At 74.9% G+C, this 57,505-nt stretch carries 53 protein-coding genes and 1 tRNA gene (1 of these 54 cut by a window edge); 30 read left to right on the top strand and 24 right to left on the bottom strand.

Going from position 1 to position 57,505, the window contains the following annotated elements; genetic code table 11:
• Together CHC04_RS04470 and CHC04_RS04465 are read left to right on the top strand one after the other, a co-directional pair.
• Positions 1 to 213, top strand: partial view of a type III polyketide synthase gene (locus tag CHC04_RS04470; RefSeq protein ID WP_089402727.1) — the 3' portion only. The gene continues 816 nt to the left of window position 1, outside the view; the window shows 213 of its 1,029 coding nt (coding positions 817-1,029); the start codon falls outside the window, past its left edge; the stop codon is at positions 211 to 213.
• Between the two features lie 68 nt (positions 214 to 281).
• Positions 282 to 923: a response regulator gene (locus tag CHC04_RS04465; RefSeq protein WP_089402726.1), complete on the top strand. Its 642-nt coding sequence runs from the start codon at positions 282 to 284 to the stop codon at positions 921 to 923.
• A 19-nt stretch (positions 924 to 942) separates the two neighbouring features.
• On the opposite strand, the gene CHC04_RS04460 is transcribed toward CHC04_RS04465, so the two are convergent.
• From CHC04_RS04460 to CHC04_RS04405, 11 genes are all read right to left on the bottom strand, one after another.
• Positions 943 to 2,643, bottom strand: a complete 1,701-nt coding sequence (locus CHC04_RS04460; protein WP_089402725.1) for a sensor histidine kinase — start codon at positions 2,641 to 2,643, stop codon at positions 943 to 945.
• On the bottom strand, positions 2,640 to 3,092 hold the full coding sequence (locus tag CHC04_RS04455) for a universal stress protein (RefSeq protein WP_089402724.1): 453 nt from the start codon (positions 3,090 to 3,092) through the stop codon (positions 2,640 to 2,642). The genes CHC04_RS04460 and CHC04_RS04455 overlap by 4 nt, the downstream gene beginning before the upstream one ends.
• A gap of 61 nt (positions 3,093 to 3,153) precedes the next feature.
• Positions 3,154 to 3,969: a putative protein N(5)-glutamine methyltransferase gene (locus CHC04_RS04450; RefSeq protein WP_089402723.1), complete on the bottom strand. Its 816-nt coding sequence runs from the start codon at positions 3,967 to 3,969 to the stop codon at positions 3,154 to 3,156.
• Between the two features lie 112 nt (positions 3,970 to 4,081).
• Entirely contained in the window at positions 4,082 to 4,822 is a 741-nt protein-coding gene (locus CHC04_RS04445; RefSeq protein ID WP_089402722.1) for an alpha/beta fold hydrolase, read from the bottom strand.
• 195 nt (positions 4,823 to 5,017) lie between these two features.
• Positions 5,018 to 5,212: a hypothetical protein gene (locus CHC04_RS04440; protein WP_089402721.1), complete on the bottom strand. Its 195-nt coding sequence runs from the start codon at positions 5,210 to 5,212 to the stop codon at positions 5,018 to 5,020.
• Between the two features lie 654 nt (positions 5,213 to 5,866).
• Positions 5,867 to 7,636 carry a CocE/NonD family hydrolase gene (locus CHC04_RS04430; RefSeq protein ID WP_089402719.1) on the bottom strand — a complete coding sequence of 590 codons (1,770 nt, stop codon included), beginning with the start codon at positions 7,634 to 7,636 and terminating at the stop codon, positions 5,867 to 5,869.
• Positions 7,633 to 8,232 (bottom strand): TetR/AcrR family transcriptional regulator, encoded by a 600-nt coding sequence (locus CHC04_RS04425; protein ID WP_176449828.1) that lies wholly within the window; start codon positions 8,230 to 8,232, stop codon positions 7,633 to 7,635. Before CHC04_RS04425 ends, CHC04_RS04430 begins: the two co-directional genes overlap by 4 nt.
• 384 nt (positions 8,233 to 8,616) lie before the next feature.
• Positions 8,617 to 8,687 (bottom strand) — tRNA-Gly (locus CHC04_RS04420).
• 58 nt (positions 8,688 to 8,745) lie between these two features.
• The gene (locus CHC04_RS04415; RefSeq protein ID WP_245816987.1) at positions 8,746 to 11,448 is read right to left on the bottom strand and encodes an ATP-binding protein; all 2,703 of its coding nucleotides are present in this window, start codon (positions 11,446 to 11,448) and stop codon (positions 8,746 to 8,748) included.
• Between the two features lie 147 nt (positions 11,449 to 11,595).
• Positions 11,596 to 12,540 (bottom strand): methyl-accepting chemotaxis protein, encoded by a 945-nt coding sequence (locus tag CHC04_RS04410; protein ID WP_089402716.1) that lies wholly within the window; start codon positions 12,538 to 12,540, stop codon positions 11,596 to 11,598.
• A gap of 1 nt (position 12,541) precedes the next feature.
• Entirely contained in the window at positions 12,542 to 13,120 is a 579-nt protein-coding gene (locus tag CHC04_RS04405) for a PAS domain-containing protein (RefSeq protein WP_217897174.1), read from the bottom strand.
• Between the two features lie 144 nt (positions 13,121 to 13,264).
• Here CHC04_RS04405 and dcd point away from each other — a divergent pair, with 144 nt between their 5' ends.
• Positions 13,265 to 13,855: a dCTP deaminase gene (gene dcd / locus CHC04_RS04400; protein WP_089402715.1), complete on the top strand. Its 591-nt coding sequence runs from the start codon at positions 13,265 to 13,267 to the stop codon at positions 13,853 to 13,855.
• Here the strand turns inward: dcd and CHC04_RS04395 are convergent.
• The 4 genes from CHC04_RS04395 to CHC04_RS04380 form a co-directional block, all read right to left on the bottom strand.
• Positions 13,821 to 15,098 (bottom strand): MFS transporter, encoded by a 1,278-nt coding sequence (locus CHC04_RS04395; protein WP_089402714.1) that lies wholly within the window; start codon positions 15,096 to 15,098, stop codon positions 13,821 to 13,823. The two genes, dcd and CHC04_RS04395, sit on opposite strands and share 35 nt — an antisense overlap.
• A 67-nt stretch (positions 15,099 to 15,165) precedes the next feature.
• Entirely contained in the window at positions 15,166 to 16,137 is a 972-nt protein-coding gene (locus CHC04_RS04390) for a DUF389 domain-containing protein (RefSeq protein ID WP_089402713.1), read from the bottom strand.
• Between the two features lie 101 nt (positions 16,138 to 16,238).
• A complete protein-coding gene (locus CHC04_RS04385) occupies positions 16,239 to 18,530 on the bottom strand; it encodes a (Fe-S)-binding protein (RefSeq protein ID WP_089402712.1) in 2,292 nt (763 codons plus the stop codon).
• A 408-nt stretch (positions 18,531 to 18,938) separates the two neighbouring features.
• Positions 18,939 to 19,811 (bottom strand): hypothetical protein, encoded by an 873-nt coding sequence (locus CHC04_RS04380; protein WP_245816986.1) that lies wholly within the window; start codon positions 19,809 to 19,811, stop codon positions 18,939 to 18,941.
• Between the two features lie 459 nt (positions 19,812 to 20,270).
• On the opposite strand from CHC04_RS04380, the gene dnaK reads away from it, so the two are divergent.
• From dnaK to CHC04_RS04345, 7 genes are all read left to right on the top strand, one after another.
• Positions 20,271 to 22,148 (top strand): molecular chaperone DnaK, encoded by a 1,878-nt coding sequence (gene dnaK, locus CHC04_RS04375; protein ID WP_089402710.1) that lies wholly within the window; start codon positions 20,271 to 20,273, stop codon positions 22,146 to 22,148.
• Positions 22,149 to 22,306: 158 nt separating this feature from the next.
• Entirely contained in the window at positions 22,307 to 22,894 is a 588-nt protein-coding gene (gene grpE, locus CHC04_RS04370; protein ID WP_245816985.1) for a nucleotide exchange factor GrpE, read from the top strand.
• 46 nt (positions 22,895 to 22,940) lie between these two features.
• Positions 22,941 to 24,206, top strand: coding sequence for a molecular chaperone DnaJ (gene dnaJ / locus CHC04_RS04365; protein ID WP_089402708.1), 1,266 nt, complete (start codon positions 22,941 to 22,943; stop codon positions 24,204 to 24,206).
• A complete protein-coding gene (locus CHC04_RS04360) occupies positions 24,203 to 24,676 on the top strand; it encodes a heat shock protein transcriptional repressor HspR (RefSeq protein ID WP_176449827.1) in 474 nt (157 codons plus the stop codon). Before dnaJ ends, CHC04_RS04360 begins: the two co-directional genes overlap by 4 nt.
• On the top strand, positions 24,673 to 25,194 hold the full coding sequence (locus CHC04_RS04355) for a MarR family winged helix-turn-helix transcriptional regulator (protein ID WP_245816984.1): 522 nt from the start codon (positions 24,673 to 24,675) through the stop codon (positions 25,192 to 25,194). The genes CHC04_RS04360 and CHC04_RS04355 overlap by 4 nt, the downstream gene beginning before the upstream one ends.
• Before the next feature lie 155 nt (positions 25,195 to 25,349).
• Positions 25,350 to 25,823 (top strand): MarR family winged helix-turn-helix transcriptional regulator, encoded by a 474-nt coding sequence (locus CHC04_RS04350; RefSeq protein ID WP_089402707.1) that lies wholly within the window; start codon positions 25,350 to 25,352, stop codon positions 25,821 to 25,823.
• A 47-nt stretch (positions 25,824 to 25,870) separates the two neighbouring features.
• Positions 25,871 to 27,478: an MFS transporter gene (locus tag CHC04_RS04345; protein ID WP_245816983.1), complete on the top strand. Its 1,608-nt coding sequence runs from the start codon at positions 25,871 to 25,873 to the stop codon at positions 27,476 to 27,478.
• A gap of 70 nt (positions 27,479 to 27,548) precedes the next feature.
• Here CHC04_RS04345 and CHC04_RS04340 read toward each other — a convergent pair whose 3' ends face one another.
• The gene (locus CHC04_RS04340) at positions 27,549 to 27,989 is read right to left on the bottom strand and encodes an OsmC family peroxiredoxin (protein ID WP_089402706.1); all 441 of its coding nucleotides are present in this window, start codon (positions 27,987 to 27,989) and stop codon (positions 27,549 to 27,551) included.
• Between the two features lie 95 nt (positions 27,990 to 28,084).
• On the bottom strand, positions 28,085 to 28,558 hold the full coding sequence (locus CHC04_RS04335; protein ID WP_089402705.1) for a MarR family winged helix-turn-helix transcriptional regulator: 474 nt from the start codon (positions 28,556 to 28,558) through the stop codon (positions 28,085 to 28,087).
• A 187-nt stretch (positions 28,559 to 28,745) separates the two neighbouring features.
• On the opposite strand from CHC04_RS04335, the gene clpB reads away from it, so the two are divergent.
• From clpB to CHC04_RS23900, 9 genes are all read left to right on the top strand, one after another.
• Positions 28,746 to 31,343 carry an ATP-dependent chaperone ClpB gene (gene clpB / locus CHC04_RS04330; RefSeq protein WP_089402704.1) on the top strand — a complete coding sequence of 866 codons (2,598 nt, stop codon included), beginning with the start codon at positions 28,746 to 28,748 and terminating at the stop codon, positions 31,341 to 31,343.
• Between the two features lie 197 nt (positions 31,344 to 31,540).
• Complete coding sequence (locus tag CHC04_RS04325; protein WP_089402703.1) at positions 31,541 to 32,158, top strand: hypothetical protein; 618 nt, start codon at positions 31,541 to 31,543, stop codon at positions 32,156 to 32,158.
• Positions 32,159 to 32,329: 171 nt separating this feature from the next.
• Complete coding sequence (locus tag CHC04_RS04320) at positions 32,330 to 33,994, top strand: molybdopterin-dependent oxidoreductase (protein ID WP_176449826.1); 1,665 nt, start codon at positions 32,330 to 32,332, stop codon at positions 33,992 to 33,994.
• A gap of 170 nt (positions 33,995 to 34,164) precedes the next feature.
• The gene (locus CHC04_RS04315) at positions 34,165 to 34,863 is read left to right on the top strand and encodes a fasciclin domain-containing protein (protein ID WP_089402702.1); all 699 of its coding nucleotides are present in this window, start codon (positions 34,165 to 34,167) and stop codon (positions 34,861 to 34,863) included.
• A 100-nt stretch (positions 34,864 to 34,963) separates the two neighbouring features.
• Entirely contained in the window at positions 34,964 to 35,509 is a 546-nt protein-coding gene (gene pyrE, locus CHC04_RS04310; protein WP_089402701.1) for an orotate phosphoribosyltransferase, read from the top strand.
• Between the two features lie 47 nt (positions 35,510 to 35,556).
• Positions 35,557 to 36,951: an FAD-binding oxidoreductase gene (locus CHC04_RS04305; RefSeq protein ID WP_089403304.1), complete on the top strand. Its 1,395-nt coding sequence runs from the start codon at positions 35,557 to 35,559 to the stop codon at positions 36,949 to 36,951.
• A gap of 80 nt (positions 36,952 to 37,031) precedes the next feature.
• On the top strand, positions 37,032 to 38,066 hold the full coding sequence (gene fbaA / locus CHC04_RS04300; protein WP_089402700.1) for a class II fructose-bisphosphate aldolase: 1,035 nt from the start codon (positions 37,032 to 37,034) through the stop codon (positions 38,064 to 38,066).
• A 3-nt stretch (positions 38,067 to 38,069) separates the two neighbouring features.
• Positions 38,070 to 38,492, top strand: coding sequence for a DUF3151 domain-containing protein (locus CHC04_RS04295; protein WP_089402699.1), 423 nt, complete (start codon positions 38,070 to 38,072; stop codon positions 38,490 to 38,492).
• Positions 38,493 to 38,682: 190 nt separating this feature from the next.
• The gene (locus CHC04_RS23900) at positions 38,683 to 38,826 is read left to right on the top strand and encodes a GPGG-motif small membrane protein (RefSeq protein WP_176449825.1); all 144 of its coding nucleotides are present in this window, start codon (positions 38,683 to 38,685) and stop codon (positions 38,824 to 38,826) included.
• A gap of 49 nt (positions 38,827 to 38,875) precedes the next feature.
• Here CHC04_RS23900 and CHC04_RS04290 read toward each other — a convergent pair whose 3' ends face one another.
• The 3 genes from CHC04_RS04290 to CHC04_RS04280 all read right to left on the bottom strand — a co-directional run bounded on the left by CHC04_RS04290 (position 38,876) and on the right by CHC04_RS04280 (position 41,512).
• Positions 38,876 to 39,676, bottom strand: coding sequence for an ATP-binding cassette domain-containing protein (locus CHC04_RS04290; RefSeq protein ID WP_245816982.1), 801 nt, complete (start codon positions 39,674 to 39,676; stop codon positions 38,876 to 38,878).
• Positions 39,677 to 39,684: 8 nt separating this feature from the next.
• Positions 39,685 to 40,731, bottom strand: a complete 1,047-nt coding sequence (locus CHC04_RS04285) for an ABC transporter permease (protein WP_245816981.1) — start codon at positions 40,729 to 40,731, stop codon at positions 39,685 to 39,687.
• Between the two features lie 166 nt (positions 40,732 to 40,897).
• Complete coding sequence (locus CHC04_RS04280; protein ID WP_089402697.1) at positions 40,898 to 41,512, bottom strand: hypothetical protein; 615 nt, start codon at positions 41,510 to 41,512, stop codon at positions 40,898 to 40,900.
• A 67-nt stretch (positions 41,513 to 41,579) separates the two neighbouring features.
• On the opposite strand from CHC04_RS04280, the gene CHC04_RS04275 reads away from it, so the two are divergent.
• A complete protein-coding gene (locus tag CHC04_RS04275; RefSeq protein WP_089402696.1) occupies positions 41,580 to 42,869 on the top strand; it encodes an adenylosuccinate synthase in 1,290 nt (429 codons plus the stop codon).
• 40 nt (positions 42,870 to 42,909) lie between these two features.
• Here the strand turns inward: CHC04_RS04275 and CHC04_RS04270 are convergent, their stop codons facing one another.
• Positions 42,910 to 43,905, bottom strand: a complete 996-nt coding sequence (locus CHC04_RS04270) for a glycerophosphodiester phosphodiesterase family protein (RefSeq protein ID WP_245816980.1) — start codon at positions 43,903 to 43,905, stop codon at positions 42,910 to 42,912.
• Positions 43,906 to 44,139: 234 nt separating this feature from the next.
• Here CHC04_RS04270 and rsgA point away from each other — a divergent pair, with 234 nt between their 5' ends.
• Both rsgA and purD read left to right on the top strand, forming a co-directional pair.
• Positions 44,140 to 45,096 (top strand): ribosome small subunit-dependent GTPase A, encoded by a 957-nt coding sequence (gene rsgA, locus CHC04_RS04265; RefSeq protein ID WP_245816979.1) that lies wholly within the window; start codon positions 44,140 to 44,142, stop codon positions 45,094 to 45,096.
• A 20-nt stretch (positions 45,097 to 45,116) separates the two neighbouring features.
• Positions 45,117 to 46,373 (top strand): phosphoribosylamine--glycine ligase, encoded by a 1,257-nt coding sequence (gene purD, locus CHC04_RS04260; RefSeq protein WP_089402693.1) that lies wholly within the window; start codon positions 45,117 to 45,119, stop codon positions 46,371 to 46,373.
• A gap of 44 nt (positions 46,374 to 46,417) precedes the next feature.
• Here the strand turns inward: purD and CHC04_RS04255 are convergent, their stop codons facing one another.
• Positions 46,418 to 47,830: an AI-2E family transporter gene (locus tag CHC04_RS04255; protein WP_089402692.1), complete on the bottom strand. Its 1,413-nt coding sequence runs from the start codon at positions 47,828 to 47,830 to the stop codon at positions 46,418 to 46,420.
• A 119-nt stretch (positions 47,831 to 47,949) separates the two neighbouring features.
• Here CHC04_RS04255 and purB point away from each other — a divergent pair, with 119 nt between their 5' ends.
• The 8 genes from purB (at position 47,950) to CHC04_RS04215 (ending at position 55,659) form a co-directional block, all read left to right on the top strand.
• A complete protein-coding gene (gene purB / locus CHC04_RS04250) occupies positions 47,950 to 49,257 on the top strand; it encodes an adenylosuccinate lyase (protein ID WP_089402691.1) in 1,308 nt (435 codons plus the stop codon).
• Positions 49,254 to 50,117, top strand: coding sequence for a phosphoribosylaminoimidazolesuccinocarboxamide synthase (locus CHC04_RS04245; RefSeq protein ID WP_089402690.1), 864 nt, complete (start codon positions 49,254 to 49,256; stop codon positions 50,115 to 50,117). Before purB ends, CHC04_RS04245 begins: the two co-directional genes overlap by 4 nt.
• Position 50,118: 1 nt before the next feature.
• Positions 50,119 to 50,889, top strand: a complete 771-nt coding sequence (locus CHC04_RS04240) for an alpha/beta fold hydrolase (RefSeq protein ID WP_217897173.1) — start codon at positions 50,119 to 50,121, stop codon at positions 50,887 to 50,889.
• Between the two features lie 134 nt (positions 50,890 to 51,023).
• Positions 51,024 to 51,896: a DUF559 domain-containing protein gene (locus tag CHC04_RS04235; protein WP_141233684.1), complete on the top strand. Its 873-nt coding sequence runs from the start codon at positions 51,024 to 51,026 to the stop codon at positions 51,894 to 51,896.
• A gap of 162 nt (positions 51,897 to 52,058) precedes the next feature.
• Positions 52,059 to 52,298 (top strand): phosphoribosylformylglycinamidine synthase subunit PurS, encoded by a 240-nt coding sequence (gene purS / locus CHC04_RS04230; protein ID WP_089402688.1) that lies wholly within the window; start codon positions 52,059 to 52,061, stop codon positions 52,296 to 52,298.
• A 3-nt stretch (positions 52,299 to 52,301) separates the two neighbouring features.
• Positions 52,302 to 52,973, top strand: coding sequence for a phosphoribosylformylglycinamidine synthase subunit PurQ (purQ, locus tag CHC04_RS04225; RefSeq protein WP_089402687.1), 672 nt, complete (start codon positions 52,302 to 52,304; stop codon positions 52,971 to 52,973).
• Entirely contained in the window at positions 52,970 to 55,270 is a 2,301-nt protein-coding gene (gene purL, locus CHC04_RS04220; RefSeq protein ID WP_089402686.1) for a phosphoribosylformylglycinamidine synthase subunit PurL, read from the top strand. The genes purQ and purL overlap by 4 nt, the downstream gene beginning before the upstream one ends.
• The gene (locus CHC04_RS04215) at positions 55,270 to 55,659 is read left to right on the top strand and encodes a sterol carrier family protein (RefSeq protein ID WP_089402685.1); all 390 of its coding nucleotides are present in this window, start codon (positions 55,270 to 55,272) and stop codon (positions 55,657 to 55,659) included. Before purL ends, CHC04_RS04215 begins: the two co-directional genes overlap by 1 nt.
• 34 nt (positions 55,660 to 55,693) lie before the next feature.
• Here CHC04_RS04215 and CHC04_RS23895 read toward each other — a convergent pair whose 3' ends face one another.
• On the bottom strand, positions 55,694 to 55,852 hold the full coding sequence (locus CHC04_RS23895; RefSeq protein WP_176449822.1) for an MFS transporter small subunit: 159 nt from the start codon (positions 55,850 to 55,852) through the stop codon (positions 55,694 to 55,696).
• Complete coding sequence (locus tag CHC04_RS04210; RefSeq protein ID WP_089402684.1) at positions 55,849 to 57,267, bottom strand: OFA family MFS transporter; 1,419 nt, start codon at positions 57,265 to 57,267, stop codon at positions 55,849 to 55,851. The genes CHC04_RS23895 and CHC04_RS04210 overlap by 4 nt, the downstream gene beginning before the upstream one ends.
• Positions 57,268 to 57,505: the final 238 nt, after the last annotated feature.

Raw genomic sequence — 57,505 nt, 5'->3', positions numbered from 1 at the left:
GGCCCGCGGATCCTCGACGTCGCCCGGGACGAGCTGGGCCTCACCGAGGAGCAGATGGGCGCATCCCGCCGGGTGCTCGCCGAGCACGGCAACTGCTCGTCGGCCACCGTGCTGCTGGTGCTGCAGGAGCTGGCCGACGTCGACGGCCCGGTGGTGGCCATGGCCTTCGGTCCGGGACTGACCCTGTACGCAGCGTTGCTCCTGCCCGCCTGACGCCCCGCGGGGGCCGCGTCGGCGCTACCCTCTGTGACCGCCGAGACGGTCAGGGAGGGGAGGCGCCCGTGGCCGCTGTCCCGCGCTCGATCCGGGTGTTCCTCGTCGACGACCACGAGGTGGTCCGCCGCGGCGTCGCCGAGCTGCTGGAGGACGACCCCGCGCTGGTCGTCGTCGGCGAGGCCGGCACCGCCGCGGAGGCGCTGGCCCGCGGCCCGGCGGTCCGGCCCGACGTCGCCATCGTCGACATGCGGCTGCCCGACGGCGACGGCGCCGACGTCGTCCGCGCGCTGCGGGAGCGGGTGCCGGGCTGCTGCTGCCTGGTGCTGTCCAGCTACGCCGACGACGACGCGGTGGCCGCGGCGCTGGCCGCCGGCGCGGCCGGGTACCTGGTCAAGCAGGTCCGCGGGGCCGACCTCGTGTCGGCCGTGCACACGGTCGCGGCCGGCGGCACGCTCGTCGCCGCCCCCGGCCGCCCGTCCCGGGACGGCGCCGACCGGCGGCTGGCCGGGCTCACCGAGCAGGAGCGCACCGTGCTCGGGCTGATCGGCGAGGGGCTGACCAACCGGCAGATCGGCGACCGGATGGGCCTGGCCGAGAAGACGGTGAAGAACTACACCAGCCACCTGCTGGCCAAGCTCGGGCTCGAACGGCGCACGCAGGCGGCGATCCTCGCCACGGAGCTGCGCGGCCGGCGCCCCGGCGGCTGACCGGCCGGGCCTGCCGCGGTCAGTTCCCGCCGGTGCGCGGCGCCCGCCAGGTCACCACGGTGCCACCGCGGTCGCCGGCGACGGTCAGCGTGCCCCCGCGGCGCCGGGCCCGCTCCTCGAGGTTGGCCAGGCCGCTGCGGACGGGGACCGCGGGCAGCCCCCGCCCGTCGTCGGCGACCACGGCGGTGACGTCGTCCCCGGGCACGGAGCCGGCGTCCACGGTGACCCGGACCCGGGTGGCCGCCGCGTGCCGCACGACGTTGCTCACCAGCTCGCGCACCACCGCCAGCAGGTCGTGTGACAGCGCGCGGGACAGCCCGTCGACGTCGCCGCGCAGCTCCACGCGCCGCTGCACGCCGGAGCCCTCGGTCACCCGGGCGACGACCTCGGTCAGCCGCTGCCCCAGCGCCGCCGGTGGGTCCTCGCGGTCGTGCAGCTCGAAGATCGCCGAGCGGATCTGGGTGATCGTCTCGTCGAGCTCGTCGACGCTGCGCTCCACGCGGCGGGCCGCGTAGGGGTCGACCTCCCCGAGCGACCGGGCGACCCGGTCGAGGCTCAGCGCCGTCGCGTAGATGCGCTGGACGACGTGGTCGTGCAGGTCGCGGGCGATGCGCTCGCGGTCGGCCTGGACCTGCAGCTGGCGCTCGCGGCGCTGGCTGCGGGCCAGCTCCAGGGCCACCGCGGCCTGCGCGGCGAACGCGGCGAGCGCGTCGAGGACCTCGGCGTCGAAGGGCTCCCGGTCCGCGGCGCGCAGGCACACGAGCGTCCCGACCGCCGGGCCGAGCGGCACGACGGCGGCCGAGCGCGCGCCCGAGGTCAGCTCCCTGGCCACCTCGGCGCGCCGTCCCGGCCCCGGGCCGGAGCGGACGTCGTCGAGGAGCTCGGCGCGGCCCGAGCGGTGGACGCGGCCGACGTGGGTGCCCTCCAGGGGCACCCGCACGCCCTCCAGGTCGGCCGACGCCGGACCCGTCGCCGCGACGATGGTCAGCGAGCTCCGGTCGTCCTCGGCCGGGACGAGCAGCCCCGCACCGTCGGCGTCGCTGAGGTCGGCGGCCCGGTGCACGAGCGTCTGCAGGACCTCCTCGAGCGCGCTGCCCGACAGCAGGGCGGTGGACACCTCCGTCGCCGCCTGCACCCACGCCCGCTGCCGCTCGGCGACCTCGGCCCGCCGTGCGTTCTCGATGGCGAGCCCGGCGACCGCCGCCAGCGCCAGGACGGCCTCCTCGTCGGCCGGCGTGAACGACCCGCCGGAGCGCTTCTCGGTCAGGTAGAGGTTGCCGAAGACCTCGTCGCGGACGCGCACCGGGACGCCCAGGAACGAGGCCATCGGCGGGTGCCCCTCGGGGAAGCCGACCGAGGCCGGGTGCGCGCCGAGGTCGTCGAGCCGCAGCGGGATCGGCCGGTCCACCAGCAGGCCGAGGATCCCGGCGCCCGCGGGCGGCCGGCCGATGCGCGACTGGGTGGCGTCGTCCATGCCGACGATGACGAAGCGGTCGACCCGCCGGCCGTCGGGGGAGAGCACCCCGAGGGCGCCGTAGCCGGCGTCCGCCCGGGCCACCGCGGCCTCGACGATGGCGTGCAGTGTGGCCTCCAGGCGGCCACCGGCGGCGACGGCGCGGACGGCGGCGGCCAGGGCGGGCTCGCCGGCGGGGACGTCCCCGGGATCGGGCGGGGTCAGGGCCCGTCCGGAGGAGGCCGGGCGTGGTGGGCGAGCGCTCACGCGCCGGAGGCGAGGCGACGACCGGGGAAGCGCGGTGCCAGCGGGCGCAGGAGGGTCCGGCCGCCGGAGCCGACGAGCACCAGGTCGCCCCCGCGGGCGGCGGTGCTCAGAGCGTCGAGCAGCGACCGGTCCACCGCGACGGTGCGGACGCGACCGCTCACGCCGGTCTCGGCGATGGCCCGCACCACCGCGGCGTCGGCCCGGGCGAGGGCGGCCTCGCGGGCGTCGACGTCGGAGGGGCGCTGACCGGGCAGCGGGTCATCGGCGGGCGGGTCGACGGCGGCCACGGCGAGGACGGTGCCCTCGCGGCGGGCGGCCTCGCGCAGCGCCCAGACGAGCGCGCGGTGCCCGGTCGGGGACCCGTCGACGTCGACCACGAACGACGGCCCGGGACGGCGCGGCAGGAGGGGCAACAGCCGGATCGGCTCGACGGGCGGATCGGCGGCCATACCCGGATACTGACCGGCTCCTGCCCGATCGGACAGGGCCCAAGGGCCCGGTCAACGGAACTCATCCGGACGGATGGCCGGTCAGCACGCCGGTCACCACCGTCGTCCCGTCCTCCTCGGGCGGGGTCGTGCCGGCCTGCAGACCCGCGCGGGCGAGCACCCCGGCGAGCACCGGGGCCTGGTCCTCGCCGACCTCCACCAGCAGCACCCCACCGGGCGCCAGCCAGTCCGGTGCGCCGGCCGCGATGCGCCGGTGCACGTCCAGCCCGTCGCCGCCGCCGTCCAGGGCCTTGTGCGGCTCGTGCAGCCGGGCCTCGGGCGGGAGCAGGCCGACCGCGGCGGTGGGCACGTAGGGGGCGTTGGCGACCAGGACGTCGACGCGGCCGCGCAGCCGGCGGGGCAGTGCGTCGTAGAGGTCCCCGCCGTGCACGGTCCCGCCGACCGGGCCGAGGTTGTGACGAGCCCAGTGCAGCGCCGCGGGGTCGACGTCGGCGGCGTGCAGCTCGGCGAGGTCGGCGGCGGAGGCCAGCGCGAGCCCGACCGCGCCGCAGCCGCAGCACAGGTCCACGGCGACCGGCCGGTGGCCGCGGACGGCGCGGGCTGCCGCCACCGCCCGGGCGACCAGCGCCGCGGTGCGCTGGCGGGGCACGAAGACGCCCGGGCCGACCGCGACCCGCAGCCCGCAGAACACGACCGCGCCGACGAGGTGCTCCAGCGGCTCGCCGGCGACCCGGCGGGCGGTCCAGGCGGCGAGCTCGGCGGGACCGGCGGCTGCCCCGGCGAGCAGGCGGGCCTCGTCCTCGGCGAACACGCAGCCCGCGGAGCGGAGCCGGGCGACGAGGTCGGCGAGGGCGCCGGGCGGGAGTTCGACGGGCAGCGCAGCCTCCGGGGGTGGGGGGACCCGCCCACTCTGGACCCCGGCCCGGGTGCCCGTGCCGCCGGGTGGGCCGTCGCGACGGGGGCGGGTCGCGACGGCCCGGTCCCGCGGGCTACGTCGCGAGCGCGGCCAGCGCCTGCCGGACGACGTCGGTGACCACCTCGGGCCGGCTGACCATGATCACGTGCGAGCCCTCGGCCTCGGTGATCGTGGCCCCGGCCCGCTCGGCCATGCGGCGCACGACGTCGCTGCCGGCGGCGCGGTCCCCGGTCGCCACGACCGCCCAGGAGGGCAGGCTGCGCCACGCCGGGGTGCCGGTGCGCTCGCTGAACCCACGGGCGGAGATCGGGCGCTGGGTCGCGGCCATGACGCGCGCCTGCTGCTCGGAGACGTCGGCGGCGAACGCGTCGTGGAACTGCTCGGGGTCGATGGCGAACTCGACCTCGGTCTGCCCGCCCTCGCCCGGGTACTGCCACTGCTGCAGCGCCGAGTCCAGCACGCTGTCCTTGGAGTCGGCCTCGATCTCCTGCAGGGCCTCGCCCTCGTCCGGGGCGAAGGCGGCCACGTACACGAGGCCGACGACGTTGCCCGCCCTCAGCGCGGCGTTGGTGATGATGGCGCCCCCGTAGGAGTGGCCGACGGCCAGGACGGGGCCGGGGATCTGGCCGAGCGCGCTGCCGACGTAGGCGGAGTCGAACTCGATGCCCCGCAGCGGGTTCGAGACGGCCCGGACCCGTACACCCGCGGCGAGCAGCTGCGCCACGACGTCGTTCCAGCCGGCGCTGTCGGCGAACGCGCCGTGGACGAGCGCGACGGTGGGAGCCGAGCCGGTGGCGGACGATGCCTGGGTCATGGGTGTCTCCTCCTGGATCGACGGACGGGGACGAGCCTGGGGACCGCTCGGGAGCCGGGCATCGGTCGTTCGACTCTGCGCCCGTCGCCCCAGGCGCCCGGGACGCGCTGCCCGCGGGCGGCGACCGGCCCGCGCCGGGGACCGGCCCGGAGGAGGGACGAGACCGCCGTCCGCGGACGGGGTGAGTCATCTGACTCAGGCGAGGAGGCGGACCGGCCGCAGCGCGCAGCTCGACGGCGTCGACGCGCAGACGACCTCCGCGGCGACCAGCCGCCCGACGACCGGGGCCAGGGTGAGGGCCGAGTGCACGACCGCCAGGTGGACGACGGCCACCCCCGGCACGGGGCCGACGACCGGGGACCCGTCGGCCGGCACCGGTCGCGTGCCCACCCGGCCGCACGCCGTCCGCGCCGGTGGAGGTGGCCGCGATCGGCTCCCGCGCCTCCTCCCCGGCGAGCCGCAGGTCCTCCCGGGTGGTCCCGCCGTCGAGGTCCCGGGCCACCAGCAGGTCACCGCCCGCGGCCTGGCGGACCTCCGGGCGGGGAGTGGCGACCAGCGTGCGGACCAGGCCGGGAGGAGCGGTCAGGCGCACCAGCAGCGCCGGTGAGGGTGCCACCGGCAGGTCGAACCGCGAGCGGGGCGCACAGCCCGGGCGTGCCGGCACCCGCGGTCAGGACGACAGCGCGGGCCGGGACGCGGCCCGCCGACGTGTCGACCTCCACCACCCGGCCGCCCTCGACCCGGAGGGCGGAGACCGCGACCCCGAACCACGCCGGGCACCTCGGCCGCCAGGCGCCGGTGGTCGGCCAGCACGCTCCGGCGCAGCGGCGCCTCCTCCGCGCAGACCCCGGCCCGGTGACGGTCGCCTGCAGATGGCGCGACCCCTTGGTCTTCAGCTCGCCAGGCTGGTCCGTCGATCCGCGGACACCACCTGGACACCCAATGCCTCCCTGATGCGCCGATGAGGTGTTCCACAGCCTCACCGTCCCCTGTTCACGCGACACCAGCCCACAGCGCACCGGCCGTCGACCTCCAGTCGCGTGGTCAGCCGGTCGAGAGGGGCACCTCCGTGACCTCGACCCAGCTGTCCCCACCGAAGTGCACGGTGTTGCGGCAGGGGTACGGCGGCACCGGCATGTCGAACTGGGCGTAGCCCTCGCTCGGGTCCTTGCGGAGCAGGTCGATCCGGCTGGCGAGCTCGAGCCGCAGGGTGTCGCCGCGGCGCAGCAACGTCGGCCCGGGAGTCAGGCTGAAGCGGAGGACGACCGGCTCGTCCGGGACGAGGGGCTCGCGGCGCCCGGCGTCGATGGCGATCTCCAGCGGCGTGCTCCGCTCCACCTCCTCCGTGCGGGACACCGGGCGGATCGCGCCGAGTGAGAGCTGGTGGCGCTCCCCGGCGGCGTCGAGCCGGGACAGTCGTGCCACGACGTAGGAGTCGATCTCGTTGCAGCTGTAGGTGAGCCGTGCGGTGATCGGACCTGCGAGCTGGGTGTCCTGCTCGACCGGCAGGTCGAAGGCCAGGGTCTGGTCGGCCACTTCGTCCAAGCCGCCGAGGAGTGGCAGCCCCAGGGGGACCGCCACCCAGGAGCCGGTGCCCTCGGCCGTCACGTCCCGGCTCAGCCGGTGGGTCGTGGCGTCCTCGCCGGGTGCACCGAGATGGAGACGCCGGACGTCGCCGCTGGCGGGTGGGAAGTCCTCGGCGGTCTCGAAGCGCTCGGCGCCCTCGACCCAATAGCGCACGTGCGGCTGCTCGGCGTAGCCGTTGTCGGTGCCTCGCAGGACGTGGTCGAAGAACGCGAGCGCCTCACCCTGCCACGAGTAGACCGGCAGGTCGTAGGCCGGCGGGGCGAGGATCAGCCACCGGGAGTCGGCGGGCGTCCCCGCGTTGGCGACCAGGTCGTAGCAGCCGAACTGGTGCAGGTTGAAGTACCCGAGGTTCTGCACGACCGTGAACGGCACCTCGACGTCGCCGAGCGTGGCGGTCGGGCCCTCGGGGATCGTCGCCTGCGCGCGCGTCTTCTCGTCGAACATCCAGGCCGCGTAGATCCGCCGCATGAACTCCACGGGCGTGGCGTGCTCGAAGGACTCGAACATCCCCGACACCCTGCGGTGGACCAGCCGCTCGAGCAGGGGGTGCAGCGGTCCGTTGGTGATGTGGCTGACGAGCGCGCGGCGATCCGGTGACAGGCGCTGGTCGTAGTTCTCCTGGGTGTAGTTCGCGCCCATCCAGAGACTGGTGAAGAACCAGGCGGGCACGCCGGCGAAGTGGACCAGGTGGCGCCACAGGTCGGTCGACACCTCGTTGCAGAACAGCGCCCTGAGCGCCGGCGGCTTGCGCGCGGCGACGCTGAGCTGGGACACGGCGTAGTAGGAGGTGCCGAAGAGCACGACCTCTCCGTTGCACCACGGCTGCTCGGCCGCCCAGGCGATCACCGCCTCGTGGTCGTCGATGTCCTGCGGGTCGAAGAACATCACCTGCTCGCCGGTCGATCGCCCCATCCCTCGGCGCTCGACGATGACGGGGCAGTAGCCGCGGTCGGTGAACACCGGCGGCGAGCCGATCTCGTTCGACCCCGTCGGGATGCCCGCCGTGGCCGTCTCCGTGGCGTACCCACCGAAGGAGACGACGGCCGGATACCGGCCCGGAGAGCGCGGGGTGTAGACGTCGGCGTGCAACTCCGCGCCATCGGCGACCGGGACGCGCTGGTCGGCCAGCACACGGTCGCCGAGGCCGGCCATCGCGACGGCTCGCGGCTCCCAGCCGGCGTACTGCCGGCCGGCGGTGGAGCCCTTCAGAGGGACGTGCGAGGTCATGGCGATGCCTCCCGTGCGTCGGTGCTGCGGTGGGTGGTGGCGGGTCCGGTGCGGTGCTGCTCGGCGAGGAGCCCGCTGATCATCTGGATGAGGATCTGTTCGGCCCGGTCACGGAAGGACTCCCCACCGGTGGCCAGGGCGAGGACGGCGATCCCGGTGGAGGTCGTCTGCAGCAGGGTGAGTGAGGCCTCTGTGGGCTCCACGCCGAAGGACTCGAGCAGCGCGGCGCCGAGCGGAGGGATGCCGGCGCCCAGCGCGCGAAACGCACGGCGTACGCCCGGGTCGGTGTCGGCGCTCTGCGTGAGCGCAGTCAGGATCCGCGCCTGACGCAGGTCGACGAGCACCTCGACGAGTCCGGCGACCTTCGCCGCAGGATCCTCGGCCGACACCGCCACACGCAGGGCCTCGATCCGTCGGCGCACCGCCTCCTCGGCGACAGCGAGCAGCAGGTCGGCACGGGTGGGGAAGTAGTAGGTGAGATGGCTCTGGCGTAGCCCAGCGCGCCGAGCGACCCGCGGTTGGGTGAAGCCGCTGAGCCCGTCCTCCTCGATGACGTCGAGCGCTGCCGCCACGATCGCCTCCCGCTTGGCCGACACGGTCATCCTCCCGGTTGGTCCACCTACCAGGATGTGACCGACGACTCCGATCCACAAGGGATGAGAGACCGGCGTGCCATGGTGCTCGGGTGGCAGCCACACGACTCCGGTCTCGGGCGGCGGGCTTGCAGACCTCGGGTCTTGCACATGCCGGTCGGCCCGGCGTGCTGAACCGTGGTCAGCCGACCATGGGCGTGGTGCGAGCGAAGGCGACCGACTTCCTGGGGCCGCTCCTTGCGGGCCCGGCCTCTCGGCGCATCGCCGATGACCGATCAGCCTCCGGGCCCGGCGGCTCGCAGCTGGGGCACACGAGGGTGCAACTGGCACCGACTCGACGGTCGTCGGCTACTTCGTGTCTCTACAGGTCGCTGGAGCTCTATGCGGAGCGGGTGACGAGAATCGAACTCGCACTGTCAGCTTGGGAAGCTGATGTTCTGCCATTGAACTACACCCGCGGTGGCCCGGAGGCCGCGCTCAGCGTAGCAAGGCCGACCGGCGGTCGGTCAGGCCCGGTCACCCCTCGGGGCGGGGGCTGCGGATGGTCACCGTGGTGCCGGCCGGGCCGGGGACGGCGGTGACGTCGGCGACGGCGCTCATCAGCATCGACCCGCGGCCACGGTCCATGCTCGACGTCCGCTCCCGCCACTGACCGGTGTCGTGCACCGCGATCTCCACCTCGCCGTCGCCCACCGCCACCCGGACCTCGATCACCGGCTCGGTGGGGTGCTGGGCGTGCTCGATCGCGTTGGTGGCCGCCTCGCAGGCGGCCAGCACGAGGTCGTAGGCCCGCTCGTCGTCCAGGCCGGCCTCGGCCAGCAGCGCCCGCAGCCGGCGCCGCAGCGGCGGGATCGAGCTCGCCCGCGACGGGAACCGCCAGGTCCGCCGCACGCCGCGCCCGTCCTGCCAGGCCCCGGCAGGTGCCGGCGGGACCGACGACAGCCCGGCCCGCCCACCGGTGCGGGGGCGGGGCGGCGGGGGCGCCGGCGGGCCCGGCCGCGGAGCGGCCGCGGTGGCCGGCGGTGGCCCGGCCTCCCGCCGGCCCCGGGCGCGCTCGAGCACCGCCCGCAGCCGGCCGAGCAGCTCGGCGGACTCGAACGGCTTGGGCAGGTAGTCGTCGACACCGGCGTCGAACCCCTCGACGGCCGCTTCCTGGCCGGCCCGCGCGGTGAGCATCACGACCGGCACGGCCCGGGTGGCGGGGTCCGCGCGCAGCGCCTTGAGCAGCGCGAAGCCGTCCAGCCCCGGCATCATCACGTCGGTCAGCACCACGTCGGGCGGGGCGGCGGACGCGTCGGCCAGGGCCTGCGTGCCGTCGGCCGCCGTCCGCACCACCCACGACGGCGACAGCAGCCGGGTCAGGTAGGCGCGCATGTCGGCGTTGTCGTCGACGACGAGCACCGTGCCCAGCGGGCCGGCCGGGTCGGCGGTCCGGGCCCGCCAGCCGAGGTCGTCGTCCCACGGGGTCAGCGCGGCCGCGCGCACCGGGGCCGTGGTGGGCGGGGGAGCCGCGTCGGTGTCCGGTTCGCCGGAGGGCAGCCGGACGGTGAAGGTGCTGCCCTCGCCGGGCCGGCTCTCCGCCGCGACCGTCCCGCCGTGCAGCTCGACGAGCTCGCGCACCAGGGCCAGGCCCAGGCCGGTGCCCTCCCGGCTGCGCGCGGGGGAGTCGGCGACCCGGTGGAACCGGTCGAACAGGTACGGCAGCTCCGCGGCGGGGACGCCCACGCCGCTGTCGGAGACCCGCAGCACCACGTCGTCGTCCTCGGCGGTGAGGGCCACCGTGATGCCGCCGACGAACGTGTACTTGACGGCGTTGGCGACCAGGTTGAGGACGATCTTCTCCCACATCCGGGGGTCGACCGCGGCGGGCCGGCCCAGCGGGGGGCAGTCGACGGTGAGCGTCAGCCCGGCCCGCTCGGCGGCCGCGCGTAGCACACCGGCCAGCTCGGCGGTGTCGGCGGCGAGGTCGGTGGCCACCCGCACCGGCGCCGTCCGCCCGGCCTCGATGCTCACGAACTCCAGCAGGTCGTTGACCAGCCGCTGCAGCCGCTGGCCGTTGCGCAGCGCGAGGGTCAGCTGGTCGTGGACGGCCGGGGGGAGGTCCGCGCCGGACTCGGCGAGGGCGTCGGCGATCGGGCCGAGGAGCAGCGTCAGCGGGGTGCGCAGCTCGTGGCTGACGTTGGCGAAGAACGTCGTCTTGGCGCGGTCGAGCTCGGCGAGCGCCTCGGCGCGGGCGCGCTCGCTGGCGTAGGCGCGCGCGTCGACGACAGCGCCGGCGACCTGCCCGGCGAGCAGCTCGTGGAAGGTGCGGTGGTCCTCGTCGAGCGCCCGGGCCGGGCTGACGCCGACCAGCAGCGCGCCGACCGGCTCGCGGCCCGCGCCGCCGGTGAGCGGCAGCACCACCGACTGGGTGACCGGGTCGCCGAACGGCCCGCCGCTGACGCCGAGGCCGGCGACGGCGGCGTCGCCGAGGTGCCCGACCCCGCGAGCGGCCTCGGGCAGCAGGCCGGGGTCGACGCCGACCGTGGCCGCCCGCCGCAGGCGCGGCCCGCCGTCCTCGGTGAGGTACACCGCGGCGAAGGGCACGTCGAGCGGGTCGGTGGCCAGCGCCGCGCAGACGCCGACGGCGAGGTCGCGCTCGTCCTCGCGGCGGCCGGCGGCGGTGGCCACCTCGTGCAGCAGCCGCTGCCGCCGCTCGGCGACGACCTGGCCGGTGACCTCGGTGCACACCGCGTGCATGCCGGCGACCTCGCCGTCGTCCCCGAAGGCCGGGGCGTGGGAGACGGTGAAGTAGGTCTCCTCCCGGTACCCGGCGCGCTCCAGGAGCAGCAGCAGCTGCGGGATCCAGGACGCCTCGCGGGTGGCCATCGCCCGTTCGACCGGGTCCTGCAGGGCGGCCCAGCCCTCGGCGAGGGTGATCCGCAGGTCGTCGCCCAGGGCGCCGGGGTGCTTGGCGCCGATGAGCGTGGCGTAGGCGTCGTTGTAGAACTGGGTGTACTGCGGCCCCCAGGTGAGGATCATCGGGAACCGCGAGACCAGCACCGTGCGGATGGCGTAGCGCAGGCTCGCCGGCCAGGTGTCCACCGGCCCGACCGGTGTCGCGGCCCAGTCCAGGGCGGCCATCAGCCGGCCGTTCTCGCTGCCGCCGGCGAAGACGTCCTCGGCGGCCGGCGCCCCGGTGCCGCGGGCCCCGGTCCCCACGGCGGGCTCCGGGGCCACGCACACCTCCCGGACACGGCGGCGCCGGCGCAGGGGGGAGCCCACGGCGGCGTCAGGACCTGGTGGCCGCACCGGCCACCGACTGCGTGCACGGTACATCCGGCGGCTGGGTGTCCGCCGGGTCCGTCCCCCGGGCGGGGTGCCCGCTCACCGGCGCATCTCGGCCAGGAACCCGGTGGCCTCCGACCGCAGCCGCTCGGCCATCTGCGACAGGCCGGTGACGTCGGTGCCCGCGGCGCCCAGGGACGCCGTGCCGTCGACCGCCGCGGCGATGCCGTCCACCAGGCCGTTCATCTCGCCCACCGTCGTGCCCACCGAGCCGATGACGGCGGTGACCTCGTCGCAGGCGGCGCGGATGGCCTCGACCTGCGCGGTCACCCGCTCGGTGGCCCGCGCCGTCTGGTCGGCGAGGTCCTTGACCTCCGAGGCGACGACCGCGAAGCCCGTGCCGGCCTCGCCGGCCCGCGCCGCCTCGATGGTGGCGTTGAGCGCCAGCAGCCGGGTCTGCGCGGCGACGGACTCGATGAGCGCGATGACCTGGCGGATCTCCGCGGAGGTGCGCGTCAGGGAGGTCAGCGTGGCCGAGGCGTCGCCGACCGCGCCGGTCGCCGCCGAGGACGCCGTCGTCAGGCCCGCGGCCGAGGCGCTCATCTCCGTCGCCGCCGTCGCGACCTGCTCGCTCATGGCGAGGACGACGGACTCGAAGTCGTCGGCCAGCCGCAGCCGCGAGGTCTGCGCGTCGGTCACCCGCGCGGCGGTCGCGCGCATGGCGTCGCGCGCGGTGTTGATGTCGGTGGCGGCCTGCCGGTAGGCGCCCTGCAGGCCGGTGCGGAGCACGCTGCGGTGGTAGCGGCCCTCGGCGGCGGCGGTCAGCGCGGCCCGGGACTCGCGGACGAACGCGTCGCTGACGTCGAGGGCCCGGTTGACACCGTGCTGCAGCGCCACGAGGTCGGGGACGGCCTCGGAGCCGGGGACCGGGACGGCCCGGGCCTCCAGGTCGCCGCGGGCGGCCGCCTCGCAGGTCTCGGTCAGCCGGCGGACGAACGCGCGGAAGACCTCGAGCTCCGCTGCGTCGGTGCGGGTGCGTCCCACGTCAGTCCTCCTCCTGGCTGATGACCGACCACACGAGGTCCTCGTAGGACGCGGCCTGCTCGGCGACGAGCCGGTGCAGCAGCGCCGAGGACGCCGTGACGGCGGCGCGGGCGGTCGGGTGCCGGCGCTCCTCGGCGAGCAGCTGCCGGTACAGCGGGCGGACGCGGTCCAGCGCCCGGCGGGAGGGCCGGCGCCGGCTGGAGTGGTAGCCGACCACCGAGCCGTCGGGGCCGTAGGACGGCGTCACGTGCGCGAGGACCCAGTAGGAGGCGCCGTCGGCGGCGAGGTTCTGGATGTAGGCGAACAGCTCGCGGCGGGCGGCGAGGGTGTCCCACAGCAGCGAGAACACCGCGCGCGGCATGTCGGGGTGCCGGATGAGGTTGTGCGGCTGCCCGACGACCTCGTCGAGGGAGTAGGCGCCGACCCGCAGGAAGACGTCGTTGGCGTAGGTGATCACCCCGCGGCCGTCGGTCTTGGAGACGATGAGCTCGTCGGCGCCGAAGGACCGCTCCTCACCGGTGGGCCGCACGGCGGTCCGGCGGGGACGGGGGACCGCGGTCCGGGGGTGGGTGTCCAGCAACGCGGTGTCCTCCTGTGTCGATCGGTCGTGCACCCGGGTATCGGCACGCGCCGCCGGGACGCGATCCGAGCGGTGCAGGTCGGGACCAAGGTCCCGGCGGGCAGTCCGCGGAGCCGGCGCGGCCGCCTCCCTAGACTCCGCGCCATGCTGCTGTCCGACCGCGACATCCGCGCCGCGATCGCCGAGGGGCGGCTCGGCATCGAGCCGCACGACGCGGGCCTGGTGCAGCCGTCGAGCATCGACGTCCGGCTCGACCGCTACTTCCGGGTGTTCAACAACGCCCGGTACACGCACATCGACCCCGCGCAGCAGCAGGACGACCTCACCACGCTGGTCGAGCCCGACGGCGACGAGCCGTTCGTGCTGCACCCGGGCGAGTTCGTGCTCGGGTCCACCCTCGAGGTGGTCTCCATCCCCGACGACCTGGCAGCGAGACTGGAAGGAAAATCGAGCCTGGGCCGTCTCGGGTTACTGACGCACTCCACGGCGGGCTTCGTCGACCCCGGCTTCTCCGGGCACATCACGCTGGAGCTGTCCAACGTGGCCAACCTGCCGATCACGCTGTGGCCGGGGATGAAGATCGGCCAGCTGTGCCTGTTCCGGCTCACCGGCCCGGCCGAGCACCCCTACGGCTCGGCGGTCTACGGCTCCCGCTACCAGGACCAGCGCGGCCCGACGCCCTCGCGGTCCTTCCGCAACTTCACCCGCGCGGAGACCCGGCGGCCGCAGGACTGACCGCCGCCGGCGACCAGCCGGGCACCTCGTCGTCGACGAACCGGTCCCGGGTGACGAGCCACCCGGTGACGGTGAGGCCCACGGTGGCGACGGCGATCAGCACGAACATGCCGCCGTACCCGCCGGTGGCCCCGCGCAGCACACCGACCAGCAGCGGGCCGGCGCCGGCGAGGACGTAGCCCCAGCCCTGGGTGACCGTCGAGAGCGCGGACACCGTCTCCGGCGTCCGGGCGCGCAGGCCCAGCAGCGTGAGCACCATGGAGAACGTCCCCATGCCGACGGCGAGCACGCTCATCCACAGCCACGGCATCGTGCGCGGCGCCAGCCACAGCCCGGTCCAGCCCACGGCGTAGCAGGCCATGAACCCCAGCAGCAGCGGCCGCTGCCACCGCTGCCGCACGGTGAGGGAGGGGACGACCGCGTTGACGGGGATGACGACGATCGAGTTGATGCCGAGAAGCAGGCCGGCGGTCGCCGCGCTGAGGCCGGAGTCGCGCAGGTACTGGGCCGACCAGCCCATCACCACGTAGGCCTGCGTCGCCTGCAGGCCGAAGAAGGCGGCGAGGGTGAGGGCCAGCGGGCTGCGCAGCAGCGGGGCCATGCGCACCGACCGGTGGCTGCCGCGCGAGGCGCCCGGCCGGCGCGGGGTGACCAGCCAGGGCAGCGCGGCGGCCAGCGCGAGCACCGCCCAGATGCCCAGCGCCCAGCGCCAGCCGTCCTGCCCCAGCGCGGCGGCTATCGGTGCGGTGCTCACCGCCGCGACCGCGCCGCCGATGGCCATGCTCGCGCTGTAGGCGCCCACCAGCAGGCCCGTGCGCTCGGGGAACCAGCGCTTGACCAGGCCGGGCAGCAGCACGTTGCCCAGCGCCCCGCCGACCATGGCCAGCGCCGTCCCCACGAGGAACAGCGGGAAGGAGTCGACGACGGCGCGCAGCACCAGCCCGGCGGCCATGGTCGACAGCGCGCCGGCGAGCACGTGCCCGTCGGGGAACCGGGCGGCCAGCGGGGGGCCGGCGAAGCCGATGAGGGCGAAGCACAGCACCGGCATGGTGGTCACGACGCCGGCGGCGGCGCTGGAGACGCCGAGGCCGGCCTCGAGCTCGGCGAGCACCGGCCCGACCGAGCTGACCGCCGTCCGCAGGTTCGCCGCGGTGAGGACGATCGCCACGGCGACCAGCACCAGCCCCCGGCGTCGCTGGGTGGCGTCCGGGGCGGACGGGGGAGCGGCGGCCGTGCGGGTCACCGTTCGATGGTGCGCCCCACCGGGTCGCCGCCCGCAACCGGGTGCACTGTGCAACCAGTCACGCCGGTCAGGCGCGCAGCTCCGTGCGGGCGGTGGTCTGCACCCGCGGGACGATCTGCGGGACCCGGCGCCAGAGCACCCGCTGCAGGGCCAGCGTCACCACGGCGGCGGCGACGATGCCCACGAGGTTGATGCCCAGCTGCAGCGCCGCGCGGGCGAACTCGCCGCCGCTGCCCAGGGCCAGCGACACCGCCATGTCCGCTGCCGCCGGCACCGTGGTCACCGAGATGAAGACGCCGACCAGGGCGGCGCTCTTGGCCGACGTCAGCGACAGCACGCCGGCGATGCCGGCCAGCACCGCGACCACCAGCGACCAGTGGTCGGGCTCGGTGATGAAGACGGTCTGCGGCCGGGCCATGGTGAGCACCTCGGGGCCGAACCAGCCGAGCAGCCGGCCGGTCAGCGTGACCACCGTCGTCACCGCGATCGCCACGAGGAAGCCGACCCCCAGCGCCCGGCCGGCCGACCGCGCGACCGAGCGCCGGCCGTGGACGAGGGCGACGGCCAGTCCCGCCAGCGGGGCGAACTCCGGCCCGAGCACCATCGCGCCGATGAGCAGGACCGCGGAGTCGTTGACCACCGCCACGGCGGCCAGCAGCGTCGCGATGGTGAGGAAGGACAGGTAGGACACCGACAGCGACGAGTCGGCCGCCGTCGTGCGCACCACCTGCTCCCACACGACGGCGTCGGACCCGTCACCGGGCGCGGCCTCCTCCGCCCGCTCGGCGCTGGCCGACACGGCGGTGTCCACGGCCTCGACGGTGATCCCGCCGTCGCGGTCGACGTGCAGCTCACGCAGCCCGGCCACGAGGGCGTCGGCGGACTCGCGGGCGACGTCGGCGAGGACGAGGTCACCGGCCGGGCTGACCGAGGCCCCGGGGAGCACGGCGAGGTGGGCGGTGCCGGGGCAGCGGTCGAAGAGGTCCCGGACGTCGTCGGTGCGGTCGGGCGGCACGGTCACCCGCAGGTGGAGGAGCACGCGCGGTGTTCTACCGGAGGAGACGGCCCCGCAGACGGCGGACGCCGCCGGTGAGGCGATCCTCACCGGCGGCGTCCGTCGGGTGGTGCGGGTGCGGCCGGCTAGGCCTGGCCGTGTCCCGTCGCGGCCGAGCCGGTGCCGGCGACGTCGTCGTCGGACGTGCCGACCTCGGTGCCGTGCTCGGTGCCCGGGGTGCCGACCGGCGCCATCGAGCGCAGCAGGATCTGGCTGACGTCGAGGACCTCGACGTGCTCGGCGGCCTCGCCGTTCTGCTTCTTCGACGTCAGGGCGTCCGACAGCATCGTGATGCAGAACGGGCAGGCGGTGGAGATGACGTCGGGGTCGAGACCGAGGGCCTCCTCGGTGCGCTCCACGTTGATCCGCTTGCCGATCTTCTCCTCCATCCACATGCGCGCGCCGCCGGCGCCGCAGCAGAAGCCGCGGTCCTTGCAGCGGTGCATCTCCTGGGTGGAGAGGCCCTGCACGCTGTCGAGGATCTCCCGCGGCGGCGTGTAGACCTTGTTGTGCCGGCCGAGGAAGCACGGGTCGTGGTAGGTGACCTTGCGGTCGACCGGGGTGACCGGCGTGAGCCGGCCCTCCTCCACGAGCTGGCTGAGCAGCTGCGTGTGGTGCACGACCTCGTACTCGCCGCCGACCTGCGGGTACTCCCGGCCCAGCGAGTTGAAGCAGTGCGGGCAGGTGGTGACGATCTTGCGGGTGCCCGGCACGCGGCCCTCGAAGACGCCGTTGAGGGTCTCGACGTTCTCCTGCGCCATCATCTGGAAGACGAACTCGTTGCCCATGCGGCGGGCCGGGTCGCCCGAGCAGGTCTCGCCCGAGCCCAGGACGGCGAACTCGACGCCGGCGGTGTGCAGCAGCTCGGCGACGGCCTTGGTGACCTTCTTGGCGCGGTCGTCGATGGCGCCGGCGCAGCCGACCCAGAACAGGTACTCGACCTCGTAGGGCAGCGGGCCGTCGGCCATCCGCACCTCGAAGTCCATCTCCTTGATCCAGTCCTCGCGGGTGCTCGGGCTCACGCCCCAGGGGTTGCCGCGGTTCTCGAGGTTGCGCAGCATCACGCCGGCCTCGGACGGGAAGTTGGACTCGATGAGGACCTGGTAGCGGCGCATGTCCTCGATGTGGTCGACGTGCTCGATGTCGACCGGGCACTGCTCGACGCAGGCGCCGCAGTTGGTGCAGCTCCACAGCACGTCGGGGTCGATGACCCCGCCCTCCTCGAGGGTGCCGACCAGCGGGCGGTGCGCCTGGGCGTCGTTGGTGCCCTCGATGCGGGCGTAGCCCGACGCCCAGACCTGCTCGTCGCTGGGCTTGAGGACGTCGAAGTCCGGGGCGGTCTCGCTCGCCGTCTTCGCGCCGAGCAGGTACGGGGCCTTGGCGTAGAGGTGGTCCCGCAGGTCCATCACGACCATCTTCGGGCTCAGCGGCTTGCCGGTGTTCCAGGCCGGGCACTGGCTCTGGCACCGCCCGCACTCGGTGCAGGTGGTGAAGTCGAGCATCCCCTTCCAGGTGAAGTCCTCGATCTTGCCGCGACCGAAGACGTCGTCCTCGCCCGGGTCCTCGAAGTCGATCGGCTTGCCGTTCGAGGTCATGGGCTGCAGCGGGCCGAGGGCGACGCCGCCGTCGTCCTGCCGCTTGAAGTAGATGTTCGGGAAGGCGCTGAAGCGGTGCCAGGCCACGCCCATGTTGAGCGTGCGAGCGAGCACGACCAGCCAGACCAGCGAGACGACGATCTTGACGAACGCGACGACGCTGAGCAGGTCCGGGCTGTCGGGCAGCACGGTGGCCAGCAGGCCCGAGACCGGGTGCGACCAGGCCGGCGCCTCGGTGAGGTCGGAGGAGATCTTCAGGGCGCGGATGAGCAGGATGCAGACGCCGACGACGAGGACGACGGCCTCGACGAAGTAGCCGCGGCCCTCGTTGGAGCCGGCGAAGCGGCTCGCGCGGCCCTGGCGGCGCGGGTGGTCCTTCTGGCGCCGGTAGATCAGGTAGAGGATCCCCAGGATCGTGCCGGTGCCGATCACGTCGGCGAAGAGGTTCCACAGGCTCCACTCGCCGATCAGCGGCAGGTGGAAGGCCGGGTTCCAGACCTCGCCGAAGGCCTCGACCAGGGTGAGGAACAGGCCGTAGAAGCCGACGAACACGAACCAGTGGGCGGCGCCGATGGCCGACCACTTGAGCATCCGGGTGTGGCCGAGCGACTCGACCAGGAGTGTCTTCATCCGCGGGCCGAAGGGCCCGAAGCGGGTGCTGTCGGGCTGGCCGGTGCGGATGATGCGGACCATCGCCCGGACCGCCCGGTAGGCCAGCACGACCGCCACGATGAGGAACAGCACGCTGATCGTGCCGAGCACGACCTGCAGGGGGCCCGTCATGATTCCCTCTCCCCACGCCAGGCGGCGTCGGTTGGTCGGTCCGCACGGACGGTGCGAGAGGGGTCTCGCCGCCGTCGTCGACCGGCCTGCGGACCGGCGGCGGATCGCGCGCGGGCGCCTGTGCCCACGCGACCCAGCACGATAGCTGCGCGAGCACAGGTTACCCGCCGGTAACCCGGGGCGCCGCGCCCTCCTCCGGCGCCGTCGACGGTGCTCACCGCCCACCCGCCGTGGGGTCGACCGGCCCGTTCGCTGCGTCGGCCGTCCCCGGGTGCGTCGCCGCGGGGAGGGCGCCGGCAGCGACAGTGACGGTCCTCACCCGGGGTGTCGGCCCCGGCGCGTGTCCGCGCGGTGTGGTGCCCGACCTCACTGCGCAGCGCGAGGTCGGGCACCACACGGTGAGGGCTCTCAGGCCGACCGTCGCCGGCCCCGTGCCCGCGCAGTCGCGGTGAAGCGTCGGACCGCCGGCCCCGGGATGGCCAGGAGTGCCGCGACCTCCGCGGCGAGGGTCGGCCAGCGGTCGCCGAGGTCGGCGTCGACAATCCGGACCACGCGGGTGCCGAGAGCGCGGAGCTTGTCCTCGCGCCGCTTCTCCTCCCACAGGACCTGCCGCGCCGTGCGGTCGCGCCACGGGTCGGTGTACGTGACCCGGCCGTCGAACTCGACCGCGACGGCGGCGCCGTCGAACCAGGCGTCGACGACCCCCACCAGGCGACCCTGGCTGCGGATCTCGACCTGCAGCTCGGGCGCCGGCAGGCCCGACCCGACGAGCCGCAGGCGGCCCCGGGTCTCCAGCGGTGACTCGGCGCGCCCGTCGGCCAGCCCGACGGCGCGCCGGGACCTGGGTGTGCCCCGCCAGCAGTGCTGCGCGGCGGCGACGCGCACCAGTTCGCCTGCTGTCGTCGCCCCGGCGAGCAGAGCGGCGTCCATCGCGACGACGGCGTGCTCGAGTTCCCACTCCCGGGCGCAGTCGACGAGCGTGCGAGCCGGTGACGTGAGGCGGAGGGGGCCGCGCCGGACCACCTCGTCGGCGTCCAACGGGGCGCGGTTCATCCGGAAGGTCGAGCCCCTGCGCCACTGGTCCGGATCGGTGAGCCGGACCGTCCGTTCCAGGCCGTCCGACACCGGGAGGCCGAGGAGGCGCGCGGCCGAGCCGTGGCTGACGACGGCGCCGGGCCGGTCGAGGAACAGCAGGGTGGCGAGGCAGTCGACGGCGTGGGGACGGCCGCCCAGGCGGGCCGGTCGCTCCGCCGTCGTGTGGACGCCCCGCTGCAGTCGCACCCACTCCCCGGTGGAGCGCAGGGACCGGATCTCGTCGTGCCCGTATCCCGCCCGGCGGGCATCCAGGGCCGTGAGCAGGCCCCCCTGGCGTTCGGCTGCGGCTCGGAGAACGGGGTGCACCGGGCCAGCGTGGTGACGGGACCCGCCCCGGTGGGCGTCCTGTCGCGATCCGTGGACGAGCGGGCCGTATCTGGACTCACCGGGTGGTGCGCGACCTCGTCCCGTAGCGCGAGGTCGGGTACCGCGCGGTGAGGACGGTGGGAAGTGATCGTGCGCGGGCCGGCCCGGACCCCTGTGACCCGAGTCACGGAGACGTGTCGTGGTGACCCCGGGAACACCGGCGCGAGGCGTGCCGTTAGGGTGGGCAGGAAAGTTGAGTGGACCCCGCGCAAGGCGGACACCAGCTCGCCACACGACCCAGCACAGCACCCGCACGCACACGGAAGAGGAGCCAGCTCCATGGCACGAGCGGTCGGTATCGACCTCGGCACCACCAACTCCGTCGTCACCGTCCTGGAGGGCGGCGAGCCGACGGTCATCGCCAACAGCGAGGGCTCGCGCACCACGCCCTCGGTCGTCGCCTTCGCCAAGAACGGCGAGGTCCTCGTCGGTCAGTCGGCCAAGAACCAGGCGGTCACCAACGTCGACCGCACCATCCGGTCGGTCAAGCGCCACATGGGCACCGACTGGAAGACCGGCGAGATCGACGGCAAGCGCTACACGCCGCAGGAGATCAGCGCCCGCATCCTGCAGAAGCTCAAGCGGGACGCCGAGACCTACCTGGGCGAGCCGGTGACCGACGCGGTCATCACCGTCCCGGCCTACTTCGAGGACGCGCAGCGCCAGGCCACCAAGGAGGCCGGTGAGATCGCGGGCCTCAACGTCCTGCGCATCGTCAACGAGCCGACCGCGGCCGCGCTGGCCTACGGCCTGGACAAGGGCGAGACCGAGCAGACGATCCTCGTCTTCGACCTCGGCGGCGGCACCTTCGACGTCTCGCTGCTCGAGATCGGCGAGGGCGTCATCGAGGTGAAGGCCACCGCCGGTGACAACCACCTCGGCGGTGACGACTGGGACGAGCGGATCGTCAAGCACCTGGTGCAGACGTTCAACGCCCAGAACGGCATCGACCTGTCCAAGGACAAGCTGGCCATGCAGCGGCTCCGCGAGGCCGCCGAGAAGGCCAAGATCGAGCTGTCCGGCGCGCAGTCGACCAACGTCAACCTGCCCTACATCACCGCCGGCGCCGAGGGCCCGCTGCACCTCGACGTCACGATGACCCGGGCGGAGTTCCAGCGCCTCACCCAGGACCTGCTCGACCGCACCCGCGCGCCGTTCAACCAGGCGATCCGCGACGCCGGCGTCTCCGTCGGCGAGATCGACCACGTCGTCCTGGTGGGTGGCTCCACCCGCATGCCGGCCGTCTCCGACCTGGTCCGCGAGCTGACCGGCGGCAAGGAGCCCAACAAGGGCGTCAACCCCGACGAGGTCGTCGCCATCGGCGCCGCGCTGCAGGCCGGTGTCCTCAAGGGCGAGGTCAAGGACGTCCTGCTCCTCGACGTCACCCCGCTGTCCCTGGGCATCGAGACCAAGGGCGGGATCATGACCAAGCTCATCGAGCGCAACACCACGATCCCGACCAAGCGCTCCGAGATCTTCACGACGGCCGACGACAACCAGCCGTCGGTGCAGATCCAGGTCTTCCAGGGCGAGCGCGAGATGGCCATGTACAACAAGAAGCTCGGCATGTTCGAGCTGACCGGTCTGCCGCCGGCGCCGCGTGGCGTCCCGCAGATCGAGGTGGCCTTCGACATCGACGCCAACGGCATCGTGCACGTCCACGCCAAGGACCTCGGCACGGGCAAGGAGCAGTCGATGACCATCACCGGTGGCTCGGCCCTCCCCAAGGAGGACATCGAGCGGATGATGCGCGACGCCGAGGCCCACGCCGAGGAGGACAAGCGCCGCCGCGAGGAGGCCGAGACCCGCAACCTGGCCGAGTCGCTGCAGTACCAGACCGAGAAGTTCCTGGCCGAGAACGGCGAGCGCATCCCGGCCGACAAGAAGGAGGAGCTCGGCGAGGCCCTGACCGAGCTGCGCTCCGCCCTCGGCGGCTCCGACATCGCCGCGATCAAGTCGGCACAGGAGAAGGTCGCCCGCGTCTCGCAGGAGGTCGGCGGGGCGCTCTACGCCCAGCAGGCCGAGGCCGGCGCCGCCGGCACCGGTGACGGTGACGGTGCGCCCGGCGCGGCCGGCGGCCCGGGTGCCTCGGCGCCCACCGGTGACGACGACGTCGTCGACGCCGAGATCGTCGACGAGGACAGCGACCGCCGATGAGCCAGGGGGACGAGCAGCCGCGGGTCGTGATCCGTGACAAGCGGCGGATCGACCCCGTCAGCGGCGCGGTGCGGGCGCCGGCCGGCCAGCAGCCGGCCGGCGCCCCGCCGGGCCCGACTCCGGCACAGACACCTGACCACCCATCGCCAGGGGAGCGCATGAGCGAGAACGAGACGGTCACCCAGGTGCCCGTGCAGGAGAGCACGGCCGACGACAGGGCCGGCGACGGCGACCTGTCGCGCCAGCTGGCCGAGCGGACCGAGGACCTGCAGCGGGTCACGGCCGAGTACGCCAACTACCGGCGGCGGGTCGACCGCGACCGCGCGCTGGTCGTCGACCAGGCCGCCGAGCGGTTCGCCGCCCAGCTGTTCCCGATCGTCGACGACATCGAGCGGGCCCGCGACCACGGTGACCTGACCGGCGCCTTCAAGGTCGTGGCCGACCGCGTCCTGGGGCTGCTCGACGGCCTGGGCGTGTCGGCCTTCGGCGTCGCCGGCGACCCGTTCGACCCGGCGATGCACGAGGCCGTCCTGCACGACACGTCCGACGACGTCAGCGTGCCGACGGCGACGACGGTCCTGCGGCAGGGTTTCCGCCGCGGGGACCGGGTGCTGCGGACGGCGATGGTGGCGGTGAGCGAGCCGTCCGGTGCCGCTGCGACGGCCGGTGACGGCGCCACCGGGGACGCGGCCGGCGCTGACCCGGCTCCCGAGGCCGCGCCGGGGGAGACCCCGGCCGCCGGCTGACCGGCCACCGACCAGCGACGCCGGACGCGAGGAGAGGAGGCGCCCGATGAGCACTCGGGACTTCATCGAGAAGGACTACTACAAGGCGCTGGGCGTCTCCCAGAACGCCGATGCCGCGGAGATCAAGAAGGCCTACCGGAAGCTGGCCCGGGACCTGCACCCGGACAAGAACCCGGGCAACGCCGACGCCGAGGCCCGGTTCAAGGACGTCTCCGAGGCCTACGACGTGCTCTCCGACCCCAAGCGGCGCAGCGAGTACGACGAGGCCCGGCGGCTGTTCGGCGCCGGCGGCGCCGGGGCCCGGGCCGGGTTCCCCGGTGGCTTCCCCGGGTCGGCGGCCGGCGGCCAGTCCTTCGACCTCGGCGACCTCTTCGGCGCCGCGGGCAACGCCGGGCGGGCCGGGGCCGGCGGGCTCGGCGACCTGTTCGGCAACCTCTTCGGCGGCGGCGGCGGCGGTGGCACCACGGCCGGCTCGGCCCGGGCGCGCTCGCAGGCGGCGTCCGGGCCGGCCCGCGGCCAGGACGTCGAGACCGAGGCCACGCTGTCGTTCGACGAGGCCGTCCTCGGCGTCACCGTGCCGCTGCGGATGCAGAGCCCGGGCACCTGCCCGACCTGCGCCGGCACCGGCGCCAAGCCGGGCACCAGCCCGCACACCTGCGAGGTCTGCGGCGGCGCCGGTGTCACCAGCCGCAGCCAGGGCGCCTTCGCGTTCTCCGAGCCCTGCCGCAACTGCCGCGGCACCGGCCAGGTGGTCGACGACCCGTGCCCCACCTGCGCGGGCAACGGCGTCACCACCCAGACCCGCACGATCACCGTGCGGATCCCCGCGGGCGTCAAGGACGGCCAGCGCATCCGGCTGGCCGGCAAGGGCGCGCCGGGACGACGGGGTGGCCCGGCCGGTGACCTGTTCGTCGTCGTGCACGTCAGCGACCACGAGCTGTTCGGCCGCAAGGGCGACGACCTCACCCTCACCGTGCCGATCACCTTCCCCGAGGCGGTGCTCGGCACGACGCTGACCGTGCCGGCGCTCGACGGCACCGTCACGCTCAAGGTGCCCGCGGGCACCGCGAGCGGGCGCACCCTGCGGGTGCGCGGCCGGGGCGTGCCGGGCCGCGGCCGGTCCGGCGACCTGCTGGTCACCGTCGAGGTGGCCGTGCCGCAGCGGCTCTCGGCCGAGGCCGAGCGGGCCGTGAAGACCCTCGACGCCGAGCTGGGCGACCCGCGCCCGCAGATCACCGCGGCCGTGGAGCGGGCGGGTGCCGAGCGGGCGGGTGCCGGGCGGGGGAGTGCCGAGGGCGGGAGCACCCGGTGAGCGCGCCGGGCGCCGAGGAGCGCGACCGCCGGGACGGCGCGCGGGCCGTCGCCGACGACGCGCCGGTCTTCGTGATCTCCGTGGCCGCCCAGCTGGCCGGCATGCACGCCCAGACGCTGCGCCAGTACGACCGGCTGGGTCTGGTCACCCCGGGGCGCACGCCCGGCGGCGGCCGCCGCTACAGCCCCCGCGACGTCGCCCTGCTGCGGGAGGTCCAGAGGCTGTCCCAGGAGGACGGCGTCAACCTCGCCGGCATCAAGCGGATCATCGACCTCGAGTCGCAGGTCGAGGCGCTGCAGCAGCGGGTGCACGAGCTGCTCGGCGAGCTCGAGGAGTCCGAGCGCCGTCGGGCGGCGTCCGAGGCGGCGCTGCACGGCACCTTCGCGGCCTCCTACAGCCGCGCCGACCTGGTGCCGATGCGGCAGGCGACCTCCGCGCTGGTCGTCTGGCGGCCGCGCGAGTCCCGGTGACCGGGAACCCCGGCGGCACCACCGTCGTGGAGTGGGACGTGGGCAGCACCGGTGCGGAGCAGCACGAGTCCTTCGTGCGCCTCGAGCGCGAGATCGGCCTGCTGCTGCGCCGGTCGCGGGCCATCTCCGCCCGGCTGGCCCGCGAACTGCACCCCGACCTGGACGGCGCCGCCTACGGCCTGCTGGCGCTGCTCGCCGACGGCGGCCCGCTGCGCGCCAGCGACCTCGTCGCCCGGCTGGGCCTGGACAAGAGCACGGTGAGCCGGCAGGTGTCGTCACTGGTCGCCCTCGGCATGGTCGACCGCGAGCCCGATCCGGCCGACGGGCGGGCCCAGGTGCTCCGGCCCTCGGCGGAGGGCGCGGCGCGACTGTCGGGCATCCGCGAGGCGCGCCGCGCCCGCTGGGAGGCCGACCTGTCCGGCTGGCCGGCCGACGACGTCGCCACCCTGGCCGAGCTGCTGGCGCGGCTCAACCGGATCGGGGAGGCCCGCGAGGCGCAGGCGGCGCCTGGGGGCTGACCCACCACTCGCACGACGCCGACGGCGCCCGGACCACCACGGTCCGGGCGCCGTCGTCGTGTGGTGAGCGTCTCCGTGGGCTAATCGTTGCAGACCCCAACCAACTGTACGTATGGTTGGTGTCTGCAAGTACCCCCTCGCCCGTGAGGACCCCCATGCCCGTCACGCCCGCCACCCGCGACCGGCTGACCGCCGGGATCGCCCGGCTGCTGCGCAGCGGCCGGCACGTCTCCACCCGCGCCGCCGACGCCGTCTACGGCGAGCTGCCCTCCTTCGGCTGGGCGCTGCTCGTGCCGCTGGAGCGCGACGGCGAGCAGCGCTGCAGCGCGCTGGCCGCCCAGGTCGGCGTCGACGTCTCGGTCGCCAGCCGCCAGGTCGCCGCCCTGGAGCGCGCCGGTCACGTGGAGCGCCGTCCCGACCCGCGCGACGGCCGGGCCAGCCTCATCCGGCTCTCGCGGTCGGGCGCCGCCGCGCTGGCGCAGACCCGCGCCCTCCGCGGTGAGTGGGCCGCCGAGGCCCTCGCCGACTGGGACGAGGACGACGCACGCCACCTCGGCGACCTGCTCGAGCGGCTGGCCGCCGACCTCGACCGCACCGTGGCGCCGCGTCCGCACGCGCGGGCCTCGTGACGCACACCCGCCCGTCCCCCACCCGCGCCGAACCACCCAGGAGCACCGTGACCACCACCCGCGAACCCGCCGTGACCGCACCGGCGGCGCAGGCGCCGGTCGAGCAGCAGGGCCGCATGACGCACCGGCAGATCCTCGAGGCCCTCTCCGGGATGTTGCTGGCGATGTTCGTGGCGTTCCTGTCCTCGACCGTCGTCTCCAACGCCCTGCCCACGATCATCACCGACCTGCGGGGCAGTCAGAGCCAGTACACCTGGGTGGTCACCGCCACCCTGCTCGCCTCGACGGCGTCCACGCCGATCTGGGGCAAGCTCGCCGACCTCTTCAGCAAGAAGCTGCTGATCCAGCTCTCCATCGTCGTCTTCATCGTCGGCTCGATGCTCGCCGGCCTGTCGCAGTCGGTGGGCACGCTCATCGGCTGGCGCGTGCTCCAGGGCCTGGGCCTCGGCGGCCTGCAGGCGCTGGTGCAGATCGCCATGGCCGCGATGATCAGCCCCCGCGAGCGCGGCCGGTACTCCGGCCTGCTCGGTGCCGTCATGGCCGTGGCCACCGTCGGCGGCCCGCTGCTCGGCGGCCTGCTGGTCGACACCAGCTGGCTGGGCTGGCGCTGGTGCTTCTACGTGGGCGTGCCGTTCGCCGCGGTGGCGCTGGTGCTGCTGCAGCGCACGCTGCACCTGCCGGTGACGAAGCGCCGGGTCCGCATCGACTACCTCGGTGCCACGTTCCTCGCCGCCGGCGTCTCGGGGCTGCTCATCTGGGTCACCCTCGCCGGCGACCGGTTCGCGTGGGCCTCGGTCGAGACGGCGCTGTTCCTCGCCGGCAGCACGCTCGCCGTCGTCGCCTTCGTGGTGACCGAGCTGCGGGCGGCCGAGCCGATCGTCCCGCTGCGGCTGTTCCGCGACCGGACGACGACCCTCGCCATCGTGGCCAGCGTCGCGATCGGTGTGGCGATGTTCGGCTCGACGGTCTTCCTCGGCCAGTACCTGCAGATCTCCCGCGGCTACTCGCCGACGGCGGCCGGCCTGCTCACCATCCCGATGGTCGGGGGGCTCCTGCTGTCCTCGACCGTCTCGGGCCTGCTGATCACGCGCTACGGCCGGTGGAAGCGCTACCTGGTCGCCGGTTCGCTGCTCGTGGTCGCCGGGTTCGGGCTGCTGTCGACCATCGACCACGAGACCGACATGGTCCTGCTCGGCGTCTTCCTCTTCGTGCTCGGCGTCGGCATCGGCATGACCATGCAGAACCTGGTGCTCGCGGTGCAGAACACCGTGGCCGCGAGCGACCTGGGTGCGGCGTCGTCGGCGGTGGCGTTCTTCCGCAGCCTCGGCGGCACCATCGGCGTCTCGGTCCTCGGCGCGGTGCTCAGCAGCCGGGTCACCACGCTGATCACCGCCGGCCTGCCGCCGGAGGTGGCCGCCGCCGGCAGCGGCTCGGGCAGCGTCGGCCTGGCGGACCTGAAGGACGCGCCGCCGGCCATCCAGGAGCTCATCCGCGTCTCCTACGGCGACGCGACCGGCCGGATCTTCCTGGTCTCCGCGGTCATCGCGGTGGTGGCCGTCGCGGCCATCCTGCTCGTCCGCGAGGTCGCGCTGCGGACCGAGAGCGGCGAGGAGCGGCTGGCCCGCGAGGCCGAGCCGGTGTCCGAGGCGGCCTGACCCGTCGGCGCGAGCCCGACGGCGCGGAGGCCCGCTCCCCACGTGGGGAGCGGGCCTCCGTCGTCCCGCCTCAGGACTCCAGTGCGGCGTCCAGCGTGATCTCGTCGACCCCGGCGAGGGCCTTGCTGACCGGGCAGCCGGACTTGGCCGCCTGGGCGGCCTTCTCGAAGCCGGCGGCGTCGAGACCCTCGACCTCACCGCGGACGGTGAGCGCGATCCGCGTGATGTGCGGCGCGCCGTCCTTCTGGCCGAGCGTGACGTCGGCGCTGATCTCCAGGGACTGCGGGTCGCCCCCGGCCTTGCCGATCTCGTTGGACAACGCCATCGCGAAACAGGCCGAGTGGGCGGCGGCGATCAGCTCCTCCGGGCTGGTCGTGCCGCCGGCGTCGTCGGCCGCGCGCTTGGGGAAGTTCACCTCGAACGTGCCGACCTTCGAGCTGGACAGCTCGACCTGCCCCGAGCCCTGCTCGAGGGTGCCGTTCCAGGCGGTGCGTGCGGTACGGGTGGGCATGGCTGCCTCTCCGGGACGGGGAGCCGGCGACTGCTGCCGGCGTCGGACCCCGCGGCCCTACCCCGGTGGACGGCGAGCGACCCACCGGGGACCGGTCACGACCCCCGGGGGGACTCGCTGACGCGCTGGGTCAGCACGTTGAGCGTCTGCTTGAGGTCGGAGAACTGGTCCACGTCCATCCGCAGCGCGCAGATCATGTCCTGCGAGATCGCGTAGGCCCGGTCGCGCAGCGCCCGCCCGGCGTCGGTGAGGGCGATCGCCACGGAGCGCTCGTCCTCCACCCGCCGGTGGCGGGTGACCAGGCCGGCGGCGGTCAGCCGCTTGAGGAGGGGCGACAGCGTGCCGCTGTCGAGGGCCAGCCGCTGGCCGAGCTGGCCGACGGTCTGCTGGTCCTCCTCCCAGAGCAGCATCATCACCAGGTACTGCGGATAGGTGAGGCCGAGCTCCTCGAGCATCGGCCGGTACCGGGCCGTCATCGCTCGCGACGCCGCGTAGAGCGCGAAGCACAGCTGGTCGTCCAGGGCCACGCTCGGCGCGGGGAGGCGGCCCTCCACGCTCGTCTGTTCCATGTTCTGAGTGTAGGGACCAAATAGTGGCGCGGCATGCAGTTGTGCCGGATTCGCGCCGTCGCGATCGGCTGGTACGAGCCGGACTTGAGTGGAACAGACTCAACCTCCCGGCCGTTGCACCCGTCGACACGCCGTTGCGCCGGGGACCGTCCCGGCGACCCCGACGAGAGGACCATCCGGACCCACCATGGAGAGCAAGCTGACCACCCGTTCGCAGGAGGCGTTCGCGGCCGCCCAGCGGCTGGCGGTCGACCGGGGGCAGGCGGCGCTGGAGCCCCTGCACCTGCTCGTCGCGCTGCTGCAGCAGACCGACGGCATCGCCGGCCCCCTGCTCAGCGCCGTCGGCGCCGACCCGGCCGACGTCCGGGCCAAGGCCGAGGCCGCCCTGCGCCGCATGCCCAGCGTCAGCGGCGCCACCGTCGCAGCGCCCTCGCCGTCGCGCGAGCTGCTGCGGGTGGTCAACGCCGCCGGTGAGCAGGCCAGCGCCCTGGGTGACGAGTACGTCTCCACCGAGCACCTGCTGGTCGGGCTGGCGGGCTCGGACGGCGAGGCCGGTGCCGTGCTGACCAGTGCCGGCGCCACCCGCGACGCGCTGCTGGCCGCCTTCCGCACCGTCCGCGGCACCCGCAAGGTCACCACCGCCGACCCCGAGAGCACCTTCCAGGCGCTGGAGAAGTACGCCGTCGACCTCACCGAGCGCGCGCGGGACGGCAAGATCGACCCGGTCATCGGCCGGGACACCGAGATCCGCCGCGTCGTGCAGGTGCTCTCCCGCCGCACGAAGAACAACCCCGTCCTCATCGGCGAGCCCGGCGTCGGCAAGACCGCGATCGTCGAGGGGCTGGCGCAGCGGATCGTGGCCGGCGACGTCCCCGAGAGCCTCAAGGGCAAGCGGCTGATGGCGCTGGACCTGGCGAGCATGGTCGCCGGTGCCAAGTACCGCGGTGAGTTCGAGGAGCGGCTCAAGGCCGTCCTGCAGGAGATCGCCGAGTCCGAGGGCGAGGTCGTCACCTTCATCGACGAGCTGCACACCATCGTCGGCGCCGGCGCCACCGGCGACTCGGCCATGGACGCCGGCAACATGATCAAGCCGATGCTCGCCCGCGGCGAGCTGCGCATGGTCGGCGCCACGACCCTCGACGAGTACCGCGAGCACATCGAGAAGGACCCTGCGCTGGAGCGCCGCTTCCAGCAGGTGTTCGTCGGCGAGCCCTCCGTCGAGGACACGATCGGCATCCTGCGCGGCCTCAAGGAGCGCTACGAGGTCCACCACGGTGTCCGCATCACCGACGCCGCGATCGTCGCCGCCGCCACCCTCTCGGACCGGTACGTCACGGCCCGCTTCCTCCCCGACAAGGCGATCGACCTGGTCGACGAGGCCGCCAGCCGGCTACGGATGGAGATCGACAGCCGGCCGGTCGAGGTGGACGAGGTGGAGCGCGCCGTGCGCCGCATGGAGATCGAGGAGATGGCGCTGGCCAAGGAGGAGGACCCCTCCTCGCAGGACCGGCTGGCGGCACTGCGCGCCGACCTGGCCGACCGGCGCCAGCAGCTCGACGAGCTGACCGCCCGCTGGCAGCAGGACAAGTCGGCGATCGAGCGCATCCAGCGGATCAAGGAGGAGCTCGAGACCGTCCGCACCGAGGCCGAGCGCGCCGAGCGCGACGGCGCCCTGGCCCGTGCCGCCGAGCTGCGCTACGGCCGGCTGCCCGAGCTGGAGCGCTCGCTGACCGCGGCCGAGGAGTCGGTGCAGACCGGCGAGTCGATGCTCAAGGAGGAGGTCGGCCCCGACGACATCGCCGAGGTCGTGCAGGCCTGGACCGGCATCCCCGCCGGCCGGCTGCTCGAGGGCGAGACGGCGAAGCTGCTGCGGATGGAGGACGAGCTCGGCCGGCGGGTCGTCGGCCAGCCCGACGCCGTCCGCGCGGTGTCCGACGCCGTCCGCCGGGCGCGGTCGGGCATCGCCGACCCCGACCGGCCGACCGGGTCCTTCCTGTTCCTCGGCCCCACCGGCGTCGGCAAGACCGAGCTGGCCAAGGCGCTGGCGGAGTTCCTGTTCGACGACGAGCGGGCGATGGTCCGCATCGACATGAGCGAGTACTCCGAGAAGCACTCGGTGGCCCGCCTGGTCGGGGCGCCCCCGGGCTACGTCGGCTACGAGGCCGGCGGTCAGCTCACCGAGGCGGTCCGGCGGCGGCCCTACACCGTGGTGCTGCTCGACGAGGTGGAGAAGGCCCACCCCGACGTCTTCGACGTGCTGCTGCAGGTGCTCGACGACGGCCGGCTCACCGACGGCCAGGGGCGGACGGTGGACTTCCGCAACACCATCCTGATCCTGACGTCGAACCTCGGCTCGCAGGTCATCGCCGACCAGTCGCTGCCCGAGGAGGCCCGCCGCGCGGCGGTCATGGACGTCGTCCGGTCGCACTTCAAGCCGGAGTTCCTCAACCGGCTCGACGACGTGGTCGTCTTCCGGGCGCTGGGCAGCGAGGAGCTGGCCGGGATCGTCGACATCCAGGTCGGCGTGCTCGCCCGCCGGCTGGCCGCGCGCCGGCTGACGCTGACCGTCACCGATGCCGCCCGCGAGTGGCTGGCGCTCAACGGGTTCGACCCCGTCTACGGCGCCCGCCCGCTGCGGCGGCTGGTCCAGTCGGCCATCGGCGACCCGCTGGCGCGGGCGCTGCTCGCCGGCGAGATCCGCGACGGCGACGGCGTCGTCGTCGACTGGCCGGCCGACCTGGCCGGGGACGCGGCCGACACCGGGCTGACCGTCACCCGCGCCTGACGAGGGACCCCGTCGCCCCCCGGGACGCGCTCCGCGCGCCCCGGGGCCCTGCGACGGGGCCGTTCCAGCACCTCACCGGGCCCGCCGTCCTCCCGCGAGGGACGCGGCGGGCCCGTCGCGTGTCGGGGGTGCTGGCCGGACCCCGCGCGGTCGACCATGATCCCCGCCGAGCACCGACACGGAGGAGACGCACCGCGATGACCGCAGGACAGGGCCCGCAGGGCTGGGAGCCGCCCCCGGGCCAGCAGCCGTACGGCCAGCAGCCGTACGGCCAGGCCCCCTACGGCGGCTACGGCTCCGCGCCGGCCGCACCCGACTCGTGGGGCGCCCCCGCGCCGGTGGAGCGCCCGCAGGCGGTCCGGCTCGGCGTCGGCGCGTGGCTCGCCAGCACCCTGCTCGGCGTCCTCGGCGCGATCGTCACCTTCGCCCAGTTCGACGAGCTCGTCGACCAGGCGCTGGTCGACCAGGGGCTCGACCCGGCCGACTACCAGGGCGTCAGCGACGCCACCGCCGCCGGTGTGGTCACCGCCGGCGTCGTGTTCGCGCTGGTCTTCATCGGGCTGCAGCTGCTGTTCATCTGGTTCGCCTGGCAGGGCCGCAACTGGGCGCGGATCGTGCTGTGGGTCCTGGGCGGCCTGGCGGTCCTCTCGAGCCTGGTCGGGCTGGCCGGCGGGGCCACCGCCACCAGCGGCCTGCTCACCGTGCTGTCCCTGGTGCAGACGGTGCTCATCGTGGTCGGCGTCGTCGCGCTCGCGGCCAAGCCGGCCAACGAGTGGTACCGCTACCGCGGCTGGCAGCGCGCCCGCGGCCGCTGATGGAGGACCTCCCTGCCCCCCATCGCTCGCACGCTCGCGGCGGGCCCCTGCAGGGAGGCCGTTCCAGACCGTCACGGGCCCGCCGGCTCCCCTCCCGGGAGCCGGCGGGTCCGTTACCGCATCGTGACCGACCCCGGTGAACCGCTCGCCGTGCCGTCCCGAACCCCGGGTGTGACCACCACCGAGCAGGCCCCCGCGCCGGCCACCGGACCGGACGGGGCGCACCCCGCCGCCGGTCGCGGCCCGCGCCGGCTGCTCGCCGCGCTCGCCGGCCTGCTGGCCGCCGCCGTCGCCCTGGGCGTCGCCGAGCTGGTGGCCGGCCTGGTCGGACCGGCGTCCTCCCCGGTCGTCGCGGTCGGCGACGCGGTCATCACCCTGGTGCCCGAGCCGGTCAAGCAGTTCGCCGTCAGCACGTTCGGCGAGAACGACAAGGTCGCCCTCGTCGTGGGCACGCTGGCGGTCGTCGCCGTCTACGCGCTGCTCGTCGGCCTGGTCTCGCTGCGCTCGCGCGCCGCCGGGGTCGCCGGGATCGCGCTGTTCGGGGGCGTCGGCGCCCTCGCGGCCATGAGCCGCCCGTCCGGGTCCGCACTCGACGCCCTGCCCTCGGTGGGAGGCGCGCTCGCCGGGACCGCCGCCCTCCTGCTGCTGCTCGTCCCCCTGACCCTGCCGGCCGGGGAGCGGGCCGTCCCCGGCACGGCCGACGACGACGTCCTCGAGCGGCTGCGCGGCGCCCTCGCCATGGCCGACCGCAAGGGCGCCGGCATGGACCGCCGCCGCTTCGTCGTCGCCGGCGGTGTCGCGCTCGGCGCGGCCGCGGTCACCGGCGGCGGCGGCCGGCTGCTGCAGCGGCGCTTCGACGTGAGCACCGACCGCGGCGGCCTGGTGCTGCCCGCGCCGTCGTCACCGGCACCGGCCCTGCCCCCGGGCGCGGACCTCGCCGAGCGAGTGGCCGGCCTGACCCCGCTGTTCACCGCCAACCGCGACTTCTACCGGGTCGACACCGCGATCACCGTTCCGCAGATCCGGCCGGCCGCCTACCGGCTGACCCTCTCCGGGATGTTCGACGCGCCGCGCAGCTACACGCTGGCCGACCTCTTCGACCGCGACGACGTCGTCGAGCGCGACGTCACGCTCACCTGCGTCTCCAACGAGGTCGGCGGCGGCCTGGCCGGCACCGCCCGCTGGACCGGCGTCCCGCTGGGCGCCCTGCTCCGCGAGAACGGCGTCTCCGCCGACTCCGACCAGCTGGTCTGCCGCTCCTCCGACGGGATGACCATCGGCACCCCGACCCGTGCGGCCCTGGACGTCGGGAACGCGATGCTGGCCTTCGGGATGAACGGCGAGCCGCTGCCGGTCGAGCACGGCTTCCCCGTCCGGATGCTCGTCCCGGGGCTGTACGGCTACGTCTCGGCCTGCAAGTGGCTGACCTCGATCGAGGCCACCACCTTCGACGCCTTCGACGCCTACTGGGTCGAGCGCGACTGGGCCGCGCAGGGGCCGGTCAAGGTGGCCTCGCGGATCGACACCCCCGCCCCGCTGCGCCCGTTCCCCGCCGGCCGCCGGCCGATCGCCGGGGTGGCCTGGGCCCAGGGCCGCGGCATCGCCCGCGTCGAGGTCCGGGTCGACGACGGCGCGTGGCAGGAGGCCGAGCTCGCCCCGCAGGCCGGCGTCGACGTGTGGCGGCAGTGGGTGCTGCCCCACGACTTCGCCCCCGGCTCCTACCAGCTCACCGTCCGCGCCACCGCGGCCGACGGCGAGGTGCAGACCGAGCAGCGCGCCCGGCCCTTCCCCGACGGGGCCAGCGGCCTGCACTCCACCCGGGTGATCGCGAGGTAGCGGTCCCCGCCCGGACGGCCCCGCCGGCCGGGCAGCACACCCCCAGAGCCCGTCTCGGCCGTCTGGCCGCAGACGCCTCTCCCGACCCCTCGGACGGGTCGGGAGGGACCACCGCGGGGACCACCCGGTCCCCGGACGGACGAGCACGACGACCGAGGAGCATCCCCACCGTGACGAAGAACAGCCTGACCCGCGGCCTCCTGCTGGCCACCGCCTCCACCCTCGCCGTCACCCTGAGCGCCTGCAGCTCCGACGACGCCGGCGCCACCGACAGCTCGGCCTCCGACGCCGACAGCTCGTCGTCCTCCGCGGAGGAGCCGGCGTCGTCGGAGAGCTCGGACTCGATGGAGAGCAGCAGCCCGGCGGCCGAGCCGGCGACGGACGAGCCCTTCGGCGCGGCCTGCTCCTCGGTGCCGGCCGACGGCGAGGGCAGCTTCGCCGGCATGACCGACGACCCGGTCGCCACCGCCGCCGGCAACAACCCGGTGCTGTCCACGCTGGTGCAGGCGGTCGTGCAGGCCAACCTGGTCGACACGCTGAACACCACGCCGGACATCACCGTCATCGCCCCGGCCAACCCCGCGTTCGAGGCGATCCCGCAGGACCAGCTGCAGGCGGTGCTGGCCGACAACGCGCAGCTGACCCAGATCCTCACCCACCACGTCATCCCGGGCCGGCTCTCCCCGGACCAGCTGGCCGGCACGCACACCACGGTCGCCGGTGACCAGGTGACCATCGAGGGCTCCGGCGAGGCGTTCACCGTCGCCCAGACCGTCACCGGCGCGCCGGCCTCGGTGATCTGCGGCAACGTGCAGACGGCGAACGCGACCGTCTACATCGTCGACCAGGTGCTGGCGCCCACGGCCTGAGGAAGGGCGCCCCGGCCCCGGCCGTTCCAGGGCGTCACCACCGGCCGGTCCGGCTCCCACGGGGGGAGCCGGGCCGGCCGGCTGCGTAGGGTCGCTGACCATGCAGCAGCACCCCGACCGCGACCGCCTGCGCGAGCTGGTCGTCGACCTGGCCGTCGTCCGCGGGCGGGTCACGCTGTCCTCGGGGCAGGAGGCCGACTGGTACGTCGACATGCGCCGGCTGACCCTCCACCACGAGGGCGCCCCGCTGGTCGGCCGCGTGATGCGCCAGCTCACCGGCGACCTGCGCTACGACGTCGTCGGCGGGCTCACCCTGGGCGCCGACCCGGTGGCGACGGCGATGCTGCACGCGGCCTCCGCCGGCGAGGGCTTCCTCGACGCGTGCGTCGTCCGCAAGAGCGGCAAGGCGCACGGGCTGCAGCGCCGGATCGAGGGCCCCGACGTCGAGGGGCGGGCGGTGCTCGTCGTCGAGGACGTCTCGACCACCGGCAGCAGCCCGCTGGCCGCGGCCGAGGCGCTGCAGGAGGCCGGTGCGGAGGTGATCGCCGTGGCCGTGGTGGTCGACCGCGGCGGGCGGGCCGCGGTGGAGGCCGCGGGGCTGGAGTACCGCGCCGCGTTCGAGCTCGCCGACCTCGGCCTGGAGTAACCGGGCACTTCCGCGGAAGTGCCCAGGGGTCGCCGTACCGTGTGAGCGTGACCACACTCGCCACCGCCTGGGTCGACGAGCTCACCGCGGCCCTGGGCGCCGACGGCGTCCGCACCGACCCCGACGTCACCGCCGCCTACGCCCGCGACCAGGCGATGCTCGCCGAGGCCGGCACGCCCGCCGCCGTCGTCTTCCCGCGCAGCACGCAGGAGGTCGCCGCGGTCATGCGGATCGCCTCGCGGCACGGCGTCCCGGTGGTCCCGCGCGGCGCCGGCTCGGGGCTGGCCGGGGCGAGCAACGCCGTCGACGGCGCGGTGACCATGGTCATGACCCGCATGGACGCCGTCCTGGAGGTCTCATCCGCCGACCGCCTCGCCGTCGTGCAGCCCGGCGTGGTCAACAAGGCGCTGCGCGACGCCGTCGCCGGGTCCGGGCTGTTCTACCCGCCGGACCCGTCGAGCTACGACTGGTGCACCATCGGCGGCAACCTCTCGACCAACTCCGGCGGCCTGTGCTGCGTCAAGTACGGCGTCACCACCGACTACGTGCTGGGCCTGGAGGTCGTGCTCGCCGACGGGCAGGTGCTGCGCACCGGACGGCGCACCGTCAAGGGCGTCGCCGGCTACGACCTGGCCCGGCTGTTCGTCGGCTCCGAGGGCACTCTCGGCGTCATCACCGAGGCCACCCTCGCGCTGCGCCCGGCACCGGAGCGGCCGGTGACGCTGGTGGCCACCTTCGCCACCACCGCGCAGACCGGCGAGGTCGTCGAGCGGGTGGTCACCTCCGGGCTGGTGCCGAGCCTGCTGGAGGTCATGGACAACACCTGCATCTGCGCCGTCGACGACCTGCTGCACGCCGACCTCGACCGCGACGCGCACGCGCTGCTGGTCGCGCAGTCCGACAGCGGGGGAGCGGCCGCGCTCGCCGAGGTCGAGGCGCTGGCGCAGCTGTGCCGGGACGCCGGGGCCGACCTCGTGCACACCACCGACGACCCGGCCGAGGGCGACCTGCTGCTCGCCGCCCGCCGCATGGCGCTGCCCGCGCTCGAGCGGTTGGGCACCACCCTCATCGACGACGTCGCCGTCCCCCGCTCGCACATCGCGGCGTTCCTCGACGGCTGCGACGCGATCGCCGTCCGCCGCGGGCTGACCATCGGCGTCGTCGGGCACGCCGGCGACGGCAACATGCACCCGACCATCTGCTTCGACCCGGCCGACCCCGACCAGCGCAGCCGGGCCTTCGCCGCCTTCGACGACATCCTCGAGCTCGGCCTGGGCCTGGGCGGCACGGTGACCGGCGAGCACGGCATCGGGTCGCTGAAGGTCGAGTGGCTCGAGCGGGAGGTCGGCGCGGTCTCCCTCGACGTGCACCGGCGCATCAAGGACGCGCTGGACCCGGCGGGGCTGCTCAACCCCGGGAAGGTGCTGCGCCGCCGCGGCTGAGCCGCCCGCCCGCTGTCGGCGCGCCCGGCGCGGGCGCGATACTGACCACGGACCGACGCCGTTCGACGAGGAGTGCCCGGATGCCCATCGCGACCCCCGAGGTCTACGCCGACATGATCAGCCGGGCGAAGGAGGGCGGCTTCGCCTACCCGGCGATCAACTGCACCTCGTCCGAGACCGTCAACGCCGCGCTGCGCGGGTTCGCCGACGCCGGCAGCGACGGGATCATCCAGTTCTCCACCGGCGGCGCCGAGTTCGGCTCGGGCACCCGCGTCAAGGACATGGTCACCGGCGCGGTGGCGCTCGCCGAGTTCGCCCACGTCGTCGCCGAGAAGTACCCGGTCAACGTGGCGCTGCACACCGACCACTGCCCCAAGGACAAGCTCGACTCCTACGTGCGGCCGCTCATCGCGCTGTCGAAGGACCGGGTCGACGCCGGTCAGGCGCCGCTGTTCCAGTCGCACATGTGGGACGGGTCGGCGATCGACCTGGAGGAGAACCTGCAGATCGCCGAGGAGCTCATCGACAAGTGCGCCGCGGCGAAGATCGTCCTCGAGCTGGAGATCGGCGTCGTCGGCGGCGAGGAGGACGGCGTCGCCCACGACATCAACGAGAAGCTCTACACCGCCCCCGGCGACTTCGTGGCCACCGCCAAGGCCCTCGGCCTCGGTGAGCGCGGCGTGTACCTGCTCGCGGCCACCTTCGGCAACGTCCACGGCGTCTACAAGCCGGGCAACGTCAAGCTGCGGCCGGAGATCCTCAAGCAGGGCCAGGAGGTCGTGTCGCAGGAGCTCGGCCTGCCCGAGGGCAGCAAGCCGTTCAACTTCGTCTTCCACGGCGGCTCGGGCTCGCTGCAGTCGGAGATCCGCGAGGCGCTGTCCTACGGCGTGGTCAAGATGAACGTCGACACCGACACCCAGTACGCCTTCACCCGGCCGATCGCCGGGCACGTGTTCAGCAACTACGACGGCGTGCTCAAGGTCGACGGCGAGGTCGGCGACAAGAAGGCCTACGACCCGCGCTCCTACATGAAGCTGGCCGAGACCAACATGGCCGCCCGCGTCGTCGAGGCCTGCGAGGACCTGCTGTCGGCCGGCCAGTCGCCGAGCGCCTGACCCATGACGCACCCCCACCAGAACCTGCTCGGCGAGCCGCCGGCCACCCTGCTACCCGGCACCCCCGAGGCGGAGGCGGAGCTCGCCGCGGGCGACCCGCCCGCCGAGGTCGCCGCGCACCACCCCACGGCCAGCGCGGCGTGGGCCGCGCTGGCGGAGGCGGCGATCGACCGTCCCGAGCGGGCCCTCGCCGACACCGTCGAGGCGTACGCCTACGCCCGCACCGGCTACCACCGCGGCCTCGACGCGCTGCGCAGGAACGGTTGGAAGGGCTACGGCCCGGTGCCCTGGTCGCACGAGCCCAACCGGGGCTTCCTGCGCTGCGTCATCGTGCTGGCCCGGGCGGCGGAGGCCATCGGGGAGGTCGACGAGCAGCAGCGCTGCACCCAGCTGCTGCGTGACTGCGACCCGAGCCTCGCTCCCTGACCGACCGCGCCCGACGGCCGCCGCTCCCTCGCGGGACGGCGGCCGTCGTCGCGCCGGGGAGGTGACGGGGGGTCACCGGAACGGGGGACCGCCGGCGGAGGTCGTCCGTTCACCAGGCGGAATGTCCGGTCCGGGAGCACACTCCGTGACCTCAGCGTCCGTCCGGGACGCGCCTCTCGGGAGGTGGCACGTGGCAACACTGCTCTGGATCCTGGCCGTCGTCCTCGTCATCGCCGGCGTCCTCGCGATCGTCCGCGGGCAACTGCTGTGGGGCATCGTGCTGATCGTCGTCGGCCTGCTCGTGGGCCCCGGCGGCGTCAGCGTCTTCACCTGACCGACTCCCGGCCGGGACCTCCGTGCACTTCCGCGGAAGTGCGCGGAGGTCAGCGCTCGCCGAGTTCGGGGTGCAGCTCCTGCAGCCGGGCGGTCAGGGCGGTGAGCTCCTCGCCGCCGGCCATGAGCCGGGTGAGGTCGTCGGCGTCGACGTCGGCGTGGGTGAGGTCCCCGGCCACCTGACCGCGCGCCAGCAGCAGGAACCGGTCGCCGACCAGGTGGGCGTAGCGGGGGTTGTGCGTCACCACGACGACGGCCAGGCCCCGCGCCCGCGCACCCAGCACCGCCTGCCCGATCAGCGTGTGCTGCGCGATCGTCATCGGCTCGGTGGGCTCGTCGAGCACCAGCGCCCGGGCGCCGTAGTGGACCGCGCGGGCGATCGCCAGGCTCTGCCGCGCACCGGGCTGCAGCGAGTTGACCGGCTGGTCGGGGTCGACGCCGGTGACGCCGATGCGCTCGAGCGCCCGCACGGTGGTCTCGCGGGCGGCGTCGACGTCGAGGCGGCGCAGCGGCCACCGCCCGCGGGTGGGCTCGGCGCCCAGGCACAGGTTGCGCCACACCGACAGCAGCGGCGCGACGGCGAGGTCCTGCCACACCGTGGCGATGCCGGCCCGGCGCGCGTCCCGCGGGCTGCGGAAGCGCACCGGGTCGCCGTCGAGGAGCAGGTCGCCGTCGTCGTGCCGGCGCAGCCCCGACAGCACCGCCACCAGCGTCGACTTCCCCGAGCCGTTCTCCCCGAGGACGCAGGTGATCCGGCCGCCGTGGAGCGAGACGTCGACCCGGTCGAGCGCGGGCACGCCGCCGTAGCGGACCGTCAGCCCGCGCAGCTCCAGGACCGGGGGCGTGCTCACGACCGTGCTCACGACCGTGGCGCGGCCCGCAGCCGGCCGCGCACCACCCCTCCGACCAGCAGCGCGACCAGCAGCAGCACGCCGAGCAGGACCTGCGACCAGCGTGCGTCCCAGCCCGACAGCTCCACCCCGCGGCGGGCGACGGCGAACAGCAGCGCGCCCGCCGCCGCACCGGCCATCGAGCCGTAGCCCCCGGTGAGCAGGCAGCCGCCGATCACGGCCACGACGACGAAGTCGATCGCGGTGGTCAGCGACGGCGTCCCCGCGACGCTGGCCACCGGCACCAGCGCCAGCGTGCCCACCAGCCAGCCCGCGGCGGCGGTGATCAGGTAGAGGACCAGCGTCGTGCGCCGGACCGGCACGCCGAGCTCCCGCGCCGCCCGCCGGGACCCGCCCATCGCCAGCACGTCGTTGCCGAAGCGGGTGCGCCACAGCAGCCAGCCCGCGAGCGCGGTGACGGCGAGCCACCACAGCAGCGCGACCGGGAAGACGCCCCCGCCGACCTCCACCGTCGACCCGAACAGCGCCGACGCCGACGACCACCCGGGCGCCTCGTCCAGGCCGGTGATACGCGGGGCGCCGGCCACCAGCGGCAGCGCGGACACCGTGGTGCCCTGCACCACCAGCGCCGTCGCGAGGGTGACCAGGAAGCTCGGCAGCCCCGTGCGCACGACCAGCCAGCCGTTGGCCAGCCCCACGGCCAGCGAGGCGCCCAGGGAGACGGTCAGCGCGGGCCAGATGCCCCACTCCATCGGCCCGGCGAGCACCCCGGTGAGGGCGGCGCTGCCGACCGTGACCGTGCCGATCGACACGTCGAAGTGGCCGCCCACCAGCAGCAGCCCCACCATGACCCCGCCGATGCCCAGCAGCGCCGCCGCGTCGAGGACGCCGGCGAGGCCCTCCGGGGCCAGCAGCTCGGGCACGCGCAGCCCGAAGACCACGACGACGACGGCGAGCCCGAGCACCGCGGCGGTGCTGGGCCGGGCGAGCACGCGGTCGACGACCCGCCGGCGCGGCGGTGCGACCCGTGTGAAGGGCAGCCGGTCGACGGTCACCGGGTCACCGGACAGGGGCGCAGCGGGGCCTCCTCGGGCTGGGACCCTCCCAGTGTCCACGACGGGGGCCCCGCGCGTCCTGACGAGCTCGGTGACGTGCTGGAACGGCCCTCCTGCAGGGGGCCCCGCCGCGAGCCTGCGAGTGGTGGGGGGCAGGAGGGTCCTGCTAGGGGCGCAGCCGCCAGCGGACGCGGTCGTCGGCGTACCAGGTCCACCGCGTCACCGGCCGCGGGAACACGACGCCGTCGCGGGTGGCCTGCGCGGGGTCGCTGGCCAGCTGCAGCGCCCGGCCGGTGCTGCGCCGCGGCGGGCGCATGAGCTGCGTGGAGACGACCACGCGGATCGTGTCGACCGCGCGCCAGTCGGGCCGCACGTCGATGCGGGCGACCGTCCCGTCGGCGACCCGGACGTCGTCGTGGTGGGCCTGCACGCCCAGCCGCGCGGCCAGCGGCAGGCGCCCGCGCTCGGCGGACTCGTAGCGCCCGTGCTGCAGCAGCACCCCGCCGTGGTCGTCGCGCACCAGCGACAGCTCCCGCTCGCTCCCCGTGCCGATCCCCAGGTCCCGGGCCAGCCCCCGGGAGGAGGGGTCGTCGGCCGGCTCCCAGGACACCGGCACCTCGGCGGTCCGGCCGGCCCGGTGCAGCGCGGCGAGCACCGCCGACAGCGCCGGGACCGGCCCGCGCACGAGCAGCGCGCCGGCGTCGCCCGCGCCCGAGACGGCGGCCCGCTCGGGGGCCTGCCCGGGCGCGAGACCGCGCAGGTCGAACTCGACGAGGGACATGCCGATACCCTGCCACCTGCCAGCCGGTCCACCGCCGGTGACGAGTCCTGAGGGGGACGACAGCGAGATGCCGGCAGTCGTGCTGATCGGCGCCCAGTGGGGCGACGAGGGCAAGGGCAAGGCCACCGACCTCCTCGGGGGCCGGGTGCCCTACGTGGTCCGCTACCAGGGGGGCAACAACGCCGGGCACACCGTCATCACCCCCGACGGCGAGCGCTACGCCCTGCACCTGATCCCGTCGGGCATCCTCACGCCCGGCTGCACCCCGGTGATCGGCAACGGCGTCGTCGTCGACCCGCAGGTGCTCATCGGGGAGCTCGCCGGGCTCGAGGAGCGCGGCGTGGACACGTCCCGGCTGGTGATCTCGGCCGACGCGCACCTGATCATGCCGCACCACCGGGCGCTGGACCGCGTCACCGAGCGCTTCCTCGGCAAGCGCAAGATCGGCACCACCGGCCGCGGCATTGGTCCCGCCTACGGCGACAAGGTGGCCCGCACCGGCATCCGGGTGGCCGACCTGCTCGACCTGTCGATCCTGCGGCAGAAGCTCGAGGGCACCCTGGTCGAGAAGAACCAGGTGCTGGTCAAGGTCTACAACCGCAAGGCCATCGACGTCGACGACGTGGTCGAGGAGTACGCCGGCTACGCCGAGCAGCTCCGGGAGCGCATCGCCGACACCCGCCTGCTGCTGGCGAACGCGCTCGACGCCGGCGAGTGGGTGCTGCTGGAGGGCTCGCAGGGCACGCTGCTCGACGTCGACCACGGCACCTATCCGTTCGTGACGTCGTCGAACCCGACCGCGGGCGGTGCCGCCACCGGGAGCGGGATCGGCCCCACCCGCATCTCCCGCGTGGTCGGGATCCTCAAGGCCTACACGACCCGGGTGGGCTCGGGCCCGTTCCCGACGGAGCTGTTCGACGCCAACGGCGAGCACCTGCGCAAGGTCGGCGGCGAGGTCGGCGTCACCACCGGCCGCGACCGGCGCTGCGGCTGGTTCGACGCCGTCGTCGCCCGCTACGCCAGCCGGGTCAACGGGATCACCGACTACTTCCTCACCAAGCTCGACGTGCTCTCGGGCCTGGAGACGGTGCCCATCTGCGTCGCCTACGACGTCGACGGCGTCCGGCACGAGGAGATGCCGATGACGCAGACCGGCTTCCACCACGCCACGCCGGTCTACGAGGAGATGCCGGGCTGGTTCGAGGACATCCGGCACTGCCGGTCCTTCGACGAGCTGCCGGCCAACGCGCAGGCCTACGTGCGCCGGCTCGAGGAGCTCTCGGGCGCGCGGATCAGCGTGATCGGCGTCGGTCCCGGCCGCGACGAGAACGTCGTCCTGCACGACCTGCTCGACTGACCGGAGAATCCCGACGAGATCGCCGATCTCGTCCGGCGGTTCAGGCGGCGACGCGGCGCACCGGCCGGGTGGCCTCCGGGTCCAGCTCCGCGCGGGCGGCGACGACGACGTCGGGGTTGTCGGTGATGACGCCGTCGACCCCGAGCGCGAGCAGCAGCCGCGCGGCGGACCGGACGTCGCCGCCGGCGGCGGGGTCCTCGCTGCTGCGCAGCTGGCGTGGGAGGAACGCGTTCTCCGCGGCGAGCGTCCAGGGCACGACCCGCAGGTTCGCCGCGTGCGCCCGGCCGACCAGGTCGGAGACCCCGCGCAGATCCCCCTCCGCGTCGCGCAGCAGCAGGTGGTCGACGCTGGGCGCGATGCCCTGGGCGTAGGTGGACACCGCGCGCAGGCCGGCGTTGGTCAGCAGGTGCTCGTCGGCGGCCGTGGTGTCGACCAGCTGGAACATCGTCGGGCCGTCGTCGCCGAGGTCGGCGCGCAGCCGGCGCAGCGCCGCGGTGTCGAAGGACTGCACGACCACGGTCCCGTCGGGGCAGGCGGCGTCGAGGCGGCGCAGCTCGGCGGCGACCAGCTCGGTCATCGGCTGGCCCCGCTCGGCCGACCAGGTCGGCTTCTTCAGCTCGGCCAGCACCCGCACCTGCCGCTGCGGCGTCGACCGGCGGCGGGCCAGCTCCACGACCTCCTCGAGGGTGAGCACGCCGAAGCGGCCGTCGTAGGCGGTGTTGAGCGGGCGCAGGTCGGGGTGGCGCTCGACGGCGCGCAGCGTGCGCAGCTCGGCGAGGGTGAAGTCCTCGGCGAACCAGCCGGTGCGCCGCTTGCGGCCGACCCGCCGGGTGGTGCGGCGGTCGGCGAACTCGGGCCGGGTGGCGACGTCGGTGGTGCGCGAGAGCTCGTTCTCGTGCCGGGCGACCAGCGCACCGTCCCTCGAGACGACGATGTCGGGCTCGATGAGGTCGGCACCCATGTCGATCGCGAGCTCGTAGCTCGCGGTGGTGTGCTCCGGCCGGTACGCGCAGGCGCCGCGGTGGCCGACGACCACGGGACGAGGGGTCCGGGCAGCTGCGGGAGTCGCGAGCGACTCGGTCGCGTGCATGTCATCCACAACACCCGAGCGAGGTGTCGGGATGGCGAACGCCGGCTGGCGCGTCGCCGAGAAATGGGAGGACACCGCGCTGACCTGCGCGGGATCATCCGGCGCGTGATGCATCTCTCGAGGATCGGCTGGTCGGCCGACCGAGCGGACCACCTGCCCCCCGGGACGTCACCCGGTCGGGTGACGCGCGTCGACCGCGGCCGGTTGACCGTCCTCACCGCCGACGGTGAGCGGCGGGTGCACCCCGCCCCGGCGCTGCACGACCCCGACGGCATCGACTCCCCGGCCGTGGGCGACTGGGTGGCGCTGCGCGGCGAGCTCGCGGTGGCCGTGCTGCCGCGGCGCTCGGCGTTCACCCGCACCGTCGCGGGGCGCACCTCCGCCGGGCAGGTGGTGGCCGCCAACCTCGACCTGGTGCTCGTCGTCGACGCGCTGGCCGGGCCGACGCGGGCGCGGCGGGTGGAGCGCTACCTCGCCGTCGCGTGGGCGAGCGGGGCGACGCCGGTCGTCGTGCTCACCAAGGCCGACCTGTGCGACGACGTCCCGGCCGCGGTCGCCGCGGTGGCCGAGGACGCGATCGGCGTCGACGTGCTCGCCGTCAGCGCGCACACCGGCGAGGGGCTCGACGCACTGCGGGCGCTGCTGGGCGAGGGGCGCACCGCGGCCATGGTCGGGCCGTCGGGGGTGGGGAAGTCCTCCCTGGCCAACGCGCTGGCCGGCGCCGAGGTGGCGCCGACGCGCGACGTCCGGGAGGCCGACGGCCGCGGCCGGCACACCACCACCTCCCGCGAGCTGCACCTGCTCCCCGGCGGGGCGCTGCTCGTCGACACCCCCGGCATGCGGGAGCTGGGCCTCTACGACGACGAGGGCGTCGACACCGCCTACGCCGACGTCGCCGAGCTGGCCCGGGAGTGCCGGTTCCGCGACTGCGAGCACCGCACCGAGCCCGGCTGCGCGGTCGCCGCCGCCATCGACGACGGCCGGCTCGACCCCGCCCGGCTGCTCGGCTGGCGCAAGCTGCAGGCCGAGGCCCGCCGGCAGGAGCTGCGGGCCGACGCCCGCGCCCGCGCCGCCGAGCACGCCCGGGTCAGGGCGCTGCACCGCGCCTACCGCACGCAGCCCACCAGGGTCAGGTGACCTGGGTAGGGTCGCCGTCCGTGCGAGTGCTCGTCGTCGGCTCCGGAGCCCGGGAGCACGCCCTGTGCGTCGCTCTGTCGTCCGACCCCGCGGTCACCGCGGTGGCCTGGGCGCCCGGCAACGCCGGCACCGCGCGGATCGCGGAGGCCGCGCCGCTCGACGTCGCCGACCCGGTCGCGGTGGCGGCGCTGGCCACCGGCTGGGGCGCCGACCTCGTCGTCGTCGGCCCCGAGGTGCCCCTGGTCGCCGGCGCCGCCGACGCCGTCCGCGACGCCGGGATCGCCTGCTTCGGCCCGTCGGCGCAGGCCGCGCAGATCGAGGGCAGCAAGTCCTTCGCCAAGCACGTGATGGCCGCCGCCGGCGTGCCGACCGCGCGCGCGTGGCCGGTGGGCGGGCCCGCCGAGCTGGAGACCGCGCTCGACGAGGCCGGCGCGCCGTACGTGGTCAAGGACGACGGGCTGGCGGCCGGCAAGGGCGTCGTCGTCACCGCCGACCGGGACGCCGCCGTCGCCCACGGCCGCCGGGTGCTCGACGCCGGGGGCGCGGTGCTGGTCGAGGAGTTCCTCGACGGCCCGGAGGTGTCGCTGTTCGCCGTCACCGACGGGACGACGGTGCTGCCGCTGCTGCCCGCGCAGGACGCCAAGCGCCGCGACGACGGCGACGCGGGTCCCAACACCGGCGGGATGGGCGCCTACGCGCCGCTGCCATGGGCGCCGCCGGGGCTGGTCGACGACGTGCTGGCCACGGTGCTGCAGCCGACGGTCGACGAGATGCGCCGCCGCGGCGAGCCGTTCTGCGGCCTGCTCTACGCCGGGCTGGCGCTGACCTCCCGCGGCGTGCGGGTGGTGGAGTTCAACGCCCGCTTCGGCGACCCCGAGACGCAGGTCGTGCTGCCGCTGCTGGAGACGCCGCTGGGCGGGCTGCTGCACGCGGCGGCCACCGGCGCGCTCGCCGGCCACCCGCCGCTGCGCTGGCGGTCCGGTGCCGCCGTCACCGTCGTCGTCGCCGCGCCCGGCTACCCGGAGGCCCCGCGCACCGGCGACCCGGTGACCGGCGCCGACGGCGAGGGCGTGCTGCACGCCGGCACCGCCGCGGACGCCGGGGGCACGGTCCGCTCGGCCGGTGGGCGGGTGCTCGCGGTGACCGCGACCGGGCCCGACCTCGCCGCCGCCCGGCAGACCGCCTACGAGCGGGTGGCCGCCGTCCGGCTGGCCGGCGCGCACTGGCGCACCGACATCGCGCTGGCCGCCGTCGAGGGCCGGATCAGCCTCCCGTAGCCGCCGGCCCGTCCTCCCGCACCGCCCACCGTGCGGGAGGACGCCTATCGGACGCCCACCGCCGGGCGGGCCCGCTCCGGGCGCGGCTCGGGCGGGCGCGGGCCCTCGTGCCGGCGCGACAGGTAGGTGCCGGCCACGTTGGCACAGGCCACCACCGGGACGGCGATGAGCGCACCGAAGATCCCCGCGAGGAGCAGCCCGGCCGCGATCGCCAGCACCACGGCCAGCGGGTGCACGTGGACGGCGCGGCCGAGCAGCAGCGGCTGCAGCAGGTGCGCCTCGATCTGCATGACCAGGATGACGATCGCCAGCGCGATGAGGGCCTTGACCAGACCGACGGAGACCAGCGCCACGAGCACCGCGATCGTGCCCGCCAGGAACGACCCGATGATCGGGATGAACGCGCCGAGGAAGACCAGGGCGGCCAGCGGGACCACCAGCGGGACGCCCAGGACCGCCAGGCCGATCCCGATGCCGACGGCGTCGAAGGCCGCGACGACGACGGTGGCGCGGACGTAGGAGATCAGCGTGCGCCAGGAGCGGCGGGCGGCCTCGTCGAGGTAGGCGCGCGAGTCGCGGGGGAACAGGCCCACCAGCCACAGCCAGATGGACCGGCCGTCCTTGAGGAAGAAGAACAGCGTGAACAGCGTCAGGACGATGCCGGTGAACACCTCGCCGACCGTGGCGGCCGTGGTGAGCGCGCCGCTGGCGAGCGTCTCCTGGTTGGCGGTGAAGAAGTCCTGCACCTGGGTGAGCGCCTCGTCGATCTGGCGCTGGCTGACCGGGAAGGTGTCGACGACGAAGTCGCGGATCTGGTCGAGCCCCTCGGTGACCTGGTCGGCGAGGTCGGTGAAGCCGGCGGTCACCTGCTGCACGACCATCGTGATGATCCCGGCCACCACCGACAGGCCCACGAGGAGCATCAGGGTGGCGGCGAGCGACCGCGGCCAGCCGTGCCGGATCAGCGCGGCCGCACCGGGCTGGAACAGGGCCGCCAGCAGCAGCCCCACCATCACCGGGACGAGGACGACGGCGACGTGGGAGGCGACGTACAGCAGCACGTAGAGGCCGGCCAGGACGGCGATGATCCGCCACGACCACGCGGCCGCCGTGCGCAGGCCGCTGGGCACCGTGGCGTCTCCGTGCGGCGGCTCGTACCCGGGCCCGAGCAGCCGGCGGGTGCGCTCGGCGGGCCGGTGCGGCCGGCCGCCCTCGGGCGGGCCACTCACGCCTCCGGGGGCCAGCGGGCCGTCGAGGTCGGGAGCGCCGGGCTCGGGGCTGCCCAGGGGCGGGTCGCCGTCGGGCGGGAGGTCCTCGGGGACGGCGTCGGCGCCGTCGTCGCGCACCAGGATCGCGCGGTCGTCGTCGCGCTCGGTCCACGTGTACGGGTCGCGCTCGCTAGCGGTCCGGATGCGCTCGCGCGCCCGGGCGACCAGGTGGGTGGCCCGTCGCAGCATCGCCAGGTCCTTCCGCGGGAGTGGGGGCCGTACGCGATCACGCTAGCCCTGCGGGAGGATGCCCCCGTGCTGCGACGACCTGACCGTGGACGAGCCGACCGGGTGCGGGCGGTACCCGCGTGATCGACCGCTACACGCTCCCCGAGATGGGCCGGGTCTGGAGCGACGAGCACAAGTACGAGCTCTGGTGCCGGGTGGAGACGCTGGTGCTCGAGGCGCACGCGGCCGCGGGACGGGTGCCCGCCGACGTCGTCGAGCCGGTGCGCGCCGCGCCCCCGCCGACCCCGGCCCGCGTGGCGGAGATCGAGGAGACGACGCAGCACGACGTCATCGCCTTCCTCACCGCGTGGGCCGACAACACCGAGCCCCGCTCGGCCGCGGCCTACGTGCACCACGGCATGACGTCGTCGGACCTGCTCGACACCGCCCTGGCCGTGCAGCTGACCGAGGCCACCGACGTGCTGCTGGCCAAGGCCGACCGGCTGGTGGCGGCGCTGCGCGACCACGGCCTGGCGCACCGCGCGACGCTCAGGGTCGGCCGCACCCACGGCGTGCACGCCGAGCCGGTCGTGTGGGGGCACCGGGTCGCCGACCTCGCGTTCGCGATGGCCCGCTCCCGCGACCGGCTGCGCGCCGCCCGCGCGCGCGTCGGCGTCGTCGCGATCTCCGGCGCCGTGGGCACGTACTCGCTCATCGACCCGTCGGTGGAGGTCGCCGTCGCCGAGGCACTGGACCTGCGGCCGGCCGACGCCTCCACGCAGGTGGTCATCCGCGACTCGGTCAGCGAGTGGGTCGCGGCGCTGGCGGTGATCGCCACGGTGTGCGAGGCGGTCGCCCTGGAGGTGCGGCACGGGCAGCGCACCGAGGTGCGGGAGCTGTCGGAGGCCTTCGGGTCCGGCCAGAAGGGCTCCAGCGCGATGCCGCACAAGAAGAACCCGATCCGCTCCGAGCGGATCGCCGGGCTCGCGCGGGTGGTGCGCGCCGCCGTCGTCCCGGTCATGGAGGGCATCCCGCTGTGGCACGAGCGCGACATCTCGCACTCCTCCACCGAGCGGGTGTTCCTCCCCGACGCCGCGATCACCACCGACTACCTGCTGCACCTGACCACCGGGCTGGTGGACAACCTCGTCGTCGACGCCGACCGGATGCGGGCCAACCTCGACCTCACCGGCGGGCTGATCTACACCTCCGCCGTCCTGCTGGAGCTCGTCGAGTCGGGGCTGTCGCGGGAGGACGCCTACGCGCTGGTGCAGGGCGCGGCCATGGAGACGTGGAACGGCGGCACGCCGTTCCGGGAGACGCTGCGGTCCCGCGCGGCCGCCTCCGGGGTCGCCCTCGACGAGGCGCGGCTGGACGAGATCTGCCGGCCCGAGGGCTACGTGCGCAACCTCGGTCCGCTGTTCGACCGGCTGGCCGCGCTGTCGTGACCCTCGACCTGCCCCTCGTCGCGCGCGGCAAGGTCCGCGAGGTCTACGATGCCGGGCCGGGGCGGCTGCTGCTGGTGGCCTCGGACCGGATCTCGGCCTACGACCACGTGCTGCCGACGCCCATCCCGGACAAGGGGCGGGTGCTCACCCAGCTGTCGGTGTGGTGGTTCCAGCAGCTCGCACCGGTGCTCGACGCATTCGGCGCCACGCACCACCTGCTGTCGGCCACCGACGTGCCGGCCGCCGTGGCCGGCCGGGCGGTGCTGGTGCGGCGGCTGGAGATGCTGCCGGTGGAGTGCGTGGCCCGCGGCTACCTGGCGGGCTCGGGGACGGCGGAGTACGCGCGCACCGGCTCGATCCGCGACGTGCCGCTGCCCCCCGGGCTGGTCGAGGGGTCGCGGCTGCCGGAGCCGGTGTTCACGCCGTCGACGAAGGCGGCCGCGGGCGAGCACGACGAGGCGATCGACTTCGCGCGCGTGGAGTCGCTGGTGGGCGCTGCCCGGGCCGCGGAGCTGCGCGAGCTGACGCTGGCGCTCTACCGCCGCGGCGCGGAGATCGCCGCGGGGGCGGGGATCCTGCTGGCCGACACGAAGGTCGAGTTCGGGCTGGCCGACGACGGGGGGCTGGTGCTCGGCGACGAGGTGCTCACGCCCGACTCGTCCCGGTTCTGGCCGGCGGCGTCGTGGTCGCCGGGGTCGCCGCAGCCGTCGTTCGACAAGCAGTACGTCCGCGACTGGCTGACCTCCACGGGCTGGGACCGCGTCTCGCCGCCGCCCGCACTGCCCGACGACGTCGTCGCCGCCACGCGGGACCGGTACGTCGCCGCCTACGAGCAGCTGACGGGCACTACCTTCCGCTGACGTGTCCTCCACGCGCGCCGGCATCACCTACCGCTCCGGAGGCTCGGGCGGCGACCTGTTGCTCCTGCTGCACGGGCTCGGTGCCACCGGCGCGGTGTGGGACCGGCTGCTGCCGCTGGTCGAGCGCTCCTGGGCCGGGTCCTGGGCGGTGCCGGACCTGCGCGGGCACGGCCGGTCGCTGGCCGAGCCGCCCTACGGCTACGCGGCGCACGCCGCGGACGTGGCGTCGCTCGCGGCCGAGGCCGGTGCCGCGCGGGTGACGGTGCTCGGGCACTCCTTCGGCGGCGTCGTCGGCGCGGTGCTCGCCGGTGGGTGGTACGGCGTCGAGGTGGCCCGGGTGGTCGCGGTCGGCGTCAAGATCGAGTGGACGCCCGAGGAGGAGGCCGGCGCCCGCCGCCTCGCGTCCCGTCCCCCGCAGGTGTTCGCCACGCGGGAGGAGGCCGCCGAGCGGCACCTGCGGCTGGCCGGGCTGACCGGACTCGTGGACCCCTCCTCCGGGGTGGCCGCCGCCGGTGTCCGGGAGGTCGACGGCGGGTGGACGCCGGCTCTCGACCCCCGTGCGTTCGGCGCCGTCGGCCCGCCGGTCGAGGAGGTGCTGCGACGCTCGGTCGCGCCCCTGCGGCTGGCGGCCGGCTCGGCGGACCCGATGGTGGGCCTGCCCGCGATGCGGCGGGTCGACCCCGACGCGGTGGTGATCGAGGGCGCCGGCCACAACGCGCACTGGGAGGCCCCGGACGCCGTCTGGTCGCTGCTGTCCCCGTCGGCCCCCTGACCCTGCCCGCCCTCCTCGGTCGAGATCACGTGATCTCGACGCGTCGGGGGCCCTCTCCCGTCGAGATCACGGGATCTGGACGGGGCTGTGGACAGCGACAGCAGGGCTGGCGGCTGTCACGGCAGAGTGCCGCGGTGCCCAGCCGACGCCGTCGCCGCATCTCCGGACCGACCACCCGAGCCGCCGCCCACGCCGCGGGGCTCGGCGACAGGCACCTGCGCGACCCCTTGGTCCACCGACTGTCACGTGACACCTACCTGCCGCGGGCGCTGGCGGACGACGTCGGCGCTCGGGTCGCCGCCGTGCTGCTCACCGCGCCGCCGAGTGCTGTCGTCAGCCACCGCACGGCTGCGGAGCTGTGGGGTCTGCAGCTCCCGCTGCAGGACGGCGCCGACCGGCGCGTCGACCTGACCGTCCCGGGACCCACCCGGGCGGAGAGCCGGCGCGACCGGCTCGTGCACCGTCTGCCCCTGCACGACGACGAGGTGACGCACCGGTGGGGGCAGCCGGTCACCAGCCCGTCGCGCACCTGGCGGGACCTGGCCGCCGTCCTCGAGCCCGCGGCCCTGCTGGCGGCGACCGACCAGGTCCTGGCCGGCCTGTGCACGGTCCCCGACCTCGAGCGTCAGCTGACGCGCCGGCCGACGGGTCGCGGTGCGGCCCGGGCCAGGGTGGTTCTCCCCACAGCCGACGTGCGATCCGAGTCACCCATGGAGTCCGTGCTCCGCTGGTTGTTGCACCAGGCCCGCGTACCGGCTCCCGTCGTCCAGCACGAGATCCGTGACGCGGGAGGGTTCGTGGCCCGCGTCGACCTGGCCTGGCCCGAGCACCGTCTCGTCGTGGAGTTCGACGGGGACGTCCACCGCGACCGCGACGTCTTCGTCAGCGACCTGCGCCGGCAGAACCGCCTGGTCGCCGCCGGGTGGACCGTGCTCCGCTTCACCTCGGCCGACGTCCTCGGGCGCCCGGGCGAGGTCATCGCGGCCGTGCGAGCAGCGCTCCGCTGACGAGATCACGCGATCTCGACCGCAGCGACCCTCCTCCCGCGTCGAGATCACGTGATCTCGGCGGGAGGGAGGCACCTCGGCGTCGAGATCCCGTGATCTCGACGCCGGCGTACGAGATCGCCGATCTCGGTGAGGGCGCGGGCCCCGGTACGCTCGGGAGCCGTGCCTCAGGTGGTCGTGGACGTCGTCCTCAAGCCCGAGATCTCCGACCCCCAGGGGCAGGCGGTGCTCGGCGCGCTCGGCCGCCTCGGCCACACGCAGGTCACCGGGGTCCGCCAGGGCAAGCACTTCGTCCTCGACGTCGAGGGCACGCCCGACCGGGCCGCGCTCGAGCAGATCGCCGAGACGCTGCTGGCCAACCCGGTCATCGAGGACGTCGAGCTGCACCTGCCGGGGGCCTGAACCGTGCGCATCGGGGTCATCACCTTCCCGGGCTCCCTCGACGACGTCGACGCCGCCCGCGCGGTGCGCCTGGCCGGCGCCGACCCGGTCGTCCTGTGGCACGCCGAGCACGACCTCAAGGCCGTCGACGCCGTCGTCCTGCCCGGCGGCTTCTCCTACGGCGACTACCTGCGCGCCGGCGCCATCGCCGCACGGTCGCCGCTGGTGCAGGACGTCGTGCAGGCCGCGAGGAGCGGCCTGCCGGTGCTGGGCATCTGCAACGGCTTCCAGGTGCTGTGCGAGGCGGGCCTGCTGCCCGGCGCGCTCACCCGCAACAGCCACCTGCACTTCCGCAACCGCGACCAGCGGCTGCGCATCGAGCGGGCCGACACCGCCTGGACGCACGCCTACGCGCCCGGCCAGGAGATCGTCGTCCCGGTCAAGAACGGCGAGGGCCGCTACGTCGCCGCGCCGGCCGACCTCGAGCGGCTCGAGGGCGAGGGCCGGGTCGCCGTCCGCTACGTCGGCGGCAACCCCAACGGCAGCCTCCGCGACATCGCCGGGGTCACCAGCGCCGACGGCCGGGTGGTCGGGCTGATGCCGCACCCCGAGCACGCCGTCGAGGAGCTCACCGGGCCCTCCACCGACGGACTCGGTTTCTTCACCAGCGTGCTGAAGGCGGTCGTGAGCGCATGAGCGTCGACACCGTCGAGGTCGCCGCGAAGACCCCCGACGACGAGCAGCCCTGGGCCGAGCTCGGCCTCAGGAGCGACGAGTACGCGCGCATCCGCGACATCCTCGGCCGCCGGCCCACCACCGCCGAGCTGGCCATGTACTCGGTGATGTGGAGCGAGCACTGCTCCTACAAGAGCTCGAAGGTGCACCTGCGCCGCTTCGGTGACCTGCCGCGCGGTGAGCACCTGCTGGTCGGCATCGGCGAGAACGCCGGCGTGGTCGACGTCGGGGACGGCTACGCGGTCACCTTCAAGGTCGAGTCGCACAACCACCCGAGCTACGTCGAGCCCTACCAGGGCGCGGCCACCGGCGTCGGCGGGATCGTCCGCGACATCCTCACGATGGGCGCCCGCCCGGTCGCCGTCATGGACTCGCTGCGGTTCGGCCGCGCCGAGGCCCCCGACACCGCCCGCGTGCTGCCCGGCGTCGTCGCCGGAGTCGGCGGCTACGGCAACTGCCTGGGCCTGCCCAACATCGGCGGGGAGCTGCTGTTCGACGCGTGCTACGCCGGCAACCCGCTGGTCAACGCGCTGTGCGTCGGCGTGATGCGGCACGAGGACGTGCGGCTGGCCAAGGCCGAGGGCGTGGGCAACAAGGTCGTGCTCTTCGGCGCCCGCACCGGCGGCGACGGCATCGGCGGCGTGAGCGTGCTGGCCAGCGAGACCTTCGACGAGCAGGGCCCGGCCAAGCGGCCGTCCGTGCAGGTCGGCGACCCGTTCACCGAGAAGCTGCTCATCGAGGCGTGCCTGGAGATCTTCGCCGCCGACCTCGTCACCGGCATCCAGGACCTCGGCGGCGCCGGGCTGTCCTGCGCGACGTCGGAGCTGGCCAGCGCCGGCGCCGGCGGCATGCACGTCGACCTCGACCGCGTCCCGCTGCGCGACAGCACCCTGACGCCGGCCGAGATCCTGATGAGCGAGTCGCAGGAGCGCATGTGCGCGATCGTCGAGCCGGGGAAGGTCGAGCAGTTCCTCGCCGTCTGCCGGAAGTGGGACGTGCTGGCCACCGTCATCGGTGAGGTCACCGACGGCGACCGGCTCACGGTCGACTGGCACGGCGAGCGGATCGTCGACGTCCCGCCGCGCACCGTCGCCCACGAGGGCCCGGTGTACGAGCGGCCGATGCAGCGCCCCGCCGACCTCGACGACCTGCAGGCCGACGACCCCGCCGCGCTGCCCCGCCCGCAGAGGCCCGAGGAGCTGGCCGCGCACTGGCTGGCCGTCGTCGCCAGCCCCGACGGCGCGGACAAGACCTGGGTCACCGAGCAGTACGACCGCTACGTCCGCGGCAACACGGTGCTCGCCCAGCCCGACGACGCCGGCGTGGTCCGCATCGACGAGGACACCCACCGCGGCATCGCGCTCAGCCTCGACGGCAACGCCCGCTTCGCCCGCCTGGACCCCTACGCCGGTGCGCAGCTCAACCTGGCCGAGGCCTACCGCAACGTCGCCGTCACCGGCGCCCGGCCGCTGGCGGTCACCAACTGCCTGAACTTCGGCTCCCCGGAGGAGCCCGAGGTGATGTGGCAGTTCGCCGAGGCCGTGCGCGGCCTGGCCGACGCCTGCCGCGACCTGGGTCTGCCGGTCACCGGCGGCAACGTGAGTCTCTACAACCAGACCGGCGACGTCGCGATCAACCCGACGCCGGTCATCGGCGTCCTGGGCGTGCACGACGACGTCCGCACCCGCGTGCCCGCCGGCTGGCGGGCCGGCGGCGAGACGGTGCTGCTGCTGGGCCGGACGCGGCCGGAGTTCGGTGGGTCGGCCTGGGCGTCGGTGGCGCACGGCCACCTCGGCGGTCGCCCGCCGGTGGTCGACCTGGAGGCCGAGCGCGTGCTCGGCGAGCTGCTCGGGGCGCTGGGCCGCGAGGGGCTGGTCACCTCCGCGCACGACCTCGCCGACGGCGGCCTCGCGCAGGCGCTGGCCGAGTCGGCGCTGCGGTACGGCACCGGCGCGCGGCTCGGCCTCGGCTCCGTGACCGCTGACGGTGACCCGTTCACCGCGCTGTTCAGCGAGTCCGGCGCCCGGGCCGTCGTCACCACGACCGACCCGGAGGCGGTGCGCACCACCGCCGAGTGGGCCGGGGTGACGGTGACCGAGCTCGGCACCACCGGTGGGGACGCCCTCGCCGTCGACGGCGTCGCCGAGCTCCCCCTGACCGAGCTGCGCGCCGCCTGGACGGCCACCCTGCCCGCGCTGTTCGGCACCCCCGAGGCCGGCGTGGGCACCGTGCCGGCGGGCGCCGTCCCGACCAGCTGATGCCGGCGCAGCAGCCCATCCCCGCCGAGGAGCTGCGGACCGCCGTCGACGCGGTGCGCCCGTGGCTGGCCGGCGAGGCCGAGCAGCCGCCGCGGTCGGTGCTCGGCGCGGCGGTGAAGACCAGCGCCCGGTGGCTGGCCCAGCAGGTGCCCGGCCGCTCGGTGGAGCTGCGGGTGCCGCCGCACGTCGCCGTCCAGCTGGTGCCCGGGCCGCGGCACACCCGCGGCACGCCGCCCAACGTCGTCGAGACCGACGCGGCCACCTGGCTGCGGCTGGCCACCGGCGAGCTGGGCTGGGCCGAGGCCGTCGCCGAGGGGCGGGTCAGCGCCAGCGGCAACCGCGCCGACCTGTCGGCCCACCTGCCCCTGCCGCCCCTCCGCCGGCCCTGATCCGTGCACTTCCGCGGAAGTGCACGGGAGGGGGTCAGCCGGTGAAGAGGGTCAGCGCCGTCTTCACCGTCTGGTACAGGCCGTAGGCCAGCGGGACGCCGACCAGCGTCCAGGCGAAGGCGATGAACCCGACGGGGGTGTGCACCGGCTGCCGGCCGTCGGCGGACTGCTCCTCCGAGAGGGACGTGCTCATCGCGTGGCGCTCCGTTCGCGGGTCGGGGAGGTGGCCGGGGAGGCGTCGTGGCGCGGCTCGTGCCACTTGCTGGCCACGGGGCGCACCAGCAGGTTGGCGACGAACCCGACGGCGAGCAGGCCGACCATGATGAACAGCGCCGGCCGGTAGTTGGCCGCCACCAGGCTGCCCGGCTCGCCCTGGGTGTCGAGGACGCTGTTGACGATCAGCGGCCCGGCCACACCGGCGGCCGACCACGCGGTGAGCAGCCGGCCGTGGATGGCGCCCACCTGGTAGGTGCCGAACAGGTCGCGCAGGTAGGCCGGGACGGTGGCGAACCCGCCGCCGTAGAAGGAGATGATCACCGCGGCCAGCAGCACGAACACCCAGGTGGCGCTGCTGCCGATGGTGGCCAGCGCGACGTAGAGCAGCAGGCCGACGCCGAGGTAGACCATGTAGATCGGCTTGCGGCCGATGTAGTCCGACGTCGTGGACCACACGAAGCGGCCGGCCATGTTGAACAGCGACAGGACGCCGACGAAGCCGGCCGCGGCGGTGGCGGCGACCGTCGAGGTGTCCCCCGAGCGGAAGAAGTCCTGGATCATCGGGGCGGCCTGCTCGAGGATCCCGATCCCGGCGGTCACGTTGCAGAAGAGCACCGTCCACAGCAGCCAGAACTGCGGCGTCTTGATCGCGTTGTTCGCCGAGACGCTCTCGGTGGTGACCAGCGCCTTCTGCTTGACCGTCGAGGGGTCGAAGCCGGCCGGCTTCCAGCCCTCGGCCGGCACCCGGACGATGAACGCGCCGAACATCATGAAGACCAGGTAGACGGCGGCGAAGGTGAAGAACAGCGCGGCCACCGCGGCCCCGCTGGGCACCGAGCCCTGGGTGCCGGGGTCGTAGGCCGGGTCGTACCAGCTCATCAGCTGCCGGGACAGCGGCGAGGCGACCAGCGCGCCGCCGCCGAAGCCCATGATCGCCATGCCGGTGGCCAGGCCCGGCCGGTCGGGGAACCACTTGATCAGCGTGGAGACCGGCGAGATGTAGCCGATGCCCAGGCCGATGCCGCCGATCACGCCGTAGCCGAGGTAGAGCAGCCACAGCTGGCCGGTGGAGATCCCGAGCCCGCCGACGAGGAAGCCGGTGACCCAGAAGCACGCCGCGGTGAACATCGCCGCGCGGGGCCCGTTGCGGTCCACCCACGTGCCGAACAGCGCGGCCGACAGGCCCAGCATGACGATGGCGATGGAGAAGACGATGCCGATCGCCGTCTGGGTCGTCTGGAAGTCCTCGACGAGGGCGGTCTTGTAGACGCTCGTGGCGTACGCCTGGCCGATGCACAGGTGCACCGCCAGGGCCGCCGGCGGGATCAGCCAGCGGTTGAAGCCGGGTCGGGCGACGATCCGCTCTCGCCGCAGGAAGCCGGGTAGCGCCACGGTGACCTCCGCTCGGTCGGGACGGCCGGCCCCGCCCGGGGTCCTGACCAGTGGAGAACGCTACGTCGGTGTCCCGGAACCCGCGCGTCGAGCAGGCTGCTGACCAGCGGGCGGGGGCGCCGACGGCGCCCCTAGGCTCGGTCCATGGCCTACGAGGTGAAGGGTGTCGTCGCCCGCAGCAAGGGAGCGCCGGTCGGTGTGGAGACGGTGCTGGTGCCCGATCCCGGTCCCGGTGAGG

This window comes from Geodermatophilus saharensis (assembly GCF_900188205.1).
Taxonomy (GTDB): domain Bacteria; phylum Actinomycetota; class Actinomycetes; order Mycobacteriales; family Geodermatophilaceae; genus Geodermatophilus; species Geodermatophilus saharensis.
The sequence above is the reverse complement of the archived record's forward strand: the minus strand, read 5'-3'. Positions and strand labels throughout refer to the sequence as shown.

Excerpts from the sequence above, each read along its gene's own strand:
- CHC04_RS04455 (WP_089402724.1), bottom strand. The coding sequence starts at position 3,092 with ATGGCCGCCGATCCGCCCGTCGAGCCGATCCGGCTGTTGCCCCTCCTG.
- CHC04_RS04445 (WP_089402722.1), bottom strand. The coding sequence starts at position 4,822 with ATGACCCAGGCATCGTCCGCCACCGGCTCGGCTCCCACCGTCGCGCTC.
- CHC04_RS04430 (WP_089402719.1), bottom strand. The coding sequence starts at position 7,636 with ATGACCTCGCACGTCCCTCTGAAGGGCTCCACCGCCGGCCGGCAGTAC.
- dcd (WP_089402715.1), top strand. The coding sequence starts at position 13,265 with ATGCTGCTGTCCGACCGCGACATCCGCGCCGCGATCGCCGAGGGGCGG.
- CHC04_RS04385 (WP_089402712.1), bottom strand. The coding sequence starts at position 18,530 with ATGACGGGCCCCCTGCAGGTCGTGCTCGGCACGATCAGCGTGCTGTTC.
- dnaK (WP_089402710.1), top strand. The coding sequence starts at position 20,271 with ATGGCACGAGCGGTCGGTATCGACCTCGGCACCACCAACTCCGTCGTC.
- grpE (WP_245816985.1), top strand. The coding sequence starts at position 22,307 with ATGAGCGAGAACGAGACGGTCACCCAGGTGCCCGTGCAGGAGAGCACG.
- dnaJ (WP_089402708.1), top strand. The coding sequence starts at position 22,941 with ATGAGCACTCGGGACTTCATCGAGAAGGACTACTACAAGGCGCTGGGC.
- CHC04_RS04350 (WP_089402707.1), top strand. The coding sequence starts at position 25,350 with ATGCCCGTCACGCCCGCCACCCGCGACCGGCTGACCGCCGGGATCGCC.
- CHC04_RS04340 (WP_089402706.1), bottom strand. The coding sequence starts at position 27,989 with ATGCCCACCCGTACCGCACGCACCGCCTGGAACGGCACCCTCGAGCAG.
- CHC04_RS04335 (WP_089402705.1), bottom strand. The coding sequence starts at position 28,558 with ATGGAACAGACGAGCGTGGAGGGCCGCCTCCCCGCGCCGAGCGTGGCC.
- clpB (WP_089402704.1), top strand. The coding sequence starts at position 28,746 with ATGGAGAGCAAGCTGACCACCCGTTCGCAGGAGGCGTTCGCGGCCGCC.
- CHC04_RS04325 (WP_089402703.1), top strand. The coding sequence starts at position 31,541 with ATGACCGCAGGACAGGGCCCGCAGGGCTGGGAGCCGCCCCCGGGCCAG.
- pyrE (WP_089402701.1), top strand. The coding sequence starts at position 34,964 with ATGCAGCAGCACCCCGACCGCGACCGCCTGCGCGAGCTGGTCGTCGAC.
- fbaA (WP_089402700.1), top strand. The coding sequence starts at position 37,032 with ATGCCCATCGCGACCCCCGAGGTCTACGCCGACATGATCAGCCGGGCG.
- CHC04_RS04295 (WP_089402699.1), top strand. The coding sequence starts at position 38,070 with ATGACGCACCCCCACCAGAACCTGCTCGGCGAGCCGCCGGCCACCCTG.
- CHC04_RS04280 (WP_089402697.1), bottom strand. The coding sequence starts at position 41,512 with ATGTCCCTCGTCGAGTTCGACCTGCGCGGTCTCGCGCCCGGGCAGGCC.
- CHC04_RS04275 (WP_089402696.1), top strand. The coding sequence starts at position 41,580 with ATGCCGGCAGTCGTGCTGATCGGCGCCCAGTGGGGCGACGAGGGCAAG.
- CHC04_RS04255 (WP_089402692.1), bottom strand. The coding sequence starts at position 47,830 with ATGCTGCGACGGGCCACCCACCTGGTCGCCCGGGCGCGCGAGCGCATC.
- purL (WP_089402686.1), top strand. The coding sequence starts at position 52,970 with ATGAGCGTCGACACCGTCGAGGTCGCCGCGAAGACCCCCGACGACGAG.
- CHC04_RS04215 (WP_089402685.1), top strand. The coding sequence starts at position 55,270 with ATGCCGGCGCAGCAGCCCATCCCCGCCGAGGAGCTGCGGACCGCCGTC.
- CHC04_RS23895 (WP_176449822.1), bottom strand. The coding sequence starts at position 55,852 with ATGAGCACGTCCCTCTCGGAGGAGCAGTCCGCCGACGGCCGGCAGCCG.